At 58.5% G+C, this 57,671-nt stretch carries 49 protein-coding genes, 1 other RNA gene and 4 pseudogenes (2 of these 54 only partly in view); 34 read left to right on the top strand and 20 right to left on the bottom strand.

Features of this window, described 5'->3' with window-relative positions; genetic code table 11:
* The 6 genes and pseudogenes from PSH78_RS22975 to PSH78_RS22950 form a co-directional block, all read left to right on the top strand.
* Positions 1-1,299: pseudogene (locus PSH78_RS22975) on the top strand (gluconate:H+ symporter) (it extends 52 nt beyond the left edge of the window).
* A gap of 24 nt (positions 1,300-1,323) precedes the next feature.
* Positions 1,324-2,184: a MurR/RpiR family transcriptional regulator gene (locus PSH78_RS22970; RefSeq protein WP_305496994.1), complete on the top strand. Its 861-nt coding sequence runs from the start codon at positions 1,324-1,326 to the stop codon at positions 2,182-2,184.
* 1 nt (position 2,185) lies between these two features.
* A complete protein-coding gene (locus PSH78_RS22965) occupies positions 2,186-3,661 on the top strand; it encodes an amidohydrolase family protein (RefSeq protein WP_305496993.1) in 1,476 nt (491 codons plus the stop codon).
* Positions 3,662-3,785: 124 nt separating this feature from the next.
* A complete protein-coding gene (locus PSH78_RS22960) occupies positions 3,786-4,154 on the top strand; it encodes a glyoxalase superfamily protein (protein ID WP_305496992.1) in 369 nt (122 codons plus the stop codon).
* A 70-nt stretch (positions 4,155-4,224) separates the two neighbouring features.
* Complete coding sequence (locus PSH78_RS22955) at positions 4,225-4,470, top strand: plasmid stabilization protein (RefSeq protein ID WP_305496991.1); 246 nt, start codon at positions 4,225-4,227, stop codon at positions 4,468-4,470.
* Positions 4,467-4,886 carry a type II toxin-antitoxin system VapC family toxin gene (locus tag PSH78_RS22950; RefSeq protein ID WP_305496990.1) on the top strand — a complete coding sequence of 140 codons (420 nt, stop codon included), beginning with the start codon at positions 4,467-4,469 and terminating at the stop codon, positions 4,884-4,886. The genes PSH78_RS22955 and PSH78_RS22950 overlap by 4 nt, the downstream gene beginning before the upstream one ends.
* A 54-nt stretch (positions 4,887-4,940) precedes the next feature.
* On the opposite strand, the gene PSH78_RS26760 is transcribed toward PSH78_RS22950, so the two are convergent.
* The 6 genes and pseudogenes from PSH78_RS26760 to PSH78_RS22925 form a co-directional block, all read right to left on the bottom strand.
* A complete protein-coding gene (locus PSH78_RS26760) occupies positions 4,941-5,645 on the bottom strand; it encodes a methyl-accepting chemotaxis protein (protein WP_370871140.1) in 705 nt (234 codons plus the stop codon).
* 201 nt (positions 5,646-5,846) lie between these two features.
* Positions 5,847-6,725, bottom strand: a pseudogene (locus tag PSH78_RS26755) (methyl-accepting chemotaxis protein); the annotation flags it as partial.
* A 465-nt stretch (positions 6,726-7,190) separates the two neighbouring features.
* Complete coding sequence (locus tag PSH78_RS22940) at positions 7,191-8,132, bottom strand: LysR family transcriptional regulator (RefSeq protein WP_305496986.1); 942 nt, start codon at positions 8,130-8,132, stop codon at positions 7,191-7,193.
* Between the two features lie 69 nt (positions 8,133-8,201).
* Positions 8,202-9,731, bottom strand: coding sequence for a tripartite tricarboxylate transporter permease (locus PSH78_RS22935; protein WP_305496985.1), 1,530 nt, complete (start codon positions 9,729-9,731; stop codon positions 8,202-8,204).
* Positions 9,728-10,261 carry a tripartite tricarboxylate transporter TctB family protein gene (locus tag PSH78_RS22930; protein WP_305496984.1) on the bottom strand — a complete coding sequence of 178 codons (534 nt, stop codon included), beginning with the start codon at positions 10,259-10,261 and terminating at the stop codon, positions 9,728-9,730. The genes PSH78_RS22935 and PSH78_RS22930 overlap by 4 nt, the downstream gene beginning before the upstream one ends.
* Positions 10,262-10,313: 52 nt before the next feature.
* Entirely contained in the window at positions 10,314-11,330 is a 1,017-nt protein-coding gene (locus tag PSH78_RS22925) for a tripartite tricarboxylate transporter substrate binding protein (protein ID WP_305496982.1), read from the bottom strand.
* A 419-nt stretch (positions 11,331-11,749) separates the two neighbouring features.
* Here PSH78_RS22925 and PSH78_RS22920 point away from each other — a divergent pair, with 419 nt between their 5' ends.
* The 7 genes from PSH78_RS22920 to PSH78_RS22890 all read left to right on the top strand — a co-directional run bounded on the left by PSH78_RS22920 (position 11,750) and on the right by PSH78_RS22890 (position 19,728).
* Entirely contained in the window at positions 11,750-12,754 is a 1,005-nt protein-coding gene (locus PSH78_RS22920; protein ID WP_305496981.1) for a 4-hydroxythreonine-4-phosphate dehydrogenase PdxA, read from the top strand.
* Between the two features lie 319 nt (positions 12,755-13,073).
* Entirely contained in the window at positions 13,074-14,249 is a 1,176-nt protein-coding gene (locus PSH78_RS22915) for an L-rhamnonate dehydratase (protein ID WP_305496980.1), read from the top strand.
* Positions 14,250-14,508: 259 nt separating this feature from the next.
* Positions 14,509-15,504, top strand: a complete 996-nt coding sequence (araD1, locus tag PSH78_RS22910) for an AraD1 family protein (protein ID WP_305496979.1) — start codon at positions 14,509-14,511, stop codon at positions 15,502-15,504.
* A gap of 23 nt (positions 15,505-15,527) precedes the next feature.
* Complete coding sequence (locus PSH78_RS22905; protein ID WP_305496978.1) at positions 15,528-17,108, top strand: aldehyde dehydrogenase (NADP(+)); 1,581 nt, start codon at positions 15,528-15,530, stop codon at positions 17,106-17,108.
* A gap of 118 nt (positions 17,109-17,226) precedes the next feature.
* Positions 17,227-17,898 carry a histidine phosphatase family protein gene (locus PSH78_RS22900; RefSeq protein WP_305496976.1) on the top strand — a complete coding sequence of 224 codons (672 nt, stop codon included), beginning with the start codon at positions 17,227-17,229 and terminating at the stop codon, positions 17,896-17,898.
* 24 nt (positions 17,899-17,922) lie between these two features.
* Positions 17,923-18,768, top strand: a complete 846-nt coding sequence (locus tag PSH78_RS22895; protein WP_305496974.1) for a phosphatase PAP2 family protein — start codon at positions 17,923-17,925, stop codon at positions 18,766-18,768.
* Positions 18,769-19,323: 555 nt separating this feature from the next.
* Complete coding sequence (locus PSH78_RS22890) at positions 19,324-19,728, top strand: hypothetical protein (protein WP_305496972.1); 405 nt, start codon at positions 19,324-19,326, stop codon at positions 19,726-19,728.
* Between the two features lie 312 nt (positions 19,729-20,040).
* Here PSH78_RS22890 and PSH78_RS22885 read toward each other — a convergent pair whose 3' ends face one another.
* A complete protein-coding gene (locus PSH78_RS22885; RefSeq protein WP_305496971.1) occupies positions 20,041-20,313 on the bottom strand; it encodes a hypothetical protein in 273 nt (90 codons plus the stop codon).
* A 643-nt stretch (positions 20,314-20,956) separates the two neighbouring features.
* Here PSH78_RS22885 and PSH78_RS22880 point away from each other — a divergent pair.
* From PSH78_RS22880 to PSH78_RS22860, 5 genes and pseudogenes are all read left to right on the top strand, one after another.
* Positions 20,957-21,789, top strand: a pseudogene (locus PSH78_RS22880) (oxidoreductase).
* 24 nt (positions 21,790-21,813) lie between these two features.
* Positions 21,814-22,743 carry an AraC family transcriptional regulator gene (locus tag PSH78_RS22875; protein WP_305496970.1) on the top strand — a complete coding sequence of 310 codons (930 nt, stop codon included), beginning with the start codon at positions 21,814-21,816 and terminating at the stop codon, positions 22,741-22,743.
* Positions 22,744-22,988: 245 nt separating this feature from the next.
* Complete coding sequence (locus PSH78_RS22870; protein ID WP_305496969.1) at positions 22,989-23,876, top strand: hypothetical protein; 888 nt, start codon at positions 22,989-22,991, stop codon at positions 23,874-23,876.
* 1 nt (position 23,877) lies between these two features.
* Positions 23,878-25,293 (top strand): saccharopine dehydrogenase C-terminal domain-containing protein, encoded by a 1,416-nt coding sequence (locus PSH78_RS22865; RefSeq protein WP_305496968.1) that lies wholly within the window; start codon positions 23,878-23,880, stop codon positions 25,291-25,293.
* Positions 25,294-25,309: 16 nt separating this feature from the next.
* A complete protein-coding gene (locus PSH78_RS22860; protein ID WP_305496967.1) occupies positions 25,310-26,491 on the top strand; it encodes an MFS transporter in 1,182 nt (393 codons plus the stop codon).
* On the opposite strand, the gene PSH78_RS22855 is transcribed toward PSH78_RS22860, so the two are convergent.
* Complete coding sequence (locus PSH78_RS22855; RefSeq protein ID WP_305496966.1) at positions 26,436-26,792, bottom strand: hypothetical protein; 357 nt, start codon at positions 26,790-26,792, stop codon at positions 26,436-26,438. The genes PSH78_RS22860 and PSH78_RS22855 overlap by 56 nt on opposite strands.
* Before the next feature lie 223 nt (positions 26,793-27,015).
* On the opposite strand from PSH78_RS22855, the gene PSH78_RS22850 reads away from it, so the two are divergent.
* A complete protein-coding gene (locus PSH78_RS22850; protein WP_305496965.1) occupies positions 27,016-28,011 on the top strand; it encodes a hypothetical protein in 996 nt (331 codons plus the stop codon).
* A 108-nt stretch (positions 28,012-28,119) separates the two neighbouring features.
* On the opposite strand, the gene PSH78_RS22845 is transcribed toward PSH78_RS22850, so the two are convergent.
* A complete protein-coding gene (locus PSH78_RS22845; RefSeq protein WP_305496964.1) occupies positions 28,120-29,601 on the bottom strand; it encodes a PLP-dependent aminotransferase family protein in 1,482 nt (493 codons plus the stop codon).
* Positions 29,602-29,721: 120 nt separating this feature from the next.
* Here PSH78_RS22845 and PSH78_RS22840 point away from each other — a divergent pair, with 120 nt between their 5' ends.
* From PSH78_RS22840 to PSH78_RS22780, 12 genes are all read left to right on the top strand, one after another.
* Complete coding sequence (locus PSH78_RS22840) at positions 29,722-30,330, top strand: LysE family translocator (protein WP_305496962.1); 609 nt, start codon at positions 29,722-29,724, stop codon at positions 30,328-30,330.
* Between the two features lie 437 nt (positions 30,331-30,767).
* Positions 30,768-31,418, top strand: a complete 651-nt coding sequence (locus PSH78_RS22830) for a hydrolase (protein ID WP_305496960.1) — start codon at positions 30,768-30,770, stop codon at positions 31,416-31,418.
* Between the two features lie 364 nt (positions 31,419-31,782).
* Positions 31,783-32,292 carry a pirin-like C-terminal cupin domain-containing protein gene (locus PSH78_RS22825; protein ID WP_305496958.1) on the top strand — a complete coding sequence of 170 codons (510 nt, stop codon included), beginning with the start codon at positions 31,783-31,785 and terminating at the stop codon, positions 32,290-32,292.
* Between the two features lie 441 nt (positions 32,293-32,733).
* Positions 32,734-33,426: a hydrolase gene (locus tag PSH78_RS22820; RefSeq protein WP_305496956.1), complete on the top strand. Its 693-nt coding sequence runs from the start codon at positions 32,734-32,736 to the stop codon at positions 33,424-33,426.
* 89 nt (positions 33,427-33,515) lie between these two features.
* Positions 33,516-33,797: a XapX domain-containing protein gene (locus tag PSH78_RS22815; protein WP_370871139.1), complete on the top strand. Its 282-nt coding sequence runs from the start codon at positions 33,516-33,518 to the stop codon at positions 33,795-33,797.
* 74 nt (positions 33,798-33,871) lie between these two features.
* Positions 33,872-35,872 (top strand): amidohydrolase, encoded by a 2,001-nt coding sequence (locus PSH78_RS22810; RefSeq protein WP_370871016.1) that lies wholly within the window; start codon positions 33,872-33,874, stop codon positions 35,870-35,872.
* Positions 35,873-36,078: 206 nt separating this feature from the next.
* Entirely contained in the window at positions 36,079-36,819 is a 741-nt protein-coding gene (locus tag PSH78_RS22805) for an SDR family NAD(P)-dependent oxidoreductase (RefSeq protein ID WP_305496951.1), read from the top strand.
* Positions 36,820-36,917: 98 nt separating this feature from the next.
* Positions 36,918-37,790, top strand: a complete 873-nt coding sequence (locus PSH78_RS22800; RefSeq protein ID WP_305496950.1) for a LysR family transcriptional regulator — start codon at positions 36,918-36,920, stop codon at positions 37,788-37,790.
* Positions 37,791-37,917: 127 nt separating this feature from the next.
* Complete coding sequence (locus PSH78_RS22795) at positions 37,918-38,847, top strand: LysR family transcriptional regulator (protein ID WP_305496949.1); 930 nt, start codon at positions 37,918-37,920, stop codon at positions 38,845-38,847.
* A gap of 336 nt (positions 38,848-39,183) precedes the next feature.
* Entirely contained in the window at positions 39,184-40,896 is a 1,713-nt protein-coding gene (locus PSH78_RS22790; RefSeq protein ID WP_305496948.1) for a sigma-54-dependent Fis family transcriptional regulator, read from the top strand.
* Positions 40,897-41,189: 293 nt separating this feature from the next.
* A complete protein-coding gene (locus PSH78_RS22785; RefSeq protein ID WP_305496946.1) occupies positions 41,190-41,768 on the top strand; it encodes a nuclear transport factor 2 family protein in 579 nt (192 codons plus the stop codon).
* Between the two features lie 185 nt (positions 41,769-41,953).
* Entirely contained in the window at positions 41,954-43,429 is a 1,476-nt protein-coding gene (locus PSH78_RS22780) for an aldehyde dehydrogenase family protein (protein ID WP_305496945.1), read from the top strand.
* A gap of 222 nt (positions 43,430-43,651) precedes the next feature.
* Here PSH78_RS22780 and PSH78_RS22775 read toward each other — a convergent pair whose 3' ends face one another.
* Complete coding sequence (locus PSH78_RS22775; protein WP_305496944.1) at positions 43,652-44,071, bottom strand: hypothetical protein; 420 nt, start codon at positions 44,069-44,071, stop codon at positions 43,652-43,654.
* A 243-nt stretch (positions 44,072-44,314) separates the two neighbouring features.
* Here PSH78_RS22775 and yfcF point away from each other — a divergent pair, with 243 nt between their 5' ends.
* The 3 genes from yfcF (at position 44,315) to PSH78_RS26750 (ending at position 46,165) form a co-directional block, all read left to right on the top strand.
* The gene (gene yfcF / locus PSH78_RS22770; protein WP_305496942.1) at positions 44,315-44,947 is read left to right on the top strand and encodes a glutathione transferase; all 633 of its coding nucleotides are present in this window, start codon (positions 44,315-44,317) and stop codon (positions 44,945-44,947) included.
* A gap of 423 nt (positions 44,948-45,370) precedes the next feature.
* Positions 45,371-45,763: a VOC family protein gene (locus PSH78_RS22765; RefSeq protein ID WP_305496941.1), complete on the top strand. Its 393-nt coding sequence runs from the start codon at positions 45,371-45,373 to the stop codon at positions 45,761-45,763.
* Positions 45,764-46,009: 246 nt separating this feature from the next.
* On the top strand, positions 46,010-46,165 hold the full coding sequence (locus PSH78_RS26750) for an NUDIX domain-containing protein (RefSeq protein ID WP_370871014.1): 156 nt from the start codon (positions 46,010-46,012) through the stop codon (positions 46,163-46,165).
* A 372-nt stretch (positions 46,166-46,537) separates the two neighbouring features.
* Here the strand turns inward: PSH78_RS26750 and PSH78_RS22755 are convergent, their stop codons facing one another.
* The 10 genes and pseudogenes from PSH78_RS22755 to PSH78_RS22715 all read right to left on the bottom strand — a co-directional run.
* Complete coding sequence (locus PSH78_RS22755) at positions 46,538-46,831, bottom strand: hypothetical protein (RefSeq protein ID WP_150754323.1); 294 nt, start codon at positions 46,829-46,831, stop codon at positions 46,538-46,540.
* Positions 46,828-47,808, bottom strand: a complete 981-nt coding sequence (locus tag PSH78_RS22750; RefSeq protein WP_305501364.1) for an integrase domain-containing protein — start codon at positions 47,806-47,808, stop codon at positions 46,828-46,830. Before PSH78_RS22750 ends, PSH78_RS22755 begins: the two co-directional genes overlap by 4 nt.
* Complete coding sequence (locus tag PSH78_RS22745) at positions 47,786-48,145, bottom strand: hypothetical protein (RefSeq protein WP_253551191.1); 360 nt, start codon at positions 48,143-48,145, stop codon at positions 47,786-47,788. Before PSH78_RS22745 ends, PSH78_RS22750 begins: the two co-directional genes overlap by 23 nt.
* Positions 48,132-49,529: a YfjI family protein gene (locus PSH78_RS22740; RefSeq protein ID WP_214512201.1), complete on the bottom strand. Its 1,398-nt coding sequence runs from the start codon at positions 49,527-49,529 to the stop codon at positions 48,132-48,134. The genes PSH78_RS22745 and PSH78_RS22740 overlap by 14 nt, the downstream gene beginning before the upstream one ends.
* A gap of 1,197 nt (positions 49,530-50,726) precedes the next feature.
* Positions 50,727-54,314, bottom strand: coding sequence for a hypothetical protein (locus PSH78_RS22735; protein ID WP_305496935.1), 3,588 nt, complete (start codon positions 54,312-54,314; stop codon positions 50,727-50,729).
* A 24-nt stretch (positions 54,315-54,338) separates the two neighbouring features.
* Positions 54,339-54,521 (bottom strand): annotated as a pseudogene (locus tag PSH78_RS26745) (dsDNA nuclease domain-containing protein); the annotation flags it as partial.
* Between the two features lie 785 nt (positions 54,522-55,306).
* Positions 55,307-56,563: an integrase domain-containing protein gene (locus PSH78_RS22730; RefSeq protein ID WP_214512236.1), complete on the bottom strand. Its 1,257-nt coding sequence runs from the start codon at positions 56,561-56,563 to the stop codon at positions 55,307-55,309.
* Between the two features lie 187 nt (positions 56,564-56,750).
* Positions 56,751-57,144: a transfer-messenger RNA gene (gene ssrA / locus PSH78_RS22725) on the bottom strand.
* A gap of 95 nt (positions 57,145-57,239) precedes the next feature.
* On the bottom strand, positions 57,240-57,521 hold the full coding sequence (locus PSH78_RS22720; RefSeq protein ID WP_305496934.1) for a hypothetical protein: 282 nt from the start codon (positions 57,519-57,521) through the stop codon (positions 57,240-57,242).
* Positions 57,522-57,650: 129 nt separating this feature from the next.
* A protein-coding gene (locus tag PSH78_RS22715; protein ID WP_305496933.1) for an FAD-binding and (Fe-S)-binding domain-containing protein crosses the window boundary here: on the bottom strand, positions 57,651-57,671 show its 3' end. The gene runs 2,790 nt beyond the window's last position; only the last 21 of its 2,811 coding nucleotides appear in the window; the start codon falls outside the window, past its right edge; the stop codon is at positions 57,651-57,653.

The raw sequence follows: 57,671 nt of genomic DNA, 5'->3' as shown, positions 1-57,671 counted from the left end.
TTGCGCTGATTGTCCTGATCGCGCGCTACCGTCTCAACCCGTTCATCGTGATTACCCTGGTTTCCATCGGCCTGGCGCTGCTGGCCGGGATGCCACCGTCCGGCGTCGTGGGCGCCTACGAGGCGGGTGTGGGCAAAACCCTGGGGCACATTGCGCTGGTGGTGGCCTTGGGCACGATGCTCGGCAAGATGATGGCCGAGTCCGGCGGCGCGGAGCGGATGGCGCAGACGCTGATCGAGCGCTTCGGCGAGCGCAACGCTCACTGGGCGATGGTGTGCATTGCGTTCCTGGTGGGGTTTGCCATTGTTTTTCGAGGTCGGCTTTGTGCTGCTGGTGCCTATCGCATTCACGATTGCCCGGCGGGTCGGCGTGTCGATCCTGATGGTCGGCCTGCCGATGGTGGCCGGGTTGTCGGTGGTCCACGCCCTGGTCCCGCCGCACCCGGCGGCGATGCTGGCGGTGCAGGCATTCCAGGCTTCGGTGGGGCAGACCCTGCTGTATGCCATCCTGATCGGCATTCCAACCGCAATCATCGCCGGTCCCCTGTACGCCAGATTCATCGTGCCACGCATTCAGTTGCCGGCCGAGAACCCATTGGAGCGGCAATTTCTCGACCGCGAGCCACGTGCCAACCTACCGGGCTTCGGTATCACGTTAGGGACGATCCTGTTGCCGGTGGTCCTGATGCTGATCGGTGGCTGGGCCAACCTGATTTCCACACCGGGCAGCGGTTTCAACCAGTTCCTGTTGTTTATCGGCAACTCGGTGATCGCCTTGCTCCTGGCGACCATTCTCAGCTTCTGGACCCTCGGCCTGGCCCAAGGCTTCAACCGCGAATCAATCCTCAAGTTCACCAACGAGTGCCTGGCGCCGACGGCCAGCATCACCCTGTTGGTGGGCGCCGGCGGTGGTTTGAACCGGATTCTGGTGGACGCTGGCGTGACCCAGCAGATCGTGGGGCTGGCCCAGGAGTTCCAGTTGTCGCCGTTGGTCATGGGCTGGCTGTTCGCCGCGTTGATGCGCGTCGCCACCGGTTCGGCGACGGTGGCGATGACCACGGCCTCGGGCATTGTCGCGCCCGTGGCGATCGGCCTCGGTTATCCCCATCCTGAACTGTTGGTGCTGGCGACTGGCGCCGGGTCGGTGATCTTTTCCCACGTCAACGACGGCGGCTTCTGGTTGATCAAGGAATACTTCAATATGACCGTCACCCAAACCTTCAAGACCTGGACCGTGCTCGAAACGTTGATCTCCCTGGTCGCGTTCGGCTTGACCCTCGGGCTTGCGCGCGTGCTCTGATCGCGCTTCAACACAGGTGCCGCCATGGACATCCTTTACCAGATCCGCTCCCGTCAGGATTTCTTCAGTGCAGGCGAAGGAAGAATCGCGCGGCTGATGCTCGACGACGTAGGATTTGCCGCTTCCGCCAGCCTGGATGAACTGGCCCAACGCGCCGAAGTCAGCAGCGCCACGCTGTCGCGTTTTGCCCGGACTGTCGGTTGCCGCGATTTGCGCGATCTGCGCCTGCAACTGGCCCAGGCCAGTGGCGTCGGCAGCCGTTTCCTCGACCCCACGGGCGCGCCCGAGCAGTCGGCGTTTTATGGGCAGATCGTCGGCGATATCGAGTCAACGCTGCGCCAGCACCTGTCGGCATTCGAAGAGTCACGCTTCGCCGACGCGGTACGGATGATCGGCAAGGCGCGGATGATCCATGCGTTCGGGCTCGGCGGGTGGTCGGCGCTGTGCGGTGAAGAGTTGCAGGTTCGCCTGGTGCGTTTCGGCTACCCGATCGCCGCTTGCCGCGACCCGCTGATGATGCGCATCACGGCCACTTCGCTGAGCGATCAGCATCTGGTGATTGCCTGTTCACTGACCGGTATCACCCCGGAGCTCCTCGGCGCGGTCGAACTGGCGCGCAGCTACGGAGCACCGGTCCTGGCGATTACCCGTGCCGACTCGCCGCTGGCCCACCTGGCCGATGTGGTGCTGCCGCTGCAAGGCGCCGAAACCTCGTTCATTTTCAAACCCACGGCGGCGCGCTACGGCATGCTGTTGGCGATCGATGTGCTCGCCACCGAGTTGGCGCTGGCCCATCCGCAAGACAATCAAGAGCGCCTGCGGCGGGTCAAGCTCGCCCTGGACGATTACCGAGGCGGCGAGGACGACCTGCCGCTGGGAGACTGACATGCACTACGACACGCTCATTCGCAACGCGTTGATCATCGACGGCAGCGACAAGCCCGGCTACAGCGCCGACGTGGCGATCCGCGCCGGTCGTATCGAACACATCGGCGACGACCTGGGCGCCGCCCGGGCGACTGAAGAAGTCGACGCCGCCGGCCGGGTGCTGGCGCCAGGATTCATCGACGTGCATACCCACGACGACCCGGTAGTCATACGCCAACCGCAGATGCTGCCCAAACTCAGTCAGGGCGTCACTACGGTCATTGTCGGCAATTGCGGCATCAGCGCTGCGCCCGTCAGCCTGCGGGGCGATCCACCGGACCCGATGAACCTGCTCGGTACTGCCCAGGCGTTCGCCTACCCACGTTTCGCTGATTATCGTTCGGCGGTGGAGGCCGCCACGCCGGCGGTCAATGTCGCGGCACTGGTCGGGCACACGGCGTTGCGCAGCAACCACCTGGACGATCTGCTGCGCACCGCCAGCGCAGGAGAAATCGCCGCCATGCGTCAGCAACTGCGCGAAAGCCTGGAGGACGGTGCGCTGGGTTTATCCACTGGCCTGGCCTACGCCAACGCGTTCTGCGCGTCGACCGATGAAGTCATGCAACTGAGTGAAGAGTTGGCAGCGTTCGGCGCGGTCTACACCACCCATTTGCGCAGCGAATTCGAACCGGTGCTGGAAGCGATGGACGAGGCCTTCCAGATCGGCCGTCATGCCCGGAGCCCGGTAATCATTTCCCACCTCAAATGTGCGGGGGCAGGTAACTGGGGGCGTAGCCCACAGGTGCTCGCGGCGTTGGAAAGTGCCGCCAGAAGCCATCCCGTCGGTTGCGACTGTTATCCCTACGCGGCGAGCTCTTCGACGCTGGACCTCAAGCAAGTGACCGATGCCCATCGCATCACTATCACCTGGTCGGCGCCGCACCCGCACATGAGCGGACGGGACTTGATCGACATCGCCGCCGAATGGGGCATGCCACTGCTGGAAGCCGCGCGCTGCCTGCAGCCTGCCGGCGCGGTGTACTACGGCATGGACGAAAGCGACGTAAGACGCATCCTCGCGCACCCGTTGTCGATGGTCGGCTCCGACGGTTTGCCCGAGGACCCGTTTCCCCATCCTCGGTTGTGGGGCGCTTTCCCACGAGTGCTGGGACATTTCAGTCGAGACATCGGGCTGTTTCCGTTACACACCGCCGTGCACAAGATGAGCGGCCTTTCGGCTGCACGCTTTGGCTTGAAGGAACGGGGTGAAATCCGCGAAGGACATTGGGCCGACCTGGTGTTGTTCGATCCGCAAACCGTCCGCGACGTCGCCGATTTCAACCAACCGCAACGGGCTGCCGAGGGCATCGATGGCGTATGGGTCAACGGCGTCCCGAGTTATCGCGATGGCCAGGCAAACGGCCGCCGGGAAGGTCGATTCCTCGCGCGGGAAGGCAATCTGCACCAGGGGTTTCGGATTTTTAAAGGTGTGTAAGCGGCTGATATAACGTTAATTGGCGCCACAATAATGGCACTACGACACTAAAGAAGCCGGCTGATAGGCCGAAGCATTGGGGTCAACCCATCTAAACTGGGTCATTTCAGCCAGGGAGCAACCCATGAGCTTCGGTAAGACCACCCCGATCCTGCGGATTTTCGATGAAACCAAGGCCTTGGCGTTCTATGTCGATTTCCTGGGCTTTAGCGTCGACTGGCAACATCGCTTTGGTGACGACTACCCGCTGTACCTGCAAGTGTCGCGCGGTGATTGCGTACTGCACCTGTCCGAACACCACGGCGATTGCACACCGGGCTCGGCGCTGCGGATCGAGACCGATGAGCTGGAAGCGTTCCAGCAACAGTTGATGGCCAAGCAATACCGCTACGCCCACCCGCAAATCCAGGCCATGCCATGGGGCAGCCAGGACATGACCATCAGTGATCCGTTCGGGAATCGGCTGGTGTTTACCAATGCGATCAGTGTGTAACGGCGGCTGGACAACTTGATGAGTCTTCGACTAGCCTGCAATCAATGATTTCATTGATTGCAGGGGCGTTATGGCCAGTATTACGATTCGAAATCTTGATGATCAAATCAAAGAACAGCTGCGTATTGCCGCAGCTCATAACGGTCATTCCATGGAGGAAGAGGCTCGTCTTATTTTGGGACGCGCGCTAGCGACGGTAAGCCCTGCGGGAGGACTTGGGAGCCGTATTCGAAACAGGTTCAGTGCTTTGGGGGGCGTTGAGCTGGATCTACCGTCCCGTGACGAAAAAGCCAAGGCGGTGGATTTCTCTGAATGATATTGCTCGATACTAATGTTATCTCCGAATTCATGCGCGCTGAGCCGGACACGAAGGTTCTAACTTGGGTCGATTTGCAGCCCGCAATGGATCTGGTTATCTGCGCTGTCACGGTAGCGGAAATTCTTCATGGCATAGCTCGGCTGCCTTTCGGCAAGCGAAAGCAGAAGCTCGAATCCCATGCCATGGCCATCTTCGAAGAGGATTTTGCCGGCAGGATCCTGTCTTTTGATGCCCATGCGGCTGTTGAGTACGCAACTCTTGTCGCTTCATGCGAGGCCAAGGGTAAGGCGGTTGGCATGGCCGATGCGCAAATCGCAGCGATTTGCCGAGCTCACGGTGCTGCGGTTGCTACGCGCAATATAAGAGATTTCGAGTTTCCAGGAGTCGAGGTAATCAATCCGTGGTGCGCATGAGCCGCATCGCTACGTAAAGCGCCCGCTTTCTGTTGGAAGCGGGCGCTTTTGTAATCAAACCCTGAAATGACTGACCATCTGCTGCAACTGACTGCCCAGCCGCGCCAGTTCAACGCTGGACGCCGCGGTTTCTTCGCTGGCGGCGGCGGTCTGTTCGGACACGTCGCGCACGTTGATGATACTGCGGCTGATTTCCTCGGCCACGGCGCTTTGCTGCTCGGCGGCGGCGGCGATCTGCTGGTTCATCGACTGGATGTTCGACACCGTACGGGTGATGTTCTCCAGTGATACGCCGGCCTTGCGGGTCAGGGCCACGCTGCTGTCGGTGAGGTTGCGGCTGTTGTTCATCACGGCGGCCACTTGCTGGGTGCCGTTTTGCAGGCCGGCCACCAGGCCTTCGATTTCCTCGGTGGATTTCTGGGTGCGCTGGGCCAGGCCACGGACTTCGTCGGCGACGACCGCAAAGCCACGACCGGCTTCACCGGCGCGGGCGGCTTCGATGGCGGCGTTGAGCGCCAGCAGGTTGGTCTGTTCGGCCACGGCCTTGATCACGTCCATCACTGCGCCAATCTTGTCGCTTTCCTGTTGCAGCACGCTCATGGCGTCGGTGGAACGCACCACTTCACTGGCCAGGCGTTCGATCTGGGCAATGGCTTCGCTGACCACCTGGTCGCCGGCACGGGCTTCGCCGTCGGCGGCGGCCGCTGCCTGGGAGGCTTCTTCGGCGTTGCGGGCAACTTCCTGCACCGTGGCGGTCATTTCGTGCATGGCGGTTGCGACCTGGTCGGTCTCGACTTTCTGGCTGTTGACCCCGGCACTGGTCTGTTCGGTGACCGCCGACAATTCTTCGGCGGCGCTGGCGATCTGAGTCACGCCATCACGGATGCCGCTGATGAGATCGCGCAGGGTCACGCCCATGCGCGCGATGCCCTGTTGCAGTACGCCCAGTTCATCGCGACGGGTAACGATCACATCCTGCGACAGGTCGCCGCTGGCGATGCGTTCGACCACGGTCAGGGTTTCGCGCAGCGGACGGGTGATCTGGCGGGTGATGATGACGGCGGCAATGATGCCGACCAACAACGCCAGCAACGTGCTGACCAGTTGCAACGTCCGCGCCTGGGCGCTTTCGGCGTCGCGACGGTCGAGTTGGATCTGGTACAGCTGTTCGCTCAGGGAAACGATGGTCGCGCCCTGGTCGGTCATTTCCTTGCGCGCCTGCACCACGTCGGCCGTGGCCGATTTGAAGGCCTGCACGGCGCTGCGGTATTGCACCAGGGTGGTTTCCAGCTGACGCAGTTCGTCCTGATGGACGCTGGCAAAATATTCGTTCAGCGGCTTGAGCGAAGCAATCGCCGCGTCCAGTTGGGCGAAGGCCTTGCGTTCGGTATCGGCGTTGGGGTTGGCGGTGTAGCCGCGCACTTCATAACGAGCGAGCATGAACGCCTGCTTGGCTTCAGTGATGGCCTGGAACTGGGCGAAGCGTTCATCGTTGAGGGCCATTTGCTTCACGTCGGCGTCGATGGCCTCGATCAGCTTGTAGGCCGTTTCGGCGTTCGCCCCCATGACATCACGGGCGCTGTTGCCGGTGCGGTAAGCGCTGCGCATTTTGTTCAACGACACCTGATAGGCGCTGATGGTCGCGCTCTGCTCTCTGAGCAGCTTGACGTTTTCCGGGCTCTTGAAGCTGTTGAGCAGCGCGTTCTGTTGCGCGACGAAACCGTCGAGGGTGGTTTGCACATTCTGTGCAGCGGTTTCGTCACCGTTGGCCAGCATGTATTGCAGGCGAGTCACGCGCAGTTTGGTCAGGCCGGCGTTGAGCTGGGTGATGTCGCTCATCCAGTTGCTGCGGTCGATCAGGCCGCCCAGGCTGGTCCAGCTGGTCAGGGCCAGCAGGCAGGTCAGGACCAGCACCAGGCCGAAGCCCAGGCCCAATTTCATGTTGACGCTAATGTTGCCAAACCAGCTGTTCATCAAATTCCTCCAGGAACGTTGTGCTGCTTATCGTCGGTTGGCTGGAAGATTGTTGTTGTTAAGAGCCAGCAAAAACGTGTAACGGAGGTTTATCGGCGGAAACGGAGGGATCTGTAAGATTTTTTTCCACATCGGGAAAGGCAGGGGGCACAGCGGGCGACGCGGCCTGAAATCCAGGCAAAAAAAAAGCCCGCGGGAGAGCGGGCTAAAACCTTAGTTTCTTGAATGAGCGAGGCGATGTTAGCGAATCCCGCGAGGGCGTGGGGTGAAGAAAAGTTCATGCAGGGCTGGCCTCGTCGATTGGCTGATCGGCCGTCTGACGCGGGCCTGTCAGTTCAATAACGCATGCTCGGCACGTACCGAATTCATGAACGCCTGCATCGCCGATGACTGAATGCGATGGCGGCGGGTAATCAATCCGTACGGTGGCAACCGGGCTTCGAACTTGATCGGCAACACGGCGAGCAAGTCACGACCTGGATAATCCTCGACGACCGATATCGGGGTGACGCCGAGCATGTCGGTCTGCTGGACCAATGAGAGCAAGGTCATGATCGAGGTGGTTTCGACGATGCTGCTGGGGATATCGACCCGGGCGTTGTGAAACACCTGGTTGATGATTGCGCGCATCGGGCTCGGGTGTTGTTGCAACACCCAGGTCATGCTCTGCAGCTCGGCCCAGCCCAGTCGGGTCGCCTGCGCCAACGGATTCTGCGCTCCACAAATGACACACAGCGCCTCTTCCCCGAGGCTGTCGAAGAGCAACTCTTCGGCGCGGGCACCGGCGGGAATCCGGCCCAGGACAATGTCCAGTTGATCCTGCAACAGCGCTTGCACCAGCACGTCGCTGGTGTCGACCTGGATGCTCATGGACAACCGGGGATGGCTTTGTTTCAGGGTCGCGATGGTGCGCGTCAGCAGCCCCGAAGCCAGTGCCGGAATGGCGCCGACTGCCACCCGGCCGAGGTTGCCGGATTCGAGTGCCACCAGTTCTTCGCGCATGCCGCTGAGCTCGGCGAAGACCATGCGCGCGTAGTAAATGACGGTTTCCCCGAATGGGGTGGCGCGCATGCCACGGGGCAGGCGTTCGAACAACTCGACGCCGAGCAAGTCCTCGGCTTCGTGCAGCATTTTGGTGGCAGCCGGTTGGGTCATGCCGATGTGGTCGGCTGCGCGGCGCAGAGAACCTAATTCCTGCAATGCCAGCATCAGCCGCAGTTGGCGCAGACGCAGTCGACTATGGATGACATTGGCAACAGGAATTCGGGTCATGGGCGGTGCTCGCTGGAAGGTCCGTGGCAAGCCTGACAATAAATGCCAGGCGTTACCAGCAGTGCCGAGTCACAGCAATGATTTCGCCTCGGCGACGTGGGGTTTACGCAGGCCCACCAGCAGACCCAGCGCCTTGGAGATCAGCGGCCAGAACAGCATCAGCAGCGCGGCGGTGGTCAGGCTGCCCACCAATGGGTTGGACCAGAAAATACCCAGCTGTCCGTCAGAAAACAGCATCGACTGACGGAATGCGTCTTCGGCCTTGTCCCCCAGTACAGCCGCCAGCACCAGCGGCGCGATCGGGTAGCCGAGTTTCTTGAACAGGTAACCCAGCGCACCGAAGCCCAGCATCAGTACCACGTCGAAGAACGAGTTGTGCACCGAGTACGCACCGATGGCGCAGACCATGATGATGATCGGCGCGATGATCGAGAACGGAATCCGCAGGATCGACGCGAACAGCGGCACGGTGGCCAACACCACGATCAGGCTGACCACGTTGCCCAGGTACATGCTGGCGATCAGGCCCCAGACAAAATCGTGTTGCTCGACAAACAGCGTCGGCCCGGGGTGCAGGCCCCAGATCATCAAGCCACCGAGCATCACTGCCGCCGTGGCGGAACCCGGAATGCCCAACGTCAGCATCGGCAGCAGCGCGCTGGTGCCGGCAGCATGGTCGGCGGTTTCCGGGGCGATCACCCCTTCGATCTCGCCTTTGCCGAAGTTGTCGCGGCTTTTCGAGAAACGTCGCGCCAGGCTGTAGCTCATGAACGATGCCGCCGTCGGGCCGCCGGGGGTGATGCCCATCCAGCAACCGACCAGTGTGCTGCGCACGATCGTCCACCAGTAACGCGGCAATCTGGCCCAGGTGCGCAAGATCACCATCGGTGTAATGCGCGCGTGTTCGCCGCGAAACACCAAGCCTTCTTCCACAGTGCAGAGGATTTCGCCGATGCCGAACAGGCCGATCACCGCCACTTCAAAACTGATCCCGGTCATCAGGATCGGCTGGTCGAACGTCAGGCGCAGGTTGCCGGAAACCGTGTCCATGCCGACTGCCGCCATGGCGAAGCCGATCATCATCGCGACCACGGTTTTTAATGGCGGGTTCTTGCTCATGCCGATGAAGGTGCAGAACGCCAACAGGTACACCGCGAAGAACTCCGGCGAGCTGAAGGACATGGCGAACGCTGCGATTTTTGTCGACAGGAACGTCAGCAACAACACCCCGCACAACGCACCGATCAGCGCCGAGCTGAACGCGGCGGTCAACGCCTCGGCAGCCCGGCCTTCGCGGGCCATCGGGTAACCGTCGAAGGTAGTCGCCACCGATGACGGCTCGCCAGGAATGTTGAACAGGATCGAGGTAATCGAGCCGCCAAACAGCGCGCCCCAATACATGCACGACAGCAGGATGATCGCCGATACCGGCGACATGGTGAAGGTCAACGGCAACAACAGTGCCACGCCGTTGGGAGCGCCGAGACCGGGCAACACACCGACCAGGATGCCCAGCAGAACGCCGATCACCATCAGACCGATGTGGCCCGGGGTCAGGATCAGGTTCATGCCCTGCAACAGGGAATCGAACTCGCTCATTTGAAGGTTCTCCCGGCCAGGGCAATCCAGTCGCCTATTGGGCCGGCATCCAGCGGGACCTTGAACCACAGCGCGAAAATCAGGTAGCTGGCGAGCGCCGCACCGAGGGCAACCGCACCGATCATCCACTTGCCGTAAGGCTTGGCGCGGACCTTGTCGCGCCACATGAACCAGGCAATGAAGCCGGCCGACGCGAGGTAGATGCCGGTGAAGGGCATTGCACCGACGAACAGGGCAATGGGCACGAAAACCGACAGCACTTGCTTGAATGCACTGCGGGTGAGGAACGCAACACTCAGAGCCTGCCAGCGCACCACGGTCAAGACCCCGTTGGCGACGCTCGCCGCACTCAATATCAGGCCGATATAGAACGGGAAGTAACCCGGTTCAGGGCCGGCATCGCCCCAGCCGATGCCTTGTTCGACACTGCCGAACATCACCACGGCACCGAGCAGGGTAGTAAACAGCGTCAGGCCGAGCTCGACCCAACGGGTACCGACCAGCGCCGGTGAATCCGAAGAATGGGACATCAAACACCTCCAGTAGGTGACGACCGCCCTGGGGCGAGCGGCCCTGGCAACTTCAGTTTTTCAGCCAGCCGGCTTCCTTGAACACCGGGGTGACGCGGGCGACGTCCTTTTCGATGTAGGCGGTCAGGGGCTCGCCTTCGAGGAAAGTCGGCACCAGCGCGTTCTGTTTGACGTAGGCCTTGAACTCATCGGTCTGCGTGACTTTGCGCATCAGCTCGACATAAAAGGCCCGTTGTTCGGCACTGACATCGCCGGGCATGAACACCGTGCGCGGGAAGCGGTACTGATCGATGCCCAGGCCCTGTTCGTGGCAGGTTGGAACATCGGCCCAACTTTTGTTCCCGGCGACTTTCTCGGTGTAGCTCATGCGCTCCTTGCTGAATACGCAGAGCGGTTCGACTTGATCACCGCGCCATTGGCTGATGCTTTCACTGGGGTTGTTGACGTTGGCCGCGATGTGTTTGCCGGCCAGTTGGGTCGCGGCTTCACTGCCGCTCTTGAACGGGATGTACACCAGTTTGCTGTTGTTGGTCTGGTTGAGCAGCAGGGTGAGGGTCTGGTCGACGTCCTTGGACTGGCTGCCCCCCATGCGCAGCTTCGCCGGGTCGGTCTTGGCCGCTTCGTAGAAACCTTTCGCGTCTTTCCACGGCGCGCCCTTGTAGCTCCAGAGGATAAAGTCATCTTCGGCCACAGCGGCAATCGGGGTCAGTTCCTGCCATTGGTAGCCGAGCTTGGAAACCAGCGGCAACAGGTAAACGTTATTGGTGGCGATCACCAGTTTCTCTGCATCGCCCTTGTTCATCTTCATGTCGAGGAAGGCCTCGGCACCGTTGCCGCCGCCCTTGTTGAGGACAATGGTGTTGACGTCGAGCAGCTTATGGGTGGTGATGATCGACTGGATCAGGCGACCGAGCTGGTCGGTTCCGCCACCCGGGCCGCCGGCGACAACGATTTCGACATTCTTGTTCGGTTGCCAGGCGGCGTGAGCAAGGGCGGGAAGGACGCCGACGGCAGTCAGGGCGCCGCCTAGAAGAAGACGCGATGTGCGACGGACGAATGCATTTCGCATGATGGGCCTCGTTTTTGTCGTTGTTATGAGTGACTTGTCTGCGCGATGAAGCCGCAAGCCTGGCCTGAGTGTGGAAAGGTGCCGGCGCCGCGTCTAGTCAAAACAATACATACACCGATAGCCTGGGGTTATAGCTCGCGAAAAGGAGCGGTGGACATCGTCCAGAGTCGAGGGCTAGGGCCTTTTTTGAAACAAGCAGAAATAGAACGCGAAGGCTGAAAGCGCGCCGTGCCATAACCCGAAGCTATCACCTGATTTCAAGTTTTGATTAGACGGTTATCGCCAGGCCTCCGATAGTGCTCGGCAACGTCTCAGGCCGACGGCATTTCACAACAATAACAAACGGGGTACACGTCATGGCTCAGGACGCGAGCTTTGCGTCATGACCGGGCGTGGCATGGACCCTTGAGGAGTGAAGCATGAAAAAAACCACTATCGCCATGGTCCTGGGTGACCCGGCCGGCATTGGCCCGGAATTGATTGCACGCTTGCTCGCCGAGCCCGAGGTCCGCAGCAAGGCCAACATCATTCTGATTGCCGACGAAGCGGAAATGCTTCGCGGCATGCGCATCGCCGGCAGCGAGTTTCCTTATCGCCGGGTGGAGACCCTGGACGTGTTGGAGTTCGTCGATGACACGCCACTGTTCCATGACTTTCGCGGCGACACGGTCGGCGAGTTCCCCCGTAGCGAGGCCAGCGTGATTGGCGGTCGCTACAGCCTCGACACCCTGGAAAAGGCCCTGCGCCTGACCGAAGCCGGGGCCACCGACGCGATCCTGTTCGGGCCGCTGAACAAGACCTCGCTGCACATGGCGGGCATGGCCCACAGCGATGAACTGCACTGGTTTGCCGAGCTGCTGGATTTCCACGGACCGTTCTGCGAATTCAACGTGCTCGACAATCTTTGGACTTCACGCGTGACCTCCCATGTGGCCCTGTCCGCAGTGCCGGGTCTGCTCAGTGAGCAGCGGGTGGTGGAAGCGATTCAACTGATCGACACCGCCCTCAAGCGCAATGGCCTGGAGCAACCGCGAATCGGTGTTTGCGGCTTGAACCCGCACAACGGCGACAACGGTTCGTTCGGTCGCGAGGAGCTGGACATCATCGGTCCGGCCGTACGTTCGGCGCGGGCGCTGGGCATCGAGGCGCAAGGGCCGTATCCGGCAGACACGATCTTTCTCAAGGTCCAGGGCGATGCCAATGCCTTTGACGCTGTCGTGACCATGTATCACGACCAAGGCCAGATCGCGATCAAGTTGATGGGCTTCTCCCGTGGCGTGACGGTGCAGGGCGGCTTGCCGATTCCGATCACCACCCCGGCCCACGGCACCGCTTTTGATATCGCGGGGCAGGGCAAGGCCAACGTCGGCGCTACGCGTCAGGCCTTCGAAATCGCATGCCGGATGGGGCGCAACCGGCACTGATCCTGAAAGCAATACGGTCCGTTGTGGGAGCGAGCCTGCTCGCGATTACGGTAGTACAGACACATTTCCAGTGGCTGATACACCGCTTTCGCGAGCAGGCTCGCTCCCACATTTGTTTGTGTATGGCTGATAACCCGATCTGCCCTCTTACCCGGATGCGCTATCACCTCAGGTTATCGCCGGATACGCATAAGTGATTATCCGCAGTCCTCGGACGCTGGCTAAAGTCGGCCCATCGGATGCCGGAGCCCCTCCTGAAAAGGCTCTGCGCACACGACCGACAATGACAAGAAGCCGCAGCCCAAGGAACTGTATTTTCATGAAAATCAAAGCGATCCGTACCCGCGTTTTCGAGTGGAAGGGCAAAGTCGTCCCGCCCCAGGCGCACTTCTGCACCAACGCCAGCGACATCCTGTTCGAGCGCGGCGACGCGATGGGCTCCTTCCGTTTCCACGGCTGGCTGGTGGTGGAAGTCGAGACCGACAACGGCCTCGTCGGTATCGGCAACTGCGCCCTGGCGCCGCGTGTGGCCAAGGAAATCATCGACACCTATCTGGCACCGATCGCCATTGGCGAAGACCCTTTCGACAACGAATACATCTGGCAGAAAATGTACCGTCAGAGTCACGCCTGGGGCCGAAAAGGCATCGGCATGGCGGCGATCTCGGCGATCGACATCGCGATCTGGGACATCATGGGCAAGGCCGTCAACAAGCCGGTGTTCAAGTTGCTCGGCGGTCGCACCAAGGAAAAGATCTGGACTTACGCTTCCAAGCTCTACGCCAACGACAACCTCGATCTGTTTCTCGAAGAGGCCCAGGGCTATCTCAACCAGGGTTTCACCGCGCTGAAGATGCGCTTTGGCTACGGTCCGAAAGACGGTCCGGCGGGGATGCGCCGCAACATCGAACAAGTGCGCGCCCTGCGGGAGCTGGCCGGCCCTGACGTCGATATCATGCTCGAATGCTACATGGGCTGGACCCTGGAATACGCGAGGCGCATGTTGCCGAAGCTGGCCGAGTTCGAACCGCGCTGGCTGGAAGAACCGGTGATCGCCGACGACATCGAAGGCTACATCGAACTGAAGAAGATGGGGATCATGCCGATCTCCGGAGGCGAGCACGAGTTCACCTCCTACGGCTTCAAAGACCTGTTGGAACGCCGCGCCGTCGACGTCATCCAGTACGACACCAACCGCGTCGGCGGCATCACTGCCGCGCGCAAGATCAACGCCATGGCCGAAGCCTGGTCGGTGCCGGTCATTCCCCATGCCGGGCAGATGCACAACTACCACTTGACGATGTCCACCACCGCCTCGCCGATGGCGGAGTTTTTCCCGGTGTTCGACGTCGAGGTTGGCAACGAACTCTTCTACTACGTGTTCAAGGGCGAGCCGCAACCGGTCAACGGGTACATCCAGCTCGACGACAACACTCCGGGCCTGGGCCTGGAAATCTCCGACGAATACCTGAGCGACTTCAACATCATCGAGTGACCTGGACGCGCCGTACATGAGCGTAGTGCTGTTCACTCAAGAAAAGATGATGGACCTGTGGCGAGGGAGCTTGTCCCGCTGGGTCGCGAAGCGGCCCCAAACCTACCGAACGCGGAGCCTCAGGCACACCGCGCCCGCCGGTCTACGACTGCTTCGCAGTCGAGCGGGAGCAAGCTCCCTCGCCACGGATTGGTCGATTGCCTTGAGTGAACAGTGTTACCTACATGAGCGGCGCCTACCCTGATTTCTGGAGGCCACCATGCGCCTGATTCAATTTGAAAATACCGCCGGAGAGCGCCAGGTCGGCGTCGTCGATGGGGCACTTGTTCAAGTGCTCAAAGGAACCCGCAATACCCGTGAACTGGCGCTTGCAGCGATCCGCGGCAATCGCAGCCTGCATGAAGAAGTCGCTTCGCGCGGCACCGAGCCGGGCCCGGATTACGCAGCGCTGTTGCACCAAGGCAAAGTCCTGCCGCCGCTGGATCACGAAGACCCAGCCCACTGCCTGATCAGCGGCACCGGCCTGACACATCTGGGCAGCGCCTCGGCGCGGGACAAGATGCACCAGCATGACGGTGAGGTCGAGGCCGGCATGACCGACACCATGCGCATTTTCAAATGGGGGATCGAGGGCGGCAAGCCGGCGCCGGGGCAGGTCGGTGCGCAACCGGAATGGTTCTACAAGGGTGACGGCAGCATCGTCGTGCGCCCCGGCGCGGACTTCCCGGTGCCTCCGTTTGCCGAAGATGCCGGCGAAGAGCCGGAGCTGACGGGCCTCTATGTGATTGGCGACGATGGCCTGCCGTATCGCATCGGTTATGCCTTGGGTAACGAGTTCTCCGACCACGTCATGGAGCGGCGCAATTACCTGTACCTCGCCCACTCGAAACTGCGCAGTTGCTCCTACGGCCCGGAGCTGCGCGTCGGTGAGCTGCCCAGGCATCTGGTCGGCACCAGTCGCATCGAGCGCAATGGCGAAACCCTCTGGGAGAAGGCTTTTCTCAGCGGCGAGGACAACATGTGCCACAGCCTGGCCAACCTGGAATTTCACCACTTCAAGTACGCGCAGTTCTTGCGACCGGGTGATGTGCATGTGCATTACTTCGGCACCGCTACCCTGTCATTCGCCGACGGTGTGAAGACACAGCCGGGGGATCGCTTCCGGATCAGCCTCGATGAGTTCGGTGCGCCGCTGGTCAACGGTATCGGCGAAAGTGCCCAGCCGCTGCCCATCGGCCAGGTGCGTGCGCTCTAAGCCTTCAACAGGAAAATGCCCTCATGACATTGCCACAGGGATACAACTACATCGGCGGCCGTCGCAGCGCCAACGGCACCCTGCAACTGCAAAGCTTCGATGCGAGCACCGGCGAGCCCTTGCCCGGCACCTTCTTCCAGGCATCCGAAGCCGAAGTGGATGCCGCCGCCAAGGCTGCCGCTACGGCTTATCCGGATTACCGCAATCTGAGCGCGGAAAAACGCGCGTCGTTTCTCGATGCAATCGCCGAGGAAATCGACGCGCTGGGCGATGACTTCGTCGCCACCGTGTGCCGCGAAACCGCATTGCCTGCCGGGCGCATTCAAGGGGAGCGCGGTCGCACCAGCAGCCAGTTGCGTCTGTTTGCAAGCGTGCTGCGTCGTGGCGACTTCTACGGTGCGCGGATTGACCGCGCATTGCCCGATCGCCAGCCACTGCCACGTCCGGATCTGCGTCAATACCGCATCGCCCTGGGGCCGGTGGCGGTGTTTGGCGCGAGCAACTTTCCGCTGGCCTTTTCCACGGCTGGCGGCGACACCGCTTCGGCGCTGGCAGCGGGGTGCCCGGTGGTGTTCAAGGCCCACAGTGGCCATATGGCGACTGCCGAGTGGGTGGCGGACGCGGTCATCCGTGCCGCTGAACGAACTGAAATGCCGGCCGGCGTGTTCAACATGATTTATGGCGGGGGTGTCGGTGAATGGCTGGTCAAGCATCCGGCCATTCAGGCGGTGGGCTTCACCGGTTCGCTGAAGGGTGGCAACGCCTTGAGCCACATGGCCGCCACCCGGCCACAGCCGATTCCGGTGTTCGCCGAAATGTCGAGCATCAATCCGGTGTTCCTGCTGCCCGAAGCGTTGGCGGTACGCGGCGAGCAGATCGCGGTGCAGTTGGCCGGTTCGGTGACGTTGGGATGCGGTCAGTTCTGTACGAATCCGGGTTTGGTCATTGGCCTGCGCTCGCCGCAGCTCAGCCTGTTCCTGGAACGCTTCTGCGCGAGCATGAACCAGCAACCGCCACAAACCATGCTCAACCCGGGCACCTTGGCCAGTTACAGCCGCAGCCTCGGTGAGCTGCTCGAACATCCGGGCCTGACGCACCTGGCGGGCAAGCCGCAACAGGGCAACCAGGCACAGCCGCAGGTGTTCAAGGCCGATGTCAGCCTGTTGCTCAAGGGCGATGCATTGCTTCAGGAGGAAGTGTTCGGGCCGACCACCATCGTCATCGAAGTGGAGAATCGGACACAGTTGGCGGCGGCGCTGCACGGCCTGCGCGGACAATTGACGGCCACGTTGATCGGCGAGGCTGACGAATTACTGGAGTACCGTTGGCTGACAGAAGTACTGCAGGAAAAAGTCGGGCGGATCCTGCTCAACGGCTATCCGACCGGGGTGGAGGTGTGCGAGGCGATGGTGCACGGCGGACCGTATCCGGCGACATCCGATTCACGAGGAACGTCAGTGGGCACGTTGGCCATCGATCGCTTCCTGCGGCCGGTGTGTTTCCAGAATTACCCGGATGCGTTGTTGCCCCCCGCATTGCAGAACGGCAATCCGCTAGGGATTCGGCGGCTGGTGGATGGCGAGGTAACTGATCGAGCGCTGTGAGCGGCGCGATCGTTGAATCCGAAGTTTTTTTTCACATCGCTTTCACTGCCTGCCTACGTCGGCCTCTCTACTGTCGCGCCATCGAATCACTGGGTGGATGCCGTCGGGGCGGCTTGATGTGGAACTGAGACTGAGTCTTTTCGGCCTGACGCGCTCGATCGACAGGCGCCGTTTTGCCCGTTACCAAAACACCGTGGTCGTGCTTGCCTCAGCGCTGCTGGCTGTGCCATTGGTGCTGTGGCTACTCAGCCCGGCAGCGGTGCCGGACCTGGCCCACGGCAACGTCGCCGGCGCCCGGGCCCTGGCCAATGGCTGGGCCAAGGGCGAAATGATCGTGCTGGTGCGCCATGTCGAGCGCTGCGACCACTCCAAGGCTGCGTGCCTGGGTGACCGCGAAGGCATCACCGACCGCGCCCGTGCCGTTGCGGTGGGGCTCGGGGCCCGGTTCGAACAGCTGGGCCTGGACCACGTTGACCTTTACAACAGCCCACGGGTGCGCACCGCGCAGACGGCGGGGTACATGTTCAACAAGGTGAGTGCCGGTGATGATTGGCTGTTCAACTGCCGACATGATTTGCTGCGCAATGCCCTGGCCCACAAAGTGGCCGGTCGCAACCTGATCCTGGTCACCCACAGCGAATGCATGCAGGCGATGGAAACCGCGCTTCTGCGCCCGACCTCGACGTTCGGCTATGGCGCCTCGCTGTTCGTTTCCATCGCCGAGCCACAAGCGCCACGGTTGCTCGGTTTTATCGAAGCCCCTGACTGGCGCTCGGTGACATTCCAGTAATTCTTCCCACGACCAGGACCGCTCATGCTGACGTCTGCCCGCGCCCGTTTCTACGGGCTCAACCTCGGAATTCCCCTGGCCTGTGCCGCCGTGGTGTTCCTGCTGTTCGATCTGACCCGTATCGACATAACCATCAGCAATCTTTTCTATGACCCGTTGCATCAGGTCTTTCCGTTGGGGCATGTGCGGCTGTTCGAGCAAATCACTCACAAATGGGCCCGGGCCATTCCGAACTGGACGGGGGAGGCGGCCATAATCGGCGCCGTGCTGTCGTTTTTCTGGCCGCTGCTCACACCGGAAAAACGCCCTGGGCTACTTCGCGTATTGGACAGAACCCGACTGGCCAAACCGCTACGTTTTGCCTACAAACACCGTCGCGATTTCCTCTACGTTGTCTTCGCTTTTTCGCTCAGTACCGGGGTTATCCATTACCTCAAGGGCCATACCAGCGTGTACTGCCCGGTGGAAACCACGCAATACGCCGGCAAGATCGAGCACAAGGAATGGTTCCAGAATTTCGACCTGCTGAAAGTCGCCGGTGACGGCCGTTGCTGGCCGGGTGGTCATGCGTCCGGCGGCTTCACCCTGCTGGCGCTGTACTTCGTCGCCCGTCGTTATCGCTGGCGTCATTCCAAGGCGGTGATGTATGGGGCGTTGGCCTTGGGGTTCGTCTATGGCACGACGCGGGTCCTGCAGGGTTGGCACTACATGTCCCATACCTTCTGGGCCGGGATTTTTGTCTGGTTGAGCTGTTGGTTGATGGCGTTGCTGTTTTATGGACGAGGCGCCTTGGAGCAGCCGCTGTCGAATCGACAGCGCACGGTGCCGCCCGTCGTGCCGGCGTTGGGCAACGCGCCTTCCTCCACCTGAACGGCAGGCCTGAAAACTGCGGAAGCGCGGGTCAGCCAAGCCATTTGGACGCATCCTGTGAGATGCGTCTCTTTTTTACGCAGAAAGTTTTCCCTCTCCTGAACTGACGTGGTGCCGTTGGCGGTAAACCACAGGTGCAGACTGTTCCGAATCTTACTGAGCGTGGCACACTTACTAACGTTTTTCCGTCTGATCCAGCTATCGCACAGCGACCAATAAGAACTCTGGTTCAGGACGAGTCAGGGCGGTATTGGCTCCAAGGGCAAGCAGGCGGCAGAATTACTCCCTCAGGCTCATATGATTTTGTTACGTTGCCGGATGGGACTATTAAAGTTAGTAGGCCGAATATCAACGAAGGGTTTTCAACCCATCTTGGGCTTAGTGGTGGTAAAGACGTTAAATACGCGGGCTCTATTCGCTTCGGGAACAACCAAGGACCAGAGCGAGGCACTATAACGAAGTGGGATAACAGCTCAGGGCATTACAAGCCGCCTGCTTCGTTGAAAGATAACTCTGGGCTGCCCCAAAATTTGTTTAACCCTAAATAGGTTTGGTATGGACGCACGACAGGCGGAACTGTGTAAACAGCTTTCAAAAATGAGCTCCGATCAAGCTGCCGACTGGTTGATTGATACATATCCAATAGAATCTGATGAATGGGGGGAGGCAATTTTTCTTCTACCCCATCGATCATGGAAAAAAACTGAACAGCAGCGTTTGGCGAATCATTTCTTTAAAAAGCTGCCTTTTTCAGGTTATCGAGGATACGAGGCGTTCGCATCTATCATGTCTGTAGCTTCTATGGTCGGCTGTGTTAAGGAAGCTCTGCCGAAAGATGCTGCTAGGCGCGAATTGTTACTCTATTATCTAGTCCCCGTGTTACGTCGTTCTGCAAAAAATGACTCAGATAGGCGAATTATTGAGGACTTTGTTGGGGGCATAGAGGAGGAGGTGGGGTAGCGTAAACGGCACTTAGAGGATAGTTTAGGTATACCCCGGAGGCTCGGGTCCGTGCTTTCAACATATCCGCCAATGAAACTCAAAGGATAATGTGGATACCGCAGGAATTCGTCACCGGGTTTGGTGATGAAGGCGCTTCGGTCAGGTTGGTCAGTCCTCAGCAGATTCTCGCTTCCGGACGGAGTTAATCTGGGTCATGCGCCTGATTGTAGTGGACGTCTTTGCCGTAGCTACTAGATGAAACAGTCAGTAAGGCGTGCGCTGATAAAGCGTTGAATGACAGGGGCGACCCGAAAGGTCGCCCCTTTTTTATCATTCAGTTGCCTGCTCCCGCAATCGTCTGCCAATCACATCCATCACATCGCACCCGTCGCGCAGCGCTATTGTCAGCATTTTGCAGAAGTCGGACAGCACCAGCGTGTCGGAGCTGATCTCTGAACGGAACGCGATATTTTCCAGCAGTTGGGTCACGGTTCGGATGCGGTAGTCAGCGGTTTCGAAGAGAACATCAAGCGGGGCTTCGGTGTCGATCAGCAGGGTAGCGGGAACGCAGTCGACGCCGGTGATGGGCATGTATCGAGTCATGAGTTGTAACCTCGTTATTAAGTGAGAGCTACCAACTAATCGTCGCCAAACGAATGGTGGCAGCCGTACGCAGGTTGGCGAACCGGAACGAGGTACCGGCAGACCCGGAGATCTCCCGCGTACAACTGCCATTGTGGTGGCAGTATCGCTGATGCGGGGACGCCTGCAAACAAGCAGATCGCTCTCGCACCTCGTTGCCGGGTCGCCAAACCCGAGTCGCCATCGGGGCGACGAGGAACTATAGGCCGCCTAGCTCAAGCGCCACAAGACAGCGCTTTCCGTGCTTCATGTAGGAGCTTGGACTTTTAAACTGCTGACTATCCCTACATCGCTTTGCGGGTATAAACAGGGTCGAGCTATTGTCCATTCGGGCCATTGTCATGATCAACGATCGGACCGTGGCGAGGGAGCTTGCTCCCGCTCGGTTGCGCAGCGACCGAAAAATCGTAGGGCCGCTGCGCGCCCCAGCGGGAGCAAGCTCCCTCGCCACAAAATCGATGCGGCTTTATCCAGCCGTTGAAAAGTGATCGGCCCCGGTATATGACGCGCTGATAGGAATGGGCAATGCCCCAAGGCAAACCGGCATAGGTGGGACATTTCTCCATCGTTACCATGGCCTCTCGCTTATCCATTGGAGTTCGCCATGCATGGCAGAAAAACCCTATTCATCACCGCGTGAGCAGTGGCCTGGGCAACGCCCTGGCGCAGGAGGCACTTGCAGCGGGCCACCGTGTCATCGGCACAGTGCGCAATGAGGCGGCGTTGCAGGCCTTCGAGTCGCTGTCCACGGAGCGTGCCCATGGCGTCATCCTGGACGTCACCGAGTTCAATCGAATCGACGCCGTTGTGGCGGCGACGGAGGCTGCCCACGGCCCGGTCGACGTGTTGGTCAATAACGCCGGTTACGGCCACGAAGGCATCTTCGAAGAGTCGCCACTGGAGGAAATGCGTCGTCAATTCGACGTCAACGTGTTTGGCGCGGTGGCGGTGACCAAGGCCTTCGTGCCGTATTTTCGCCAGCGCCGTGCCGGTCATATCCTCAATATCACTTCCATGGGCGGCACGATTACCATGCCGGGCATCTCCTATTACTGCGCGAGCAAGTTTGCCCTCGAAGGTCTCTCCGATACGCTGAGCAAGGAGCTGCTACCGTTCAACATCTTCGTGACGGCCGTCGCGCCCGGCTCGTTTCGCACCGACTGGGCCGGCCGTTCGATGCAGCGCACGGCGCGGAGCATTGCCGACTACGACGCCAGTTTCGATCCGATACGTAAAGCGCGCGTGGAGAAAAGCGGCAAACAACTGGGCGATCCGCGGAAAGCGGCGCAGGCCATGCTGCAGATCATTGCCAGCCCGACGCCACCCGCGCATTTACTGTTGGGCAGTGATGCGCTGAAGCTGGTGCGGGAAAAGCTGAGTAGTGCCGCCAGTGAGATTGATCAATGGGAAGCGCTGACCCGTTCGACCGACAGTTGAACGGCCAGCAAAAAGGGGACTTCGATGACTCAGGCCGCTGCGCGCATGGTGCAGCTGATGGAACAGCTCGCACCGGTGGAAGGCTACAACCTCAGCGCGCTGGACGACGTCCGCTTCCTGCGTTCGAACCGCCCCCTGACGCGCACGCCGGTGCTGTATGAACCCGGCATCGTGATCCTCTGCCAGGGGCGCAAGCGCGGTTATCTCGGCGATGACGTCTATGTCTATGACGCCCAGCATTACCTGGTGGTGTCTGTCCCCGTTCCATTCACCATGGAGACCGACGCCAGCGCCTCGGAACCCATGTTGGCGGTCTACATGCGCCTCGACTTGCAACTGGCCAGCGAACTCATGTTGCAAGTGGACGAAACCCACGGCCCCAGCGACGCCCAGCCCAAAGGCATGTACGCCTCGCCCATGGATGAGCCGCTGCGCACCTCGACGCTGCGCTTCCTCGAGGCGATGAGCCGTCCGGGCGAGGCGCAAATACTGGGCCCGTCTCTGATGCGGGAAATCTACTATCGAATCCTGACCGGCGAACAGGGCGGCTCGATGCGCGCCGCCCTCAGTCGCCGGGGACATTTCGGCAAGATCACCCGGGCGATACGCAAGATCCACAGTTGCTATCACGAGCATCTGGACGTCGAAACCCTGGCGCAGGAAGCCGGCATGAGCGTCCCCAACTTTTACCTGCATTTTCGCAACGTGACGGGCGCATCACCCATGCAGTACCTGAAGTCGACCCGCCTGCACCAGGCGCGATTATTGATGCTGCGCAACACCATGAACGCCTCGACGGCGGCGTTCAGTGTCGGCTATGAGAGCGCCTCGCAATTCAGCCGCGAGTTCAAGCGGATGTTTGGTCGGACGCCGCAGGCCGAGGTGGAATGGATGAGGGCGACTTATGCGTTGCCGGAGGGGGCTGCGGCGTCGGGTTATGTTTCTTCGCATTAGGGGTAGGAGGACGTAACTGCGAGAAACACGCCCATTCATCATTCGCGAGTTGTGCGCATAGGCCGGAGTCCTATGAACCTTCGCATTGAGTCTTAAGCATTTTTATAACCTTATTTCTTAAAAGTATTGGTTTTAAGAATCTTCCCCGTGTACTAATCGCTTCGTACCCGGGCTGGATCCAAAATGATCAAGCCGTTCTCATGCCGGTCTGTCATAAACCTGGAACGCAATCAGGATGGTGGTTCATGGACGATCAAAAAATTCTGGATGAAGTAAAAGATTGGTTCATCAGTTGCTTGGGGTGCGCGGCGGGCAGGCGAGAGTTCAGTAAGAATCGTTATATGCTGGCTATTGCTCGAACCGCACAAGAGGCCAGGGATAGCGTTGAGGCTTATATCCGAGCGCTTGAGGCCAGAGAAGCAGTAGCCTGCCTGATCATCTGCCCGACCACCAGCGCAGAGCAAAACACGTACGGCGTGGCTCAAGAAGTTCGGCGTCTGTCTGCGCTATTCAGTCCGCTCAGTGAGTTCTCTGCCGAAGAGTTGGCTACGGGCCGCGCTCTAAATAAGAAACTCTATCTGACGTGCCCGGTCACCAACGTTAAAGTGTTGTTCGAAGACTTTGACGCAGTGGCGTTTTGTCCGCAATCAGATGATCTGGATGACGAGCTTTATGACCCTTTGATGTCAGCACCGATTCCGGCGGTCAACTTCAACTCCGATGTATATGCCTTTTCAATGTTCTGTCGGGACATGAGCTTGCAGAAATTCAAGCGCGAGGTGTACCAGTTGAACTCGGCAGAGCGCGCTCAGCTCTATGAATTAGTCTTACATGGCTGGCAGCGTATCGCTGAGAAGACGCTGGGCAATTACATCAATATGACTGACGTTGGAAAGTGCCCGGTCTACTTGCATGACAACAATCGATACTGGTTCGCCAATCATCAGGACCCGGCGTTTGCAGAGTCGGTGAAGACATTGTATCGACACGACATGCCGTTGATTTACGTGCCCAAGATATTTTGCGAATGGGAGCGGTATTTCGCAACCGGACGCCTACCGGATTTCAGCGAGACCGCCACCCCTGGCAGCCAGCACCTGGACGCAACCGAGTCCACTCTAGAGGCCATTTGAAATGAGCAAGGAAGCGAGTTTTTCCGGCAAAAAATGGGTGTTTATCGGCTTCGGCTCGATCACCAAAGCGACCATCGGGCTGCTTGTCCGCGCGCGCACGTTCGATCTCTCATCGGTTGTGGTCATCGCTCCGCAGATAGAGAAACACCAGCCGTTTATTGAACTGGGGGTAAGTTTTATCGACGTGGCGCTGACGCCCGAGAATCTTGGCCACGTATTGCGCGATGTGGTCCAGCCTGGTGATTTCATCGTCAACCTGTCGGTCAATGTAAGCAGCGCTGACCTGATCAGATTTGCCCATGCTCAAGGCGCGCTCTATCTCGATACCTGCATCGAACCCTGGGAGGGCACCTACAACGAACCCACTCTGACCACCTCGCAGCGCTCCAATTACGCGTTGCGCGACCAGTTGCTGGCCCTTGGAGATGAGCTTGGGCCGGGCCCTACTGCGGTCGTGACTCACGGTGCAAACCCGGGCCTGGTCTCGCATTTCGTCAAAGCCGCATTACTGCAGCTCGCCGCGAAACTCGGCGTGGCCGTGCCTGAGACCGAGGGGCGCTTGGCCTGGGGCGAGCTGGCGATGGCGCTGAACGTAAAGGTGATACACATCGCTGAACGCGACACTCAACGCTCGTCACGCATCAAGTCTGATGACGAATTCGTCAACACCTGGTCAGTCGACGGGTTCGTCAGCGAAGCCGGACAGCCCGCCGAACTGGGCTGGGGGTCCCATGAGAAAACCTGGCCACCCTTCGCTCGCCATCACCAGTTCGGTTCAAATAACGCAATCTACCTGGAGCGCCCCGGTGCCTCGGTGCCAGTGAAAACCTGGACCCCCAACGGCGGCCCCTGCACTGGCCTGCTGATCACTCACAACGAAGCCATTTCGCTTCCCGACTTTTTGACGGTCAAGGATGGCAGCGTGCTGCTGTACCGGCCAACTGTGCATTACGCCTACCACCCTTGCGACGATGCACTGCTGTCGGTGCACGAATATGTCGGGAGAGGTTGGAAGCTCCAGGACAGCAAGCGGATCATGAACGATGAGATCGCTCCAGGCGGTGTCGACGCGCTCGGTGTGCTGCTCATGGGCCACGCCCTGAACGCCTATTGGTACGGTTCGATCCTGAGCATCGACGAGGCGCGGCAGATTGCCCCGTTCAACACGGCCACCAGCCTGCAAGTGGCAGCCGGTGTGTACTCAGGCATCATCTGGGCCATCGAAAACCCCGACCGCGGAATCGTCGAGCCGGAACAGATGGATCATCGTCGGGTGCTGGAAATTGCTCTACCCTTCCTCGGCTGTCTCGAAGGCATCCAGACCGACTGGACGCCCCTGGACACCATCAATGCGCTGTTCCACAAGCCTGAAGGTGAGCTCTGCCCGTGGCAGTTCGAACACTTTACCGCTGTCTAGCCAAGGTCGGTCACGAATGGAAAATACCAGTATCGAGTACACCGACAAACAACGCTGGTTTGCGCTCACCAAGATAAACACCCTCTCGGCCCTGTCGCAGATCGTGCAGATTGGTACCGTCACTCCGCTGCTGTCGCTTTCGCTGGAGCAGCAAGGGGTCGAGCCGGCAAAGATCGGGGTGATTGTCAGTGCCTCGTGGTTAGCGATCCTGTTGCTCTACAAGTGGGTTCCCCGCTTGTTGGCCCATCTGGGCCTCGTCAAGACGAACATCCTCAGCGCAGCACTGACGATTTCCGCGCTGATCGGCATGACCCTGACTACCCATCTGGTACTGATTTTTTCGCTGAACTTCGTGCTCGGTATCGGCTTGATCCTGCGCTGGATCGCCTGCGATACGTGGATCGTCGCGGTCGCCTCAAAAGACGAACGCGGCCGGGCGATCGGCGTACACGAGACCTTGATGGGCCTGGGTATTGCTGTTGGCCCGTTGGTGTTGGTTGTGTTCGGCGTGGAAAGTACCGCGCCTTACTATGCCTGTGCCCTGATCGTGTTGTTATCCGGCGCGCTGGCCTTGACCCTCAAGGACTACGATACGCGACCGCAAACCCCAGCGGAAAAACGCCATGGCAAGTTGTTCAGCGTCATCCCCACGGCGCTGTGTGGCGCGTTTATCGCAGGCTTTTCCGAAACGTCATCCGTATCATTCCTTGCAGGCTACAGCCTCTCGGCCGGTTATCTGTTGACCGCCGCCACCCTGCTGATATCGGTGTTCGGCATTGGCGGCACCGTCCTGCAACTGCCGATCGGCTGGATGGCCGACCGCAGCTCGTACAAAGTCGGCCAATTAGTCTGCGGCTTGATACTTTTGCTGGGTACGCTGGCCATCCCGCTCAGCCAGCCGTTTCCTTGGCTGGCGACGATTATCGTGTTCCTGTGGGGCGGCGCCATCGGCGGCATGAACACCCTGGCAGTGATCGAGGCGGGAGACCGGGTTGAAGAACATCAAGTGTCCACCGCCATGACGGCCATTGCGATGTTCTACACCTTGGGTAGCGTATTGGGTCCCATTGCCACGGGTGCGACAGTGTCCTACGTCAGCGCGCATGGACTGATGATCTCGGTGGGGATAGTCGGTGCGGTTTTTATTGCGATGTTGATTTTGCGTAGAGCGCCGCGGCAGAGTGGTTTGCGGCGGTGATCTTGGTTGGCGCTGTGTGCTGTTGTGGGGGGCAAAAACTGGAATGCCCACAGAAGCGCTGAAACGGTTCAACTCTTTGGGCACTTTTTTCGATTGCAGCAAGGCAAAAATGAAGTCGAGCAGTACCCGGTCTTTGCTTTTCTTTAACCGTGGTCTCCAGCTCCAGCAGCGCGTTGGCAATGCGCAATGGGCTTTGCGCCGCAGCGGCACCGGCCAATGCTGCTTCGGCTGTGAGTTTGCCTTTCAGCACGGCCTGCAAGAGGTAAAGATCATCTTCAGCCAGGCCGTTGGCTGAGTGCATAAAACGGCGACGCTCACCGCTTTAGAAGTTCATAAGAATTCCAAGCGGCGCGCGTTCGCCATTCTTGAGTGCTCGGTTCCCTTACTGGTTGAATATCCCGGTGCAAATGCTCACGTGCCTGCCTAGGCGGCATGGGAGTAAAATTGACTCAGCATAAGGGCACACCCTTTTTGTGTCGTAGGTGCGTTCAAACCCCATCACCCGTTCAGGAAGTTTGGCTCGCATGATCCCCGTTGCACTGCCCTCCGCCGAACTACTGCTTTACCTTGCCTTTTTCGTCGCCGCGGCGGTTTTCTGGTTCGGGTGGACGATAAGGCTGGTGGTTCGATATATCAAAGGTCGCTGGCGCCGCCCTCTCCTCCTGCCTTACATGCTTGTCACCGCGTGTGCGCTTTTTACCCTGTGGCAGTCCGCGGCTTTTTATGTGCAGATGCGCGGCTATGAACGGGAGAGAGAGGCAAGTTATCGCCCGGAACTAGTAGAGCCGATGCGCCTTGGCCACATCGACATGCCCAAAGGCACAAAACTCGAATTAGCCGTTGCGGATCTACCGGAATCCTTCAAACGAGCCGTGTTTCCAAGCCCTGTGCGTATGCTCGATATGGATGTCGTCGAAGTAGCCCGCTACATCGCGATTCAAACCAACGAAAAATACGAAACGGTGGGCTTCACGCCAGAGAACATGCGGCTAACCGGCCATGGCACGACGATGCAGAACGGCTGGCGGTGCAATGCGCTGCAACCGGTGGAGTTTGAGCTCAAGCCAGATGGCGGCGTATCGAGGTTCAGCACCTGTACGCTTGCTGATGGCAATGTAGTCGATGGCATCACCTTGCCCGAAGGCACCTCGCTCCGGGCTTCGACCGGCAATATCTATGCCGATGGGTTTGTAGACTCTGACCGGTGGGTTCTCGATATGCCGGAAGGCGTGCCCGTGCGTATCGATAATTTCGAGCTTGCGGATGCCAGTATTGCGCTCGACGCAGAGCGAAGGCTCTATGAAGTCAGAAGTGCGGTGCTTTCGAACGTTGCCACACTCGCAGGGCGCCGTTATGCGGCGGCAAGCGCTATCCGCTTCAATCCGCTCCATGTCCGGGAAGACTATGCGGGTGCCTGGTTGATAACCCCACCGCCGGGCGCCGACGGCTCACAGCCGGTAGCGCCTAAGACCATCGTGCAGCGCAGAGACGGAAAGGTGTTGGCCACACTTACTGACTAAACGCGCGATCGTTTAAGTGAATGGTTGGCCCAGCATGTGCCGGTCACCTTGCCGGGGGTGCCGAAAGGCAGAGCCGACAGCAACAGGTGCAAACCACTTGGTCCTTCTTCACTGCGAGGGCTGGTTGGCCCTGAGCAGGTGCGCCAGTTTTCCCGCAGCGCTTTTTACCTGGGCGCGGGTGAGCGCGGCAAAGCCCAAGACAAACGCTGGTCCCGGTTGAAGGTTGTGACAAGAATGGCGAAGCGGTTGCAGCTGCAGCCCGACCTGTTTCGCTGCTTCGACTAGCTGGTTTTCGTTTTGGTTTGCAGTCAGCCAGAGAATCAAATGAAAACCCGCGTGTTCGCCGCTAATGCGATAGCGCCCCGGCGCCTGGGTGCGCAAGGTATCCAGCATGATATCGCGCAGGATCTGGTATTCCTGCCGGGCGCGGCGTAGATGGCGTAGAAACGCGGGGCCGCGCATAAATGCCGCTAGGCCCAGTTGTTCAGAGATTCCCACGCTGCGTCCCACCGTGTGCCACAGGAGGAGAATCTGACTATGCAGCTGCGGCGGCGCGAGCAGATAACCGAGTCGAAGGTTGGAAAACAGCGCCTGGTTAAAACTCCCGCAGTACACGACCCGCTGCATGGCATCGATGGATTTGAGCGCGGGCAACGGAGCGCTGTGGTAGTTGAATTCGCTGTCGTAATCGTCCTCGATGATCCAGCCGTTGTTCCGCTGCGCCCAGTTGAGCAATTCCAGGCGGCGGCTGGCTGACATGATTACCCCGAGTGGCGACTGATGCGCCGGGGTGACATAAGCCAGGCGACAGTTAACCGAGTCTGAGAGGGCGCGCAGATCAACACCTTGCTCATCGATGGGTGCATACAGCAGCGATGCTCCCGCCTCGGCAAAAATGCGGTGCACGGCCGGGTAGCCTGGGTCTTCCACGCACACCTTGTCGCCAGGTTGCAGTACGCAACGCGCCACCAGGTCGATGGCATGGCGGATACCGTTAGTGATCAGTACGTGTTCGGCCTGACAATCGATGCCGCGGTGGTTGCGCAGGTACCGTGCGACCTGTTCCCGTAGCGCCCAGGCGCCTTCGGGCTCTGCGCTACACATCTGCTCGGGCGTCATCGAAGCCATGGCACGTTGCAAATGGGCCGCCCATTCAGCGGGTGCAATCAATAGCGGATTGGCCAGTCGAGCAACAAATGGCACACCTACCTGGGCGCGATTTTCGGCTTTCGATCCGGCCGACGTCGGGGGGGGCTTGGTGGATTTTTTCGGTGTGGGTGGTGTGGTGCGCGTTGCACTCACCGCTTTGAGGTAGCTGTCGGGGATAACTGCACTCACGTGGCTGCCCGAGCCGACTCGGCGAAGGATGTAGCCTTCGAGCTGCAATCGCTCGAACACGTTTTCCAGCGTGCCGCGGGCAATTCGCCAGCGCAGCGCAAGCTCTCGGGTGGACGGCAGTCGATCGCCCGCGTGCAGCAGGCCATTCAGGATCGCTTCACGTATGGCCAAGTAAGCCCGCTCCTGTTTCGTCGTGGCGTTACCTTCTGGAGGCAGGGGCAGGTCCATCGCAGCGGGGGTTTTACCTTTCATAATGGTCCATTCAAAGATTGCTTTAATGGCTCTATTGAGTGAACCACTACGCGCCGTAGTGTAGCGCCATCTTCGCAATGGATACGTCTGAGGTCGCCAATGTCACCTGCCGATTATTGGTTGTTTGCGTTTATCGCTGTGGCTCAGGTGGGCTCGCCGGGGCCGTCGACGATCTTTCTAATTAATAACGCCCTGGTTTACGGCCCAGGGCGGGCCATCTGGATTCTCACCGGCGACTTGCTGGCCATCGCGGTGCTCGCCAGTTGTTCACTGCTGGGCATCGACGCATTGCTGATGGCCAATCCCGGCGTGTTTATGGCGATCAAACTGGCGGGTGCCGGGTATCTGGTCTGGCTCGGCTTCCAGCAACTGCACCTGGCGCGCCACAGCGTGGTCACACCAATTGCCGGCGCGCCGAATGAGCGCTGGTCGACGCTGTGGGGAAAATCGTTTGTGGTGGGCATCAGCAACCCCAAGGCGATTCTGTTTTTTTCGTCCTTGCTGCCGCAGTTTGTCGGCAATCCAGAGCACGCCAATCTCGGCTCGCTGCTGGGCCTGATTGCGCTCTTCGTGCTGATCAAATTCATGGTCTCGGCGACCTACGCGTTAACCGCTAAAAAAATGGCTGACCGGCTGGCCAAGCCGGGCGCGGCGACCTGGGGCAAGCGAATCACCGGCGGAGTATTGGTGATGTTCGGCCTGGTAATGGCAACCGCTGCCTTCGAGTGAGCCCCCTTGAAACTCACCTGTGTGTGACGTGGATATCAGCGCTCTGGCGATTCGGCAATTTGCGCAGCCTGGTCGCAATATTCAATCAGCAGTTCGTTGAGCACCCTGATTTTTCGCGCAGGGTGCTGGCTTGGTGGCCGAACTACATACGCGGCAGCTGGAGGCGGCGGATACCGCGTGATGATCGCCACCAGTGCGCCGCTGGCAGAACGCTCAGTGGTGAACAGTCCGGCAACCAGGCGATGCCGATTCCGGCCAGGTTGGCAGCAATGGCCCTGCGTTCCTTTTTCTGCGACACAGCTAACCGTTTGGCGCTACTACCCGAAGGTAAAGGGGTCCTGCACAGTGCGCTAAGCAGCGTCGCTCAAAGGCGCGCTGTGCGAACACTGACTCCGCTAACAATCCCGCTGACCAAGCGGCAACAAGAGGATGTATTTATGGCTTCGCGTAACGGTCTTGCTTCGCTTCTTCGCCCCGAAGACTCCGTGTTGGTGCTGATCGACCACCAGCCTTTCCAGCTCACCAATTTGAACAGCCACGATCCGCACGCAGCGGTCAACTGCGCGACAGCACTGGCGAAGGCGGCGAAGGCATTTAACGTCCCTACCATTCTGACCAGTGTGATCGGTGAGCGCGGCGGTTGGATCTTTCCGCAAATCACTGATGTTTTCCCCGGCCAGGAAGTGATTGACCGAACCCTGATCAACACCTGGGAAGACAAGAAGGTGGTGGATGCGGTTAAAGCGACCGGTCGCAAGCAATTGATCATCGCTGGCCTGTGGACTGAAGTCTGCGTCGCCATGCCCGCAATTCAGGCGCTGGGCGAAGGCTGGGACGTGACCGTGGTGACCGATGCGTGCGGGGGCGTTTCGGTTGAGGCCCATCAGGTTGCCATCCAGCGCATGATCGGAGCAGGGGCAAATGTCATGACATGGTTGGCAGTCATGGCTGAATGGCAGCGCGACTGGGCACGCCTCGATACGGCGGGCGCGGTAACCGAAGTGCTTCAACAGCACGCCGCCGGTAGCGGCATTGCGTACCTGTGGGAGCAGCAGTTGCTCAACACCCCGGTACCGGTCGAAGGCTGATCCAGCTGGGATGAAGGACTAGCCAGGCGCCGCTCCGTCAGGGGGACTCCCGCCTTCATTCCCGCTTTCTACATATCGAATATCCCTGATGGCTTGGGGCTCGTGCAACCGACCCGATCTCGCCATTAACCCTGATAAAAGGAACCGTGCGATATCGACGGGCGTTTCTGATTGGCGATCCTTCAACGGTCGGCAGCCAAATGCTGCATGCCTGTGAAACGCTGGGTGGCGTAGCGCGAGCTACCTTCCTGATGAGTACCGCCTCGCTCGACACGGCGGGAATGAAACGTTCGATCGAACTATTGGGCAGCGAAGTCGCACCGGTTATCCGCGCGCTGCCCGCTGCACAGGCAGGAGAACGACCATGATTGAGATGATCATCCAGCAGCGGCGCCGCAACCTTGGTGGCGGCGTTGAAATCGGCCGCGTGCTGCCGTTCGCCAAACAGCGGATGGTTGGCCCATTTATTCATTTGGAAATGTTGCCAGGTGCGACCGCCGAAATTCCGTACGGGCACCCGGAGCGCGCGCTGTATGTTGCGGCCGGCGCGGTCGAGCTGGGTGGCGCCCGGCACGAGGCAGCCCGCATGCTGGTACTCGGCGCCAACGCTTCGCGCGTTCGAGCCCTGGAGCGTTCCACGGTGATGGTTCTGGGCGGCGAGCCTGTCGGCAAGCGGTATCTGTACTGGAATTTTGTGTCCTCGTCAGAGACCCGACTCGCCCAGGCGGCTGCCGACTGGAAGGGGGGAAGAATGAAACTTCCGGATGCCGATGACGCCGAATTTATCCCGCTTCCGGACGAGCTGAAGCCGCCGCGCTTACCGTCTGAAAAAGCGGCTTTCTCGACGGCGATAGCGCGGACTGATTTCACCTGACCGCGCTGCCATGCTGCAGCTGCATTGATCAAATCACAAAACCTCACTTTGGCTTTACCAAATGATCAATCAGGCTGTCGGCGCGAAACTCCGGCGCCACTGTCTGTTGGTTACATATAGTCAGTATCTTGTTGATAATTAACCGTTTTTTTAGATTTATGGCGATGGCATAGCCCTTGCTTTCCCGCTGACTGTCGCATTGCCTTGCGGTTTGGATTACCACAAATCGCCAAATGGCAGTGAGAACGAAGAACGGATATCGACTGGAATTTGGTGAACGCCATTGGATAAGGCCTGCATCCATAAATCACGGGGCTTTTCGGCAGCCCCTGAACTGGCCCGGACAGTGGCACTTGCGGCTACCGGGACGGGCAGCGTTCTGCTCACGCAGCGACGCATAACGCCGCTTTCGCATCGGTCTACCTATAAAGGAAATCCGCCATGTCCAATAAGTTCTTAGAGGTACTAACCCCGCAAAACAGCCAGGTCATTTTCATCGACCAGCAGCCACAAATGGCCTTTGGTGTGCAGTCGATAGATCGACAGGTGTTGAAAAACAACGTGGTGGGGTTGGCCAAAGCTGCTAAAGCGTTTGGCATACCTACGACCATCACTACGGTGGAAACCGAAAGTTTCTCGGGCAATACATATCCTGAATTGCTGGCTGTTTATCCGGAGAACAAAATTCTCGAGCGCAGTTCGATGAACTCTTGGGACGACCAAAACGTTCGTGACGCCTTGGCAAAATCCGCCAGTGCCGGCCGCAAAAAGATCGTCGTATCCGGCCTGTGGACCGAGGTCTGCAACACCACCTTCGCACTGTCCTGTCTGCGTGACACGGACTATGAAATCTACATGGTTGCCGACGCCTCGGGTGGCACCTCGGTTGACGCACACAACTACGCCATGGACCGCATGGTTCAGGCCGGTATCGTGCCGGTGACGTGGCAACAGGTGCTGCTCGAATGGCAGCGCGATTGGGCGCGCAAAGAGACCTACGAGGCCGTGATGGCGATCGTTCAGGAACATTCCGGCGCCTACGGCATGGGCGTGGATTATGCCTACACCATGGTGCACAAGGCGCCAGAGCGTGTGCAGCACGGCGAGCACATCGGTCCAAACCCAGCCAGGTAAGCGTGCAGTGAAAGAGCTATCGCGCGCCGTTAAGGCGATAGCTCTCCCCCATCGCCGTTATTGTCCAGAACACGAGGTGGAGCATGAAAATGTATGCATTGTCCCTGGCCGCCGGCCTGCTTGTTGGTGTCGTCTACAGCCTGCTGAGCGTGCGCTCACCCGCACCGCCGCTAGTGGCTTTGGTCGGGCTGCTTGGAATTCTGGTCGGTGAACAGATCATCCCGATAGGCAAGCAGATGCTATGTGGAGCAGCGTTCAGCGCGGCCTGTGACAAAACGCACGCCTTGAGTCATGTACTGGGTCAGTTGCCTGGTCGAGCTGCGCAGGAGCAGGAGCAGGAGCAGCAGGTGCAAGAGTCCAAGCAGACGTGAGCAATCAGTTCTGGCGTTCACCTATTTCCAGAAGCAACTGGAAACGGGCTTCGTATTTGTGAGGACCACAACCTATGACATCGCGCCGAAAGTTTCTCGGGGCCGCCTCCACGCTCGCGTTGGGTGGCGTCTTTGGGCACAACGCTTTTTCCGAAACGCTTAGAAAGGAAAGGCCCACTATGAGCGACTCCATTCCCGAAATCATTTTCCGCAATGGTGAGATCACTACATTGGATCGCACCAACCCGGTCGCCAACGCCGTAGCAATTAAAGACGGCAAGTTTCTGGCAGTAGGTTCAGACCAGGAAGTCATGGCGCTGGCTGGTTCAGCTACAAAAATTGTCGACCTCAAGCGGCGTTGCGTACTGCCCGGCTTAGTCGACAATCATATCCACATGATCCGCGGCGGCCTTAACTACAACCTGGAATTGCGCTGGGACGGAGTGCGTTCGTTGGCTGACGCGATGGACATGCTCAAGCGTCAGGTGGCTAACACGCCAGCACCGCAATGGGTCCGCGTAGTCGGTGGCTTTACCGAACACCAGTTCGTTGAAAAGCGCTTGCCCACCATTGCCGAGATCAATGCTATCGCGCCCGATACGCCTGTATTCCTGCTGCATCTCTATGACCGGGCCTTGCTCAATGGTGCGGCCTTGCGTGCGGTTGGCTACACCCGCGACACACCCGAGCCACCCGGCGGGCAAATTTTTCGCGATGCCAATGGCGCCCCGACTGGCCTGCTGTTGGCCACGCCCAACGCGACGATTCTTTACGCCACGTTGGCCAAGGGGCCGAAGCTGCCCTTCGACTATCAGATCAACTCCACCCGCCATTTCATGCGTGAACTCAATCGCTTGGGTGTGACAGGGGTTATTGATGCGGGCGGCGGTTTCCAAAACTACCCCGACGATTACGCAGTGATTCAGAAGTTGGACAACGAAGGTCAGATGACGGTCAGGCTGGCTTACAACCTGTTCACCCAGAAACCCAAGGAAGAAAAGGAGGATTTCCTCAAGTGGACCTCCAGCGTCAAGTACAAGCAGGGTAACGACTACTTCCGTCACAACGGCGCGGGTGAAATGTTGGTGTTCTCCGCAGCTGACTTCGAGGATTTCCGCCAGCCGCGGCCGGACCTTCCGCCCGAGATGGAAGGCGACCTGGAAGAGGTTGTACGCATCCTCGCGCAGAACCGATGGCCGTGGCGGTTGCATGCCACCTACGACGAAACCATCACTCGTTCGCTGGATGTATTTGAGAAAGTTAACCAGGACATCCCCCTGGCAGGCATCAATTGGTTCTTTGATCATGCCGAAACGATCTCGGACAAATCGATCGACCGGATCGCTGCACTCGGTGGTGGCATTGCCGTGCAGCATCGCATGGCCTATCAGGGCGAGTATTTTGTCGAGCGCTACGGCGCCCGTGCCGCAGAGGCAACGCCCCCCGTGGCGCGCATGCTGGAAAAAGGCGTGAAAGTGTCAGCGGGCACCGACGCCACCCGCGTCGCCTCTTACAACCCTTGGGTTTCGCTGTCTTGGATGGTCACCGGTAAGACGGTGGGCGGTCTGAACCTGTATCCCCAACGCAACCTCCTCGATCGCGAAACCGCGTTGCGCATGTGGACAGAGAACGTCGCCTGGTTCTCTAACGAGGAGGGCAAACGCGGCCGCATCCAAATTGGTCACTTTGCGGACCTGATTGTGCCGAGCAAAGACTACTTCGCCGTACCTGAAGACGAGATTTCTTTTCTCACCGCTGATCTGACCGTGGTGGGGGGGCGCGTGGTCTACGGTGCGGGCCCTTTCGCCCCGCTTGACGACAACCCGCTACCACCCGCCATGCCCGACTGGTCCCCAACGCGTACTTTCAAAGGTTATGGCGCCTGGGGCGACCCAGAGGGTGCGGGCAAAAACTCGCTGTCGCCGACGCGCGCCCACCTCGCCGCTTCGTGCGGGTGTGCAAGCTCTTGCGGCCTGCACGGGCACGACCATGCCGGTGCATGGGGCTCCAATGCTCCGGTTTCGGACCCCCGAAGTTTCTTTGGTGCACTGGGCTGCTCCTGTTGGGCAGTGTAAGAAGAGCCACCGTTGTGACGGAGGTGTCGCGCTGCGGTTGCATCGCTGTAAAAGGGGACTGCATGTTCCCCTTTGTGCGACACAGTAAGGCATTTTTTAGGGCTACAAACGCGGGAACTGCAACCCTACTATCCGCTCCGTCGGCGCGCTTGCCCAACCTTGGTGACGGCGGGCGACCCAATAACTGTTAAGCACAAAGGTGAGTAATGATCGATTTGAACGGCAAACGTGCGCTGGTGACGGGAGGTGCTCGCGGGATCGGCGCTGCAATCGCAGTGGCGCTGGCGGAGAACGGCGCCGATGTTGCGTTCACCTACCAGCACTCGATGCAAAAAGCTGAGTCCGTGGTCAAGTCCATCGAAGAAAAAGGCTCCCGCGCAATTGCTATTCAAGCCGACAGTGCCAACCCAGAAGCCATTGAAGGCGCTGTCGGGCAGGCCGTCTCGGCGCTCGGTGGCCTCGATATTCTCGTTAACAGCGCGGCGATCGGCTTAAGCGGAATGATCGTTGACATCAACGTGGACGACTATCAAGCGCTGATGGACATCAACGTACGAGGCCCCGTTCTGTTTGCCAAGGCGGTTATCCCGCATCTGTCCGCTGGCGGACGAATCATCTCAATTGGCTCGGGTTTGGCTGAGCGAGTTCCGTTTCCGGGCGTCACCGCCTATGCAATGTCGAAGTCGGCGCTGCTCTCCTTTACCCGCGGCCTGTCCCGCGAACTTGGCCCCCGTGGTATCACCGTAAACCTTGTTCAGCCGGGGTCGATCGACACCGACGCAAACCCAGCAGATGGTCCTGGGGCCGATTTCCAGCGAAGCCTGTCGTCCCTGGGGCGTTTTGGCGAGCCTCATGAAGTAGCGAGCGCGGTGGTCTTCCTGGCGAGTCCTGCCGCGAGCCTGGTGACGGGCTCCATCCTGACCGTGGACGGCGGGGCGATCGCTTAACCTTCCGCATCCAGAAAGGCTGCTCACGGCAGTCGCCTGGCTCGGTCTGCTGGTCAGGGGCTGAGCACACTTGAGGCCGCTTGCAGAGGCGGGAAGCATTGGATATTGAAGACCTTCAAACCTTTATCGAGGTTGCTGATGCGGGCGGCGTATCGCCTGCGGCGCGGCGCCTGGGCGTCACGAAATCCATCATAAGCCGCACGCTCCTGCGGCTAGAGACCCGGCTGGGCGTTCAGTTAATTGCCAGAACCACCCGGGGTGCCGCAGTTACTGAAGCAGGAGCAGCCTTCCGGGAGTACGCCTCACGCATCGTCACCGAGTTCGACGCCGCCAAGGAAGCCGTTATTCCGGCTGGAGACCTTCGAGGCCGCTTGCGAATCGCAGCCCCCATCTCATTTGGCCCGACGCATATTGCTCCCGTACTTGCGGAAATGGGGCGGCGTCACCCTCAACTTCATATTTATACGAGCTACAGCGATCGAATCGTGGACCTGATCGGCGAGGGATACGACTGCGCTATTCGGGTAGGACATCTACAGAGTTCCAATTTCATCGCTAAGCGTGTGGGCAGCATTCACGGCAAGCTCGTAGCCAGCCCTGACTACGTAAAAGCACATGGGGCGCCAGAGGCCCCCCATGAGCTTCTCGAACACGAATCCCTGATGCAGGGCGTGGAAGCCTGGCGGTTTATGGATGGCGAAAAAACCATCACAATCAATCCACAGGGCCGCTTCAAGGCCGACAATCCTGTCGCGCTCGCTGCGGCAGCCGTCTCCGGCCTGGGCCTGGGGTACCTCTCTGATAGCGTGATTGATGAGCACATCAAAACCGGCGCTCTGGTGCCCGTAATGCTCAGATACCCCCCCATGCGAGCTGGCATTTACATTGTTCGACCGCATAGCCAATACCCGACGCGAAAAGTACGGGTGCTGACAGACATGCTGGTCGAGTGGTTCGCAAACGCAGGCTAGCGCCCCTCCACCCAAGCGATTTTTCGATGCAGCCGATCAGTTTGCTTTGTGCTGGTATCGTGAAAGCAAGTTGCGCTCGGGCAGGCCGTCTAACAGCCTGCAAGTCAATTTCCTTTGGACTTTGAGTATGAACAAGCTATCTGAAATGCAGGCTTTAGTGGCAGTAGGGGACACGGGGAGTATTTCCGAGGCCGCTCGTCGTTTGGGTACGGCTAAGTCGATGGTTTCTGAGCGCATCCAGCAACTGGAAAAACGCCTAGGTTGCATCCTGCTAGAGCGTGGCCGGCAGACTCGCCTGACCGAATCTGGTGAGGTCTTTTACCGTCATTGCACCAGGATCCTTGCCGATATTGAAGATGCCGAAAACGCAGTGCTGACTTCTCAGTCGATTGTTCGAGGGAGTTTACGCATCGCTGTTCCGATGGCGTTCGGTATGCGATATCTGACCCCAATGTTGGCGTCTTTTGCCGAGCAATACCCCGACTTGAACCTGGACGTTGAGTTCGACGACCGCCGCGTCAACTTGCAGGAAGAGGGTTTTGATGCGGCGGTACGCATTGGCGAATTACCGGACTCTTCGCTGATCGCCAAAATCATTACGCCTAACCGCCATATCATCTGTGGCAGCCCTGGCTATCTAAGTAGGCATGGCACGCCTCAGATACCCCAAGACTTGGCTCAGCATTTCGCCATGCTCTACGTTAATCGCGAACCACATGGCATGTGGACGCTGCCGGTGAACGACACATTGCAATCATTTCGCGTGCGCTGCCGAATGCGTACTAACTGCGGCCATCAGTTGATGGAGGCGGCAAAGGCCGGTCTAGGGCTCGCTATATTGCCCACATTTCTGGCCGCGGAGGCAATCGTAGCCGGGGAATTGGTGGAAGTATTGGAACCTTATGCCCCTCGAGGAGGAAACATTTCTATCGTTTATCGTCAGTCGCAAAAAGCCTCGTCCAAGCTCCACGCGCTGAGCAACTTCCTTAGCGAAGCGATCGGCGATCCGCCAATTTGGGAGCGGATGCTGGCGGTCAGTTCGCAAGCGCAGTATTGAGCCGTTCGAGAAAAACGAAACACCGAACCGGTTTTTCCAGGCTTATGGTCGGGCACTCCACGACTTATCCTTTTTAATGCTCAGCGCTTCAACGCGTCTGGTCCGGTGAGAAGGTGAATGCCCAGGGTTTGCGCCCCGCTGTCGGCATAATTACTAACGCCTTGGTCAGGGCTTTGATGTTCTTCGTGCACCCTGTGCGCCTTGGCGGCTTTGCTTTGCCAGGTCCGCCCGACTCTACCGGTCCCATTGGCTAGAATCGAGCGACGGCACGATCGCTCTTTTCAGTCCTCTCATTCGGCGCAAAAACTAAACCGACATCAATCGAGGCGTCATTCAATGGTTGCCAGTTACAAGCCGGGGCTCACGTATTCCGGATTTCAGGACCTGAGCGAGCAGATCCGGTTTCAAAGCACAGAAGGCAAGATCTGGTTTGGCGAACAGAGAATGCTGCTGATGCAAGTGTCGGCGATGGCTAACTTGCGCCGTGAACTCATGAATACGCTCGGGATCGAGCGCGCGAAGGGTTTTTTCCTCAGGCTTGGCTACCAATCGGGCCTCAAAGACGCCGAAATGGCGCACAAGCTTAGGCCAGACAGTCCGCAGTTGGAGATGTTTCTGGTTGGTCCGCAGCTGCACTCCCTGAAGGGCATGGTCAATGCGAAACCCATTCAGCTTGAGATTGATCAGGAGACCGGCCACTTCTACTGCGAACTTGAATGGATTGACTCCTTTGAAGTCGAGACCTGTCTGACCGAGGTGGGGCTGATGGAGGAGCCGGTTTGCTGGTCCTTGTTGGGCTATGCATGCGCGTACAGCTCTTCGTTCATGAAGCGGGAAATCATCATCCAGGAAACAAGTTGCCGCGGATGCGGGGATGAGCGCTGCATCATCATTGGAAAACCCGCTGAGGAATGGGAGAACGCTGCGCAGTTCAGACGTTACTTTCAAGCCGACCCCATCATCGAGGAACTGTATGAACTGCAATCGCAGATCAGCTCACTGCGCACGAGTCTCGCGAAGCAGGAAGGTCATTACTACGGCATAGGTCGCTCGCCTGCTTACCTGAAGGTATGCAGGATGATCGACAAGGCAGCCAAGGGCAGGATTTCGGTTTTGCTGCTCGGAGAAACGGGTGTCGGCAAAGAGGTTATCGCCCGGAGCGTGCACCTTCGAAGCGAGCGTGCCGAGCAAGCATTTGTAGCTGTGAACTGTGCTGCCATTCCGCAGGATCTGATTGAAGCCGAGTTGTTTGGCGTCGAAAAAGGCGCGTATACCGGCGCCAATCAGACCCGCCCGGGGCGCTTCGAACGCGCCCACGGCGGTACCATTTTTCTGGACGAGGTGGTGGAGCTAACGCCCAGAGCGCAGGCGACCCTACTGCGGGTATTACAAGAGGGTGAGTTCGAACGGGTGGGAGACTCTCGGACTCGCAAGATCGATGTGCGAGTCATAGCGGCCACCAATGAAAGCCTCGCCGATGCAGTCGAGGCGGGTCGATTTCGCGCTGATCTGTATTACCGCCTGAATGTGTTTCCGGTACAGGTTCCGCCCTTGCGCGAACGGCTTGAGGACCTGCCGCTGCTGGTCGAGCACTTTCTAAGCAAATTTCACCTGCAGTACCACAAGCGCACGCTGGGTCTGTCGGACAAGGCTCTGGAACTGTGCCTTCAATACGCCTGGCCCGGGAATATCCGCGAATTGGAGAATGTGCTCGAACGTGGTGTCATCCTGACCGACAGCAATGAAACCATAGGGCAAGAGGCGCTCTTCGCCGTCTTCCCGAAGGCGAGCAATCAGCTCGGTGACCGTATCAACGCCGACGGCGCGCTCGTCCAGGCCATCGACGCGCAAAGCGCCGCCGATTGGGTCACGCAGATCTTCGAAATGGACGTAAGCCTGGAGGCTGTGGAAGAACAGCTGATGCGACGCGCAATGGAGCTTGCTCAACAAAACGTTTCGCAAGCCGCTCGCATTTTAGGCCTGAGCCGCCCTGCACTGGCTTACCGGCTGAAAAAAAGCGGCATCCTCGACGACGGTCGCGCCGACTGACTGGCATCGGCCGCCCTTACAGGCGGCTCTGACAATGGTGATCCTCCAGCCGGAGGTAACTTCTCGTCATTTATCAAATACGCAATGGCTCACCATGCCTTGATCAAATAATTAATCCAGAACGCCGGATACGCTCCACGCTCTATTCTGTTTTTTTATTATCCTATTGATATGTAAGGCATTTATATAGGATTCATGGCCATGGCATAGCCTTTGCTCTAGTACTGCCAGCCGCATTTATACAGTCCCGTATAGAGCGGCACCGCAATGGTAGTCAAAAACGGAGAAGGCTCATGAACACCTATAAAATTAAGTCGCTCGCTGCAGCAATTACGCTTGCCACGTGCATTTTCACTCTCACGCCTGCAGCGGCACAGTCAACTAGCGAAGCGCAGTCTGCCGCTTCACTTTCGGTTGTCATGGAATTCCTGGCCAACACGGCGCCCGACAAAGTTGAAGCTGCTGCAAAGAGACTTGCGGCTCCAGACGCAACCTATGTCTCGCTCAACTTCGAGAATCCGGAACTGCAAAAAATCATGCCATGGACCGGCACTAACAAGGGGCCAACAGCTTTTAGCTCGCTATTCATGCAGGTCTCGGATTACTGGAAGATCGAAGACTTCACCGTCACTACCAAAATCGCATCCGGCGAGGATGTTGCGATCTTCGGTAAGTTCACTTACCGCTCCGTGGCGGTTAACCACGTGTTCACCTCACCGTTTTCCATACACGCCAAGGTTCGTGACGGAAAGATGACCTACTTCCAGTTCATGGAAGACACCTACGCGTCTGCCAGTTCGTTCCGGCAGTCTGGTTCGTGGATCGTAAAGACATCAAAGAACGCCGCCCCCTTCACGGTAGGGGCCCACTGACGCCCTCCATCACGGGGTGAACACTTGCGGGCAGAGTGGCCGCAGAACCAGTTCGCTTCTGCCGGCAGATGGCTCCCAGCTGCATGGCAGCTTATGGCGCGTTCTATCTGTATGCGACTGGACTTGATGCCGTTTGAGCAAGGCCTTGCTGACACTTCGCAACAGACAAGATTTGAGAGTTAGTCATGAATATTGATACCCCGCACACGTCCAGGCATGCGTTGAATTGGGTCGGCGGCGAGTGGGTGGGCTCGGATACGATCCGTGGGTCCATCAATCCTGCCACCTACGAGCTTATCGGCACCTATGCCGAAGGGGGGAGTGAAACCGCTGCGGCGTGCATCGTCGCGGCGAAACGCGCAATGCGCGAGACCGATTGGGTACACGACCGCAAGCTGCGTGCGCGTGTGCTCGACAACCTAGCAGACGCTTTCGAACGTAATCGGGGCGCGCTCATCAAGATCCTTTGCGCCGAAAACGGCAAGATTCAACGCGAGGCCGGCTTCGAGGTCGACCTTTGCGCCCCGTCACTACGCTATTTTGCCGGGATCGTGCGCACTGATGCCGGGCGGGTCGTGGACTCAAAGCCGGGCAGAATCGCGCTTGTGATGCGTCAGGCGATGGGCGTGGCGGGGATCATTGTCCCTTGGAATTCCCCGATAATTCTGACGGTACGATCGCTCGCACCTGCCTTGGCGGCCGGGTGTGCGGTAATCATTAAGCTGCCGGGCAAAAGCGCGCAGATCGCCGCAACCCTTTCCAATATCTTCGCCAACATAACGGATCTGCCCCGCGGCGTGATCAATATGTTCACCGACGAGACAGGCGAGGGAGCCAAGCATCTAGTCGCCTCTCCCGAGGTGCCGGTCATCAGTTTCACGGGTAGCACAGCGACCGGAAAAGCGATCGCGCTAAGCGCTGCACCGCACTTCAAGCGCATTGGACTCGAACTCGGCGGAAAGACCCCTTCGATCATTTTTAACGATACCGATCTCGACCTCGCGCTGCCCGCACTCCAGACGTCAGTGACCATGTTCGCAGGGCAGTTCTGCGTGACTGGCCAACGGGTCATCGTGCAGGAAGGGATCGCCGACGAGTTTCGCGAACGCTTCGCCAAGCGCCTGCGCTCGGTACAGGTCGGGCCTGCGGCGGACCTGTCCAGCGATATGGGCCCGATGATCGACCGCGAGAATGTCGAACGCGTCGATAAAATCGTCGAGCGCGCCATTGCGGACGGCGCCGACGTCATTGTGCGAGGCGGGCCTGTCACCGAGGGCTTGCTGTCGAAAGGCGCGTTCTTTCGCCCCACATTTCTGGAGGTCACCGATTCAACGATGCCAGTAGTCCAGGAAGAGACTTTCGGGCCGGTCGTCACTATGCAGAGGTTTGCTACGGAACAGGAGGCCGTCGCGTTGGCAAACGACAGCATCTATGGCTTGGGGGCCAGTATCTGGACGCGCGATCTCTCCAAGGCGCTGCGGATCGCGCCCAGGATCGAAGCGGGCATGGTGTGGATCAATGAATGGGGAGCACTCGGCGAAGACACGGAGGAAGGCGGTTCCAAGCACTCGGGGATTGGCCGTTTGAATGGTGTGGCGGCGATTGAGGACTTCACCGAGATCAGAACGATCACGCTCAACCCAGGGCTGATGAACGTCTAGGAGCGGGCAGCTTTGTTCAAACACACTGAAGACAGGTTTATTGCGCCGCTCAAGTCGTCCGCTGCTGGCCGTTAACTGCCGGTCGTGATCGGCCGCAAGCGGCCAGCGCTAGGCCCGTTTGCGTGAGTTGCACGACGCTGTTTTGGGTATGCTCTTTGTGTGCCGCATCGCCCCGTCCGGGATACCACCTGGGATACCAAAGCGCCTGGAACTCAGAAATCCTCAAAAGCCCACAGAAGCGCTTAAACCCCCGTGTTCACTGGATTTCAGGCACAAAAAAAGACGTCCGAGGACGTCTTTTTTGTTGGATTGGTGGGCCGGGGTAATTTGAACCCGTTTGGTAAATTGTTGATTTATAACATTGATATCTAATTTGATTTTTGGTTGGAATACCAATTGGAATACTGCACTCCAGTTGACCACCCGTTTGCATTCGATCTGACCAGCACGTTTCGTAACCACGATTGGCAGTGAACTACCCATAGCTGCCGGTTGCGACAGGCAGAAATCGGCCAAAAGCAGTCGTTCCCGTCTTCGCCGTATGCCCGTCTGCGAACCCACGACAGGCGCATTGCATGACTCACTTTTAAAACTTGCGCGTGAATGAATCGCCGAGTTGATACGCCATAACAGCGGCAACATGATCAGCCAGCACAATGGCGCCGGCAACAATGAGGACGGTGTCTAGTCCTGAAATAGGCCAACAGCGAGCTGCCGATTCCGGAAGAGAAAATCACAGATGCATATCTCCAATCTGAAGGAAGTCAGACGAAGTGCGATCGTCAACAGAGTATTCCGGTCAGGAATACGCCCATGAAAATCATGAATTTTATTTATCACTGTGGATCTCTTATCGTGGCTCCTTCTGCATAAGGAGATGACCCTATGAGTAGTTCCCGCCTGCGCTTGTACGTTGACTCTCAATTTTCCAGCCCCTATGCCATGTCGGCTTTCGTGGTACTCCGCGAAAAGGGCATCGAATTTGAGATGATCCCGCTAGACCTCGAAGCATCTGAAAATCAGTCAGAGGACTATGCCAGCCTCTCGCAGACCCAGCGGGTACCCACACTTGTGCACGGCGACTTCGCCTTGTCTGAATCGTCGGCGATCACTGAGTACCTGGAAGACGTTTTCCCCCAAGCACCGGTTTACCCACAAGACCTGATGCAGCATGCAAAGGCACGACAAGTCCAGGCATGGGTGCGCAGTGACCTGCTGCCCATTCGGCAGGAGCGATCCACATTGGTTGTGTTTTATGGACTCAAATCAAACCCCTTGTCACCAGCTGCCGTGTCGGCAGCGCGCAAGCTGTTCGGTGCCGCACAAACGCTGCTTGCCGGCAATCCCGAGTACCTGTTCGGCGAATGGTCGATCGCCGATGTGGATCTGGCCTTGATGCTCACCCGGCTGATACTCAATGGTGACTCCGTACCACCCGCGCTGGTGGAGTACGCGCGGCGCCAATGGCAACGTCCAACCGTACAGGAGTGGGTCAAATTGCAACGTCCTCCGATATAGTCGGCACACCTATTATTTTATGGAGAGCGGCTGAGAGGGTTTCGGGCTCGTTTCAGAAGTTAGGCCTGGGACCTATTCTCGATGGCCGGATGTAACGAAAGCAGCTTCGGGAAAAGGTACAGAGCACCAATCGAAAAACGCTTTCGATCAGCCGTGGCGATTTTTAATCGGAGTGGACATCGCGTTTCTGAGCAGACTGCGAGTTCGCCGACTGACCGAACGCCGACAGATCTTACGTAAAGGCGAGGACTTTAAAATGCTGCTTGTCCTTTCACAGTGTGGGTCGATAGTAACCCTTCACACAGGCAGCAATCTGCCCAGGTTGTGTAAAACAGTTTCCAAGGTTTAAGGCTAGGAGCTGATAACAGCCTGAAAACTCTTGGTATGGTGCGAGAAGGCTTCCTTCTTTATTAGGACAAAAAATTGATTTCACATGTAATCATCGGCGTGAATGACTTCAATCGAGCACTTGTGTTTTATCAAGGGGTCATGCAAATACTCGGACTTGATCTCAAGTTTACAGACCTTGAACGTCCATGGGCTGGCTGGAAACACCCCGACACTGCACGCCCTCTTTTCGTGGTGGGCAAACCGTTCGACGGCGAATCTGCGACGCTAGGAAATGGGCAAATGATTGCTCTGCTGGCACCTAATCGAGAGATCGTACGCAACGTCCATGCTTTGGCATTGGTATTAGATGGAACATGCGAAGGCGCTCCGGGCCTGCGACCCGAATACCATTCAAATTTTTATGGGGCGTACTTTCGAGACCCTGAAGGAAACAAGCTTTGTGTCTGTTGTCACGAACCAGAATAGCTCAAGTGCAGGATCTATTTTTGGCTGAACTCGTGAACAAAAAATTGTTGAGAACCCTTCTATGATTTTCGAGGATTTCATCGCAAGGATTGCCCATGAAGCGCTTTATTCAAGCTGGACATCGAGGCTTAGGTCGTAAGATGTGTGCTTCGTTGTCGATAAGGAAATCGCCATGTCACCGAACATGGTTTGCCCCGTCATTCTCTCTAGCATTCCTGGTGCACATATCCTTCTTTCCGCCATCCAATGGCAGGCGGACAATTGGTCAAAGGGACAATCGAGAAAGGTGAAACCCCAACTGAGACCGCTCTGCGCGAATTAAGCGAAGAATCAGGCATTGCGGCCGCCTCGGTGGTCAGCGATATGGGCTGCTGGGACGCCGGGCATCTCGACCAGATATAGTCATTCCAGCTGTGTGTCACCCAGGTATCCTTGCCGGAGCAATAGACTCATCTCTCGCTCGATGACCATGGCCATACCTTCAGCTTTTTTTGGGCTCCGCTCGATAATTTGCCGTATGCCGACTGTCATCCTGTCTTCCGTCGAACGTTAAGGTTCCTAACTGCCAAGCTGACAGCGCGAGATTTTGTGTTGGCTCATGATCAAAGCAGAAACACATCATCCGAAGCTCCGACTTGATGTTCTCAGGCGTGTTTCGAGCGGCCGGTTATGGCCGCTTTTTGCCGTTGCCGCGTGTGCTTCGAGCAGGTTCATCAGCAAGAGGATATCCGCGCTGAGATAGATGACGGCGGACAAGCGTGCCTGGAAGGCTGCCTACTCACGATTCGAGCGATCCATCAGCAATTGCCGGCCGTTCCCTAATCGCTTCCAGATCAGCAGAGCGGTGAGTCGATAGTAATACCGGGTGGTGCCGGAATGGTCTTTCAGGTGCTGAGTGAGAAACCAGCGCACATGCTTGAGCTGCCAGGTCCAGGGATTGTCTCGCTGCCATCGCTGTTGAATGGCCGCTTGCATGATTCGGGCTTGCCGTAGGTGTCGTTGCTGCGTGACCTGCGAGCCGGTCAGTACGCCGCTCAGGAACAGCGCTATATCGAATGGTTTGGTCACTCTCGACCTCCAATGTAGGCCGAAACTACATCGACTCGGTAATGCCCGAGCTCAAGGCTGATCTGTTGGCGCGCCCGTTGATCGAGGCCGCGGTCAATGCGATAGCCGTGACCACCATTGACCGGTGCGACGTGCCCCGTGAGCTGTTCGTAACGCTCGCAGGCGTAGGCTGCTCGCAGTTCATGAAGGCCCTTCAGCCCTTGTTCGTGCAGTATTTCGCGGGCGGGGAGCACGGTCTGTTGCAGGAACGCGGCGTAGCTTTCGTCGCGGGCCAGCAAGTTGCGGCTGCCGGGCGGCGACGCATGATGAGCCAACTGCAGTGCCGCTTTCACCTCTTCATTGGCCACAACCCATCGCGGCGCTGAAGCGCCTGAACGCCCGCCTTTGGTACCGTCCTGGATGTTGATGCGGCCTAAGTGTTCGGCTTCGCGGTGTAAGCGTGGCAGGTCAGCCAGGATCGCTTCGCGCAGGCGCATGCCGGTTTCTCGGGCCAACAGGACAATCGCCGCCACCCGCTCGTGTTGCTGTTTGCCAAGCACCTCAAGCACTCGCCGCAGCTGTTGGCGGTCTTGGCCATCTGGCGCGCGGGTGCGTACGCTCGAGCGCCGCAGTCCTAACGCCTGGCTCGGACTGGCGATCCTGACGTCCTGATCACCGCGCAGCGCGGCGATGGTGCGGTTGACGCTGCTCAGGCGGTTCTGCGCGGTGGCGATGCTGAGCTCGCCTTGTTGGATCTGCTGGCGCAGGTAGGCGGCGTAGTCCTGCAGCGTTAGTCGATCGATCTGGCGCGCATCATTGTAACCAGGGCCGTCCTCTGAACGACACCAACGCACGAACGCTTGCCAGCGATCGCTATGCGCTTTCACCGTGGCGAAGTGGCCACCGGCAAATAGATCCTTTAGCGCTTGTGGGCCGGCGTAGCTCAGCTGGCGGCCATAGCCAAAGTTGCGACCCTCACGCCGACCGACTAGTGCCATCGTCATCACCGTTTTCGTTTGTTTGCAGAAAGAGCAGCACGGCTTTCCAGTGAGGACTGAGCCTGACCATCTGCTGCCAGTGTGTCGGGCGGATCAGGAGGGCGTTCTCGTGGTGTTGCAACAGTGCCCCTTCCTTGCGCAGTTGCTCGACCAGCAGGGCGAGGTGGGCAGGGTCAATTGGTGGTGTGGCGACAGCGGCGACAGTGGCGACAACCCGCGTCGTTACTGGCCTGGCGCGTGGCGACAGGGTGGCGACAGAGGCGGCGACACGCCGTGATTCAGGTTGTGGTTGATGTTGCGCCTGGTAGCGGCGCACCGCGTCATTAAGGCGAAACATGGCGGACCTCGAAAGTTTTTCCGTCGCGGCTGCTCAGCCAGCGATGAGTGATCAGCACGACCAATAAAGAAGCGGTATGGTCAGCGCTCTTGCGCGCAAAACGAGGGCCGTTGCGATTGACGTCTCGGATGCTGAACTGGCTCCAGCCTTTCTGCACCAGCCAGCGCAACAGCCGATCCGCCTCTTCGCGTCGGCTATTGACTGGCTCCAATTCTGTCAGGCGCTGGATCTCGGCCAGGTAGTAATCCATCAACGTGGAGGCGCGCTGGATGTGTGCTTCGTCCAACACACTGGCCTCTTCAACCATGGCCAGCACGCCCGCGATGCGCAGTACATTCGCCGCGGCCTTGCCCGCGACAGGCTGGACGCCGGCCAGCTCGCCGAACTCGCCAGACTGGCACTCGATGGTGTCGTGAATGTCTATCCAGGCACGACGGGCACGGGGAGTCAGTTCCAGCGTGACGGGATTGAGTGATCCATCCTTGTGAAGCGACCAGGGCTTTTGCAGCAGGGCGGTGATTCGTTGTTGGTAGCGTTGGACTCTGGCATCCCGGGTCAGGTCGATTGCCTTGTAGAGTCGTTGGCCGGCCAGGCGCTCGGGCCAACTGATCAGGCAACGGCCGAGGATGCCTTGACCATTGATCACCGGGTCTTTAAACAGCTGGTTGGCCAGGTAGGGCTGCAGCATCAGATGCAGGCTGAGGCGACGGTCATAGGCACGCAGGCTTTCTCCGGCCATGGAGCGCGCCCGGTCGATCGGGCTGCCATCCCACAATGTCGACAAGGTGGTGATCGCCTTGAGCAGGTTCTCTTTGCTCATGGTGCTGCTGCCCAAGAACTGGCCACCTTCATCATTGAACAAGCCCATGCTGGGCAAACCATGGCACAGGCTTTTGACCAGAGCCTCAATGGTGGGTTCGGCAATGATCAGTCTCGGCGGTACCGGCTCGGATAGCTCACCGCCTTCCGCCTCCGCGTGTTTATTTGAGGTTTTGGGTTTGGCCATGATGTTGGTAGCGGCGCGATAGGCTTTGAGCTTTTCCGCATACAGGGTCCACTGCTGTCGTTCCCAGTTACGCGCGGCCTTCAGTGCCAGATGGTCCACCGCGCTTTTGCGATCACCCGAGGACGCCACCGTCAGTAGGTAGAGGGACAGCGGATAGGTTCGGCCGTCGAGTTGGACATTGGCATGACCCTGGCTCACCAGAGCAGCGCTGGCCAGCACCGATTGCGCGGCCATGGCGCAGGGTACGCCGATCACCTCGGCCAGTCGTTCGACCGCAGGGCCCAACAAATCTCCGAGTGCTTCGACCGGGTAGGGCAGTGGCGCCTGCTGGTACTCCAGCAAGGGTTGTGGTGGCTCGAACGCTTCGCACAGTTGCATCGCTATTCTCCTGAAATTGTCGACTTCGTCCTCACTCATCCCGCCACGGTTGTTGAGTGTTATCAGGGATCAAGGCCCCTGCGACCTGTGAGGTTTGTCCACTCACGCGGGACTGGCGGCTCCTTACGACCGGGAGCTTGGGCATCTCATGATCTGGCCCCCTGAACACCGTTACCGGCGGGCGGGTGGAGGCTGCACTGGCTGACGAGACCAGCGCCGCGAGATCTTGAGTCGGGTGAAGGCAATGACGCGATGACCGGGGCATGCCTGACTGTCAGTCAGGTGCAGTCCACTCCTTGGGCTGCGGCACCATCATCGGCATCGCTGTGGCGAGTGAGCATTCGGTGTTTGTCACGCCGATTGTCACAAGAGGGAAAGCCGCAAAGGCCCGTGCGAGCAGGGCTGCAGCAGTGTGAGATGCGCCCGTCTCTTTAGGAGGCAAAGAGACGGGCAAAAGGTTGGCGCAAGAAATAGCCAAGCGGATAAGTTGCTGCAGAGCAGCCAGGAGGGGGCATGAGTTGCCGCAGTGGGCATTCTGGAAGAAGTGGCATCCATCACATCGCTGTGACCGTGCGAGCCGCCGGACGCTAATCGCACTTGGGGGTGAACCACCACAATGTGGCGTAGCCTCAAAGGTTCTGGCTACCTGGGTGCTGTCGAGGACAGCGGTTGTACAATTCTGGTTTAGCGCTCGTTCCGCTCGCGGTCAACAGTATTTTGGGGGCGGCTCTTGCGCCAATCGGTAGCGCAGGAAGACCTTGGAAGTCGGTGGTTTTCCATGGTCGGGTGGTCGTTCGTCGGTCTTTAATGTGAACCTGCGTAATTGCATGGACTTGACCATTTGCATTGTCACTGACCAGTCGAATTGCATTCGACCTGACCAGCACACGCCGTAGTGACGACCGGTTGAATCCACAGCCATGAGCTGACGTTCACGAACGTCAGCTACACAGAATGCTCTTCATGCGAAACTTGGGTATCGACAAGTGCGTCTTCTCGCTATGTGGCTGCTGGGGGCATGGCCGGCGAACGCTCCCCGCTGCCGTCCCTAGTCGGTATATTAATGAGCACCCGCTACACAGCGTGTGCGGTCGGTCATGGCTATGCGGTGAACTAATGGCAAGCGCCTACACCTTGCTGCCTTCCGTCGACATGCAAACTTCAGCAGCGCCGGCTCGCATAGTCGAGTTTGTGAAGTTATGTCACGGTCGGAGCGGTCCCGAGGTCCACTGAGTAACATGCATACTGCGCATCTAATAAGACCTCACCAACCGCATCGATTTCTCCGCGCAAGAAGGCGAGCTGCGCGTTGTGGAGTTGCCAGGGCTCCTGGTCAACCAGTGCCACAAGCGTGTCGGCCATTGCGCGAAGCAGCGGTGGTAATCTGTCATCGATTGATGCCTTGCTGGATTGCAAACGTGCGCGCGCGTCCATGCGAGCCAGACGCTCAATCTCGGGGCGATTGCTGAGGCCAAAACCTTGCGCCTCCAAGGCAGCGACGTCCATCACAGCTTCGGAGAACGTTCCCCACATCCGAGAAGCGGTCTCGGGAACCGGCAGCAGTTCCGCAGCCTGAACCCACTCCCGCGCTTTGAGCTCGGAAGGGAATACTTTACTGTATCCGCCCACAGCGCACATCGGCACACACATCCCGTTCACCATCGGCATCACCGTCAGAGGCAAGGCGTCAGCAAGAAGAGAGCGCCAGCTAGTCCAGCCTTCGGACATGAACGAAGGCCAATGATGAATCTGCTCAAGCTCAAATGTTACCAGCACCTCCAGCCAGGGCCACACCAACTGCTCATCGCTCGACGACTTGACGTACACGCGCGCGCTGGGCGCTAATGCCCTAAAGGATCGCTGCAGGTCTCTCTCGGCATTTCCCTTTCCCGTCCTTACTCGTTTGCGCGCCGACGCGCGTGCTTCTGCCAAAGCTCGCCCCTTTGGCGCGCGCAGCCGCCGATGCAGGAGTGCCGGATTTGTACCGCGCTGCAGTCCATCTCCAGCTAGCGCCCGCAAATCTTCAATCAACTCGGCAAGCGTTTCCAGCTCCGCTCTCGCTTGTGCTCCATGGGCAATAATCTGCCAGGGCTCCATTTCAATAGATTCCCGAATACGCTTTTGGATGCCCCCGAGCCATGCAATGTATGACAGAGAGTCTTCCGGCAGCCTTGCGAACCGTCGAACCAAGTCAGCGCTGCAATCAAACAGAATCTGTTGAAGGTTAGAATTTCTTTGCCCCGCCGACTCTCCGCCGGCGTCCTTGACGAACCAGGGAAGGCTCGGAGAAGGCATGGAGAGAGAACGTTCGTGAACATTTCCCAATCCATTCAACGCCGCAGCACTTGGAGAACGTCGGAACAGTCCGTCGAGTAGGTTGAGCAGCAACGAGTTGAGATGTTTTATGTCGTCCGCTGCCTGCACAAGGTAAGCACCGTAGCTCTCAGGCGCCAACCTCGCCTTGATTGCGTCGTTCCATCGGCGATTCCATGCTGGCAACGAGTCTGGTGGGAGATTTGCTCGCGGAATCCTCTTATCAGCAACGTGCACCCCGCCGTAGCCGAGCAGTTCTCCACTGGCAATCACCGCACGTGCGATTGCTAGGTCCGCGGTAGGGCACAAGGCTAGAAGCAATTCGCAAAGGGCAACAACGTCACAATGTGGGTCCGGCTGATACCTTGATGGAGCGGTACGGATGTCGCAGATTGCTGCCAGCCCTTCAGGCTCCTCACGCGTGCCTGCTTCAGTTGCCCAAGGCACTTCATCGCCGATGCGCCTCAGAAGCGCTGGTGCTCCAACGTTTGACACCCACTCCGTGGCGATCTCCGGGTCTAGCAGGTGCACCGTTCCCAGCAACGCGCGAACTTGAGACAGCTCGCCAGTCAGTAGGTCCGGTGACATCCCCATGAGCGCATCACGAAGAACTGGTGTCAAAGTGTGACCGACATGCGCCACCAGCAAGGCATTGAGAGAAGCCAAGTCATTCACTTCTTCCAGCATCCTTTGGATGTCCGATGTGGACAGCCGTCGAATTAAACGACCGCGTAGGTTGCTTTGCGTAGACTGAGTCTTCAACTGAGCGATGAGTCGGATTGCTGGTGCTGCGGGCGTGGAGGCAAGGAAATCCGGCAATTCAACGCCTGAGGTTCCGAACATCACCACGAAGGACATCTGGCTGAGCGGAACCTGAGCGACCTCCGATGAGCTGAGCCAAGCCTCGATTACTTGCCCGATTTGTCGCTCGCCAAGCCCGTTAAGGGCGGCCGTCATCAAACGTGCTGGCCGCTGACCCAGCTTTCCAGCGAGTGCATCCAGCAGCGCATCTTCCAGAGATGGATGACGCTCTAACGCCCTTGCGAGGAATACCCCGATGTCCGCCTCCAACACGGCGCCCAGTGCGAGCTTGAAGGTTTCAGCCTCAGTTCGAAGGGAGACATGATCTGTCTCCTTAAGCAGATGTTGAGACCGCAGCTCGTGAGCGCCGCCCATTGACCCATCGCCGAGGTCACGCAGCAAGTGTTCGTTCACGATGCGAGGCAAACAGGTTCCTACTTCGATGGCGCTGCGACCAAGTACTTCCGGCAATCGTGCAACATCAACACGCGCGCCAATACAGGTGATAGCGGCGCACAGGCGGAGCACTTCCAGTTCAACGTGACGAGCCGAATCGGTTGCTCGAACTGCGACTTGCTGGCGCAGCGTCTCTTCTAATCGAGAGCCTTGAGTGAGTATGTGCGCATACTCAAGCAGTAGCCCTCTGGACGCAGTCCATGGTTCAAGCCAGTTTGTCCATCCCGTCTTGCCTCGTTCACGAAGTTCGCCCCAAAACTGTTCAGCAAAGTCTTCCTCGACCTGCACGGGGATTTCCAGGGCTTTGCTTCGTTCCGCCAATGGGTAGATGTCCTCTTCACGAATGGAGGCCAGCAGAACGAGACCAGGTTGAATGGCAACCTCCCTTGCAAGGGCATCCCAGCCATCCATCAGACTTGCGCTGAGGTTGTCTAGGAGGAAACCTACAGGCGCATCGACTGATGCACAGCAGCTGTTCGCCAAGGCGACCAGGTCGACTATGTCCTCGACAGTCAATCGACGGACACGGAACCATCTCACTGAATGCCGCAATGTGTAAGCAGCATCCCACTGCAGCGCCGACTTCCCAGCACCGGAGGGACCCTTGAGTAGGACGTTTCGACGCTCACGCAGCGCTTTGACCACTGCTTCGCGCAAAACGACACGTTCGACAAGCAGGCCGGCAACGACATGCCCCGGCTGAACGTCAACACCTGAGAAGAAGTCCGCATCTTCGAGCGGTGTCGAGAAGTCCACGGCTTCACACAAGCCGCGCGACAAAGCAGCTTGAATGCGTGCCGACGTGAACATCGGAGCCAGTCTATTGAGCTCCAGTTCAACATCGCCGGTGGACAGTCCGACAAAGCCTCCGGACTTTTTCATGCCGTTGTCGTCAGCCAGATTGCCGGCACGGCGCAGAACTGCCCCATAGTATGCATCGGCCTCAAGGACCGTACACCCTCTCTGCGCTTCAATCGCTTGATGAGCCGCACCGCGTGGATTTGGCATTACGTGGATTCGGGTTCGAGCCAACAGGTCCGACGCAATGCCTAACGGCAAGGCCAGCATAACGGCGGGAAGCTCGGTCAGCCAGGCAGTATCTTGGTTGCATGGCCACCCGACGGCCTCGCGCTCAAGGATCAGCAGATACGAGTCCTCTGGCTGTTCAGTGGTCCGACTCCAAAGCTTCGTGAGGAAGGTGACTACCTCACCCATCAGAAACGGACCTCGGTTCTCACGCCGCGACTTCACCTGGGCGAGGACGCGGCCCGCTGGAGCGTGCAATTCAATGTCGTCGTCACCTTCCGGAATTACAAGCCCATACGGCGAGCGTCTAGCCCAGCCCTGAAGAGCCAAGCATGCGGCCACCGCGTCTTGGTAGCGGAATCCTCGCCCCGCATGGGACCCTGCACGAGAAACCATCTGTTTTCCCCTTAACGCGCGCGGACGCAACGAGAGTCCGACGACCTCGGCAGTACCTCAGCGCCTCCTTCGTGCGTGAAGTTGGAGCAACGCATCATCCCGTTGTACTCGGTGCTGGCTTCAGCATCGTCGTCCCACGCCGCCTGTTCCGCAGCCCAGTCCGCAATCTTCTGGATGATTTGCATCCGCTCCGCTCCGCCCTGTCTTGTCTTGTTTTGGACTAGAGCCAATGTTGCCACAGGCTAGGTTGGCAAGCGCATCTATCGTACCGATCGACGTCAGCGCCCCGGTCGCTGCACACAAATTAGCGATAGCTGTGGCTTACATATAGCTGGTTGGCGCTTACTTCTCAGCGACAGATCAGACATGAACGACTACTTTTCGGCGTGATATCGGTGACTCGAGGGACCGCTTTGGATTGTGTTGCAGTCCTTCAGTGCTTGGCTGACGCACTCGCGCTGAGTGGCACCCGCTGACCCCATCAACTGCAAATGACTGGTCAAGTCGGATGCAAACAACTGGTCAGTGGCAATGCAATTAGGTGGTCAAGTGAGATGTAATTACGCAGAGCCCATGCGAGTGGGAATGCGGAGCCTTCCCGCTCGCGTGGGCTTGGCCGAGAAAGCCCCAAGAGGGAGGCTTGCAACGGCGACAGTCGCCACTTCTGTCGCCATGCTGCAAACCAGGTATTACACGGGTTGTCGCTGGTGTCGCCGCTGTCGCCAAATCAACCATCACTCCATCTGGGGAGTCATCCTCGGTTACCTGCGGCGTCCGGTGAGCGCTCACCGTATCGGCACGACGTTGTGGTCCCTGGTTTGATTGATCGCAGATGCCGACAGGTTGCCAGTGGCCGCTTTCTGGATGTGCTCACTCCACCAAGCCATCATCGGACGCCGACGTTCAATGTAGTCAGCTCGGTTGTAAGCGCTTCGGACTTCGTCCTTGTCGACATGCGCCAGCGCGACTTCGATCAGCTCCGGATCCCACCCATGCTCGTTCAGGATGGTGCTGGCCATGGAGCGCATGCCGTGGCTGACCAAGCGGTCCTGGAAGCCCATGCGTTTCAACGCCATGTTGGCAGTCTGACTGTTGGCGTGGGTGCGCGGGTTTCTATCTGCCGGGAACACGTATTCCCTGTGGCCGCTGTGGGGCTTGAGCGTCTCTAGTAAGGCGAGTGCCTGTTCGGTCAGCGGGATGGTGTGCGGACGACGCTTTTTCATGCGCTCCGGCGGGATGGTCCAGATGCGTTTGTCGAAGTCGATGTCTGCCCACCGGGTGGTAGCCGCTTCGGCAGGACGGGTCATGGTGTGCAGTTGCCATTCGATCAGGCAGCGGGTGATCCGCTTGATGCTGGCGTTCGCGATTTCGATCATGAGCTCGGAAAGCTCATCGGGTCGTAGCGCGGCCATGTTCTGTTTCTTGGGTTTCTTGAACACTGCGCGAATGCCGCTGAGAGGGTTCGCAAAGATCAGCCCTGAATTGACCCCGTAGGTCATGATCTCGTTGAGCCGTTGGCTCAATCGCTTCACTGTCTCGAGGCTGCCTTTGGCCTCGATTGGGCGAAGCAGTTCGATGACAGTCGGTGCGGTAATTTTCGAGAGCGGCATTGTTTTCAGGTCTGGAAATACATGCAGCGTGAGCGAGCGCCAAATGTCTTCGGCGTACGCCGGCGTGACGGAGTCCTTCTTCAGCTCGAACCAGGCGGTGGCCACGTTCTCGAACGTATGTTCCGTCTCTGCTCGTTTGGCTTCGTCCTGTGCATTGCGTTGCACCTTGGGATCAATGCCTTGTGCAAGCAGCTCGCGCGCTTCCACCACTTTTTTCCTGGCGTTCGCTAATGAGAGCTCTGGGTACGTGCCCAGCCCCATATTGATGCGATTTTTGGTTACCGGCTCGCGGTAGTTGAAATTCCACAGCATCGAGCCGTTGCTCCTGACTCGGAGCTGGAGGCCGTCACCATCGCTGAGGACGTAGTCCTTGTCTTTTGCCTTGACTGCCTTGAGCTGACGGTCGGAAAGGCGAAGGGCTGGAGCAGGCATGAGAGCTACCTCTGACACCGTTTTGGTATTCCAAAAAATAGCACCGGATGGCTTGGAATACCATTTGGAATACCCAAACGGCTGGAACTCAAAAAACCTTTCCAGCGCCCAGTAGCGCTTAAACCCTTGATTTTTCTGGATTTCAGGCACAAAAAAAGACGTCCGTGGACGTCTTTAGATGATGAAATGGTGGAGCCGGGGGGATTTGAACCCCCGTCCGCCAGTACTCCGCTGTCGGTACTACATGCGTAGCCGTGTCTATTGAGTTAACCCTCAGCGACCCGACGGGCAGGGTGCATTGGGCGAGTTGTGTAAGTTTTAGCCGCTTCGTCCACAACGTACTGCACGGCGATTCCGTTCTATATGACAATCACTTTGGGTTTACGGACATCCCCTGGTGATTGCTGGACCCGAAGGTACCAGAAGGGAAGGGCTAAGGCTGCTTACGCAGCGAGAGCGTATTCCCCGTAGGTTTCGTCATTGGCAACTATAGGAAGTTGCAACAGTGGATTTACGAGTTCTGTTACCAACTCGGCATGCACCTAAAGTTTCGCAACCGGCGTCGAATCCTAAACGGCCCCGAACCTGGCGCTCTGTGAATCTGTAGAGCGACAGGCCTGCGTAGTGTACGCCAATCGGTCGGCAAGGCCAACCCGAAGGTTGGCCTACTCATCGATCACTTGTTGGTGCCATCGGAAGTGTTTTTTATTTCCTGGAGGGTTTGCTGGGTTTCGGCGACGCACTCATCATATTTGCCTGCCTCCTTAAACGCCTTGGCCTTGCTCACACTAGCTGACACGCGGGTAGTCAGCTCGGGTGATGACTGGGTTTGCGTCTTGGCGTTTTCGATGGTTTGGATGTTGATCGCGCACAGGCTGTCCGGCTTGTCGGCGGCGAACGAAGTGGAGGCCAGCAGTGAGGCAGTAACGAACAGACCTAACAGTGCAGAACGCTTCATATGTATCTCCTTGAACTGAGGGATCCAGACTTCGCTGGCCGTCAGGACGGGCAACCGAGTGGAGGAAAAGCCCCGTTGTTCGGGGCTTGTTCTGTGGACTACCGTCTCGCTCAAGGGTTCTATTTTTCTTCACATCGCCCTGGCCCGTGT

The sequence above is a fragment of the Pseudomonas sp. FP198 genome (assembly GCF_030687895.1).
In the GTDB taxonomy this organism is placed as follows: domain Bacteria; phylum Pseudomonadota; class Gammaproteobacteria; order Pseudomonadales; family Pseudomonadaceae; genus Aquipseudomonas.
Note: the sequence above shows the minus strand (reverse complement) of the source record. Positions and strands in the feature narration are given on the sequence as shown.

Excerpts from the sequence above, each read along its gene's own strand:
- PSH78_RS22825 (WP_305496958.1), top strand. The coding sequence starts at position 31,783 with ATGATTGAGATGATCATCCAGCAGCGGCGCCGCAACCTTGGTGGCGGC.
- PSH78_RS26760 (WP_370871140.1), bottom strand. The coding sequence starts at position 5,645 with ATGACCGCCACGGTGCAGGAAGTTGCCCGCAACGCCGAAGAAGCCTCC.
- PSH78_RS22730 (WP_214512236.1), bottom strand. The coding sequence starts at position 56,563 with ATGCCTGCTCCAGCCCTTCGCCTTTCCGACCGTCAGCTCAAGGCAGTC.
- PSH78_RS22885 (WP_305496971.1), bottom strand. The coding sequence starts at position 20,313 with ATGACTCGATACATGCCCATCACCGGCGTCGACTGCGTTCCCGCTACC.
- PSH78_RS22815 (WP_370871139.1), top strand. The coding sequence starts at position 33,516 with ATGTATGCATTGTCCCTGGCCGCCGGCCTGCTTGTTGGTGTCGTCTAC.
- PSH78_RS22965 (WP_305496993.1), top strand. The coding sequence starts at position 2,186 with ATGCACTACGACACGCTCATTCGCAACGCGTTGATCATCGACGGCAGC.
- PSH78_RS22925 (WP_305496982.1), bottom strand. The coding sequence starts at position 11,330 with ATGCGAAATGCATTCGTCCGTCGCACATCGCGTCTTCTTCTAGGCGGC.
- PSH78_RS22780 (WP_305496945.1), top strand. The coding sequence starts at position 41,954 with ATGAATATTGATACCCCGCACACGTCCAGGCATGCGTTGAATTGGGTC.
- PSH78_RS22830 (WP_305496960.1), top strand. The coding sequence starts at position 30,768 with ATGGCTTCGCGTAACGGTCTTGCTTCGCTTCTTCGCCCCGAAGACTCC.
- PSH78_RS22960 (WP_305496992.1), top strand. The coding sequence starts at position 3,786 with ATGAGCTTCGGTAAGACCACCCCGATCCTGCGGATTTTCGATGAAACC.
- PSH78_RS22720 (WP_305496934.1), bottom strand. The coding sequence starts at position 57,521 with ATGAAGCGTTCTGCACTGTTAGGTCTGTTCGTTACTGCCTCACTGCTG.
- PSH78_RS22745 (WP_253551191.1), bottom strand. The coding sequence starts at position 48,145 with ATGTTTCGCCTTAATGACGCGGTGCGCCGCTACCAGGCGCAACATCAA.
- PSH78_RS22950 (WP_305496990.1), top strand. The coding sequence starts at position 4,467 with ATGATATTGCTCGATACTAATGTTATCTCCGAATTCATGCGCGCTGAG.
- PSH78_RS22805 (WP_305496951.1), top strand. The coding sequence starts at position 36,079 with ATGATCGATTTGAACGGCAAACGTGCGCTGGTGACGGGAGGTGCTCGC.
- PSH78_RS22970 (WP_305496994.1), top strand. The coding sequence starts at position 1,324 with ATGGACATCCTTTACCAGATCCGCTCCCGTCAGGATTTCTTCAGTGCA.
- PSH78_RS22785 (WP_305496946.1), top strand. The coding sequence starts at position 41,190 with ATGAACACCTATAAAATTAAGTCGCTCGCTGCAGCAATTACGCTTGCC.
- PSH78_RS22905 (WP_305496978.1), top strand. The coding sequence starts at position 15,528 with ATGACATTGCCACAGGGATACAACTACATCGGCGGCCGTCGCAGCGCC.
- PSH78_RS22935 (WP_305496985.1), bottom strand. The coding sequence starts at position 9,731 with ATGAGCGAGTTCGATTCCCTGTTGCAGGGCATGAACCTGATCCTGACC.
- PSH78_RS22790 (WP_305496948.1), top strand. The coding sequence starts at position 39,184 with ATGGTTGCCAGTTACAAGCCGGGGCTCACGTATTCCGGATTTCAGGAC.
- PSH78_RS22775 (WP_305496944.1), bottom strand. The coding sequence starts at position 44,071 with ATGTTGCCGCTGTTATGGCGTATCAACTCGGCGATTCATTCACGCGCA.
- PSH78_RS22750 (WP_305501364.1), bottom strand. The coding sequence starts at position 47,808 with ATGGCACTAGTCGGTCGGCGTGAGGGTCGCAACTTTGGCTATGGCCGC.
- araD1 (WP_305496979.1), top strand. The coding sequence starts at position 14,509 with ATGCGCCTGATTCAATTTGAAAATACCGCCGGAGAGCGCCAGGTCGGC.
- PSH78_RS22845 (WP_305496964.1), bottom strand. The coding sequence starts at position 29,601 with ATGAAAGGTAAAACCCCCGCTGCGATGGACCTGCCCCTGCCTCCAGAA.
- PSH78_RS22895 (WP_305496974.1), top strand. The coding sequence starts at position 17,923 with ATGCTGACGTCTGCCCGCGCCCGTTTCTACGGGCTCAACCTCGGAATT.
- PSH78_RS22860 (WP_305496967.1), top strand. The coding sequence starts at position 25,310 with ATGGAAAATACCAGTATCGAGTACACCGACAAACAACGCTGGTTTGCG.
- PSH78_RS22870 (WP_305496969.1), top strand. The coding sequence starts at position 22,989 with ATGGACGATCAAAAAATTCTGGATGAAGTAAAAGATTGGTTCATCAGT.
- PSH78_RS22740 (WP_214512201.1), bottom strand. The coding sequence starts at position 49,529 with ATGCAACTGTGCGAAGCGTTCGAGCCACCACAACCCTTGCTGGAGTAC.
- PSH78_RS22850 (WP_305496965.1), top strand. The coding sequence starts at position 27,016 with ATGATCCCCGTTGCACTGCCCTCCGCCGAACTACTGCTTTACCTTGCC.
- PSH78_RS22795 (WP_305496949.1), top strand. The coding sequence starts at position 37,918 with ATGAACAAGCTATCTGAAATGCAGGCTTTAGTGGCAGTAGGGGACACG.
- yfcF (WP_305496942.1), top strand. The coding sequence starts at position 44,315 with ATGAGTAGTTCCCGCCTGCGCTTGTACGTTGACTCTCAATTTTCCAGC.
- PSH78_RS22955 (WP_305496991.1), top strand. The coding sequence starts at position 4,225 with ATGGCCAGTATTACGATTCGAAATCTTGATGATCAAATCAAAGAACAG.
- PSH78_RS22890 (WP_305496972.1), top strand. The coding sequence starts at position 19,324 with ATGGACGCACGACAGGCGGAACTGTGTAAACAGCTTTCAAAAATGAGC.
- PSH78_RS22820 (WP_305496956.1), top strand. The coding sequence starts at position 32,734 with ATGTCCAATAAGTTCTTAGAGGTACTAACCCCGCAAAACAGCCAGGTC.
- PSH78_RS22810 (WP_370871016.1), top strand. The coding sequence starts at position 33,872 with ATGACATCGCGCCGAAAGTTTCTCGGGGCCGCCTCCACGCTCGCGTTG.
- PSH78_RS22855 (WP_305496966.1), bottom strand. The coding sequence starts at position 26,792 with ATGCACTCAGCCAACGGCCTGGCTGAAGATGATCTTTACCTCTTGCAG.
- PSH78_RS22940 (WP_305496986.1), bottom strand. The coding sequence starts at position 8,132 with ATGACCCGAATTCCTGTTGCCAATGTCATCCATAGTCGACTGCGTCTG.
- PSH78_RS22930 (WP_305496984.1), bottom strand. The coding sequence starts at position 10,261 with ATGTCCCATTCTTCGGATTCACCGGCGCTGGTCGGTACCCGTTGGGTC.
- PSH78_RS22735 (WP_305496935.1), bottom strand. The coding sequence starts at position 54,314 with ATGGGTGAGGTAGTCACCTTCCTCACGAAGCTTTGGAGTCGGACCACT.
- PSH78_RS22865 (WP_305496968.1), top strand. The coding sequence starts at position 23,878 with ATGAGCAAGGAAGCGAGTTTTTCCGGCAAAAAATGGGTGTTTATCGGC.
- PSH78_RS22915 (WP_305496980.1), top strand. The coding sequence starts at position 13,074 with ATGAAAATCAAAGCGATCCGTACCCGCGTTTTCGAGTGGAAGGGCAAA.
- PSH78_RS26750 (WP_370871014.1), top strand. The coding sequence starts at position 46,010 with ATGGCAGGCGGACAATTGGTCAAAGGGACAATCGAGAAAGGTGAAACC.
- PSH78_RS22920 (WP_305496981.1), top strand. The coding sequence starts at position 11,750 with ATGAAAAAAACCACTATCGCCATGGTCCTGGGTGACCCGGCCGGCATT.
- PSH78_RS22875 (WP_305496970.1), top strand. The coding sequence starts at position 21,814 with ATGACTCAGGCCGCTGCGCGCATGGTGCAGCTGATGGAACAGCTCGCA.